Consider the following 57671-nt stretch of genomic DNA (forward strand, 5'->3'; position numbering starts at 1 on the left):
CGCCATCCAGCATGGGCCTCATGTCTGCGGCGCTTCCCATCGTCTGGGTCGCCGTTGGTGGCCGGAGCGATATCACCGCCACATTGATAGGGAGTTTGCTGGTGCTCGCGACGTTCCAGTCGTTGACGATTTACGGCAGTCAATACGCGCTGGTTGTGATGGGCGCACTGCTCCTTTTCACGGTTCTCGTGACGCCTAATGGGCTCGTTCTGGAGGCGATGCACGCGATTCGCCGTCTAACTGGGGGGCGGGGGCAATGAGCGACATCCTGGTGGTCGAAAAACTCAACAAGCGCTTTGGTGGAGTCGTTGTCGCCAAGGACATCGACTTTCGTTTGCCCGCGGGGAGCATACACTGCCTCATCGGTCCGAATGGCGCGGGAAAGTCCACATTTTTCCGTCTTATACTAGGCGAGCATTTACCCGATAGCGGTTCGATTCGGTACAACAATGAGGAAATCAACAGGCTTCGCGCCTTTCAAAGAATCAGGCGTGGGATCAGTGTGAAGTTCCAGGTGCCTGGAATATTCAAGGCCCTCAGTGTCAGGCAAAATCTCGCTGTGGCTTTCCAGCACCATCTCCACGGCCACACCCTCAATGCAACGATTCATAGAGTGCTTGAGTTTACTGGGCTGACGGAAGAGGTGAGCACGCCAGCCGGGAACCTTGCGCATGGTCAGCAGCAGTGGCTCGAGATCGGCATGGCAGTCGGCGTGGAGCCGTCGCTTCTCCTGCTCGATGAACCGACGGCTGGCATGTCACCCGACGAGACGAAAAAGACCGGCGAGATGCTGCACGAACTGAATCGTCAGGATATTACTATTCTAGCCGTGGAGCACGATATGTCGTTTGTCGAGCAGATCGCCGATGCGGTGACGGTGCTGCATTTGGGTAGTGTCTTCGCGGCGGGCACCATCAAAGAGATCGTCAATCACCCAGGTGTTCAGCAGATTTATCTGGGAGTCTCTGATGACTGAGGCAAACCTTTTGAAGGCTGAGGGTCTCTGCAGTGGCTATGGTTCCGAGACCGTCCTGCAGGGGGTGGATTTCCAGATCGAACCGGGTGAAATCGTAGCAATTATCGGGCGTAACGGGGTTGGTAAGTCCACGCTGATGCGTACGCTGATTGGTCTTCTCCCCGCGTCCTCCGGCCGCATTCACTTTCACGGCGAGGACATCACCCGCTTACCGGCCGACCAACGCGCACTATCCGGTATTGGCTATATTCCCCAGGGCAGGGAGGTGTTTCCAGAGCTCTCTGTCTCGGAGAACCTTATTGTCGGCGAAGTCGCAGCCGGGCGGCGCCGGAAGCTCGAATACGAGGTGATCTATCGCTTTTTCCCGATTCTTAAGGAACGCGCCGCCCAGCGTGCCGGCACGTTGTCGGGTGGCCAGCAGCAACAGCTTGCCATCGCACGCGCCATGATTTCGAATCCATCGATCATGTTGCTCGACGAACCGTCGGAGGGTATCCAGCCCTCGATCGTGAAAGACATCGCGAAAAACATTCATGAGCTCAACACGATGACGGATATATCCGTTCTTCTCGTCGAGCAAAATCTCGAGCTGATTACTTCCATTGCCCAGCGGGGCTATGTGATGGAGAAAGGAAGAATCGTGAAGGCGTTGTCTTCCGAAGAAATCACTTCGAGAGATGAAGTACGGAATTATCTGACTATCTAGGACTGCAACTGAGGAGTCGATCAATGAGCTGGCATGAATCGTCGATTATGAACCGGAAGGGCCTCGCTGGGGGAAAGCCTGGTAGACGGCACACGATAACGATCGAGGATCAGAAAAATTATCACTACGTCTACGGTCCATATGCAGAGCCGATCATCGAGGTAGATCCGGGTGATTTGGTAACGGTGGAAACACATGATGCTTTCGAAGGACAGATTCAAAAGGAGTCGGACAAGCCTTCGGAAAAATTAAATTTTCCATACCTCAATCCGCAGACAGGACCCATTCGGATTCGGGGGGCAGAAAAGGGTGATGCGCTCGCCGTTAGGATTATCTCGATTAAGCCGCGAGGGCCCCAGCCTGTCGGTACCACTTGCCTGATCCCACACTTCGGCGCGCTGGTGCCGACTGCAGCGACGGCCATGCTCAGTCCACAGCTGCCCGAGAAGGTCAAGAAGGTTGAAGTCGATGAGCAGGGGGTCTACTGGTCTGACAAAATAACGCTGCCCTATGAGCCCTTCATCGGGACCATCGGGACGGCGCCGGAGATTGAGGCGATATCGTCGCTCCAACCGGATTATTACGGCGGTAATATGGACCTGCCGGATGTCGCGCCCGGGAATGTGATCTATCTACCCGTCAATCGGGCGGGGGGATTACTGTATCTCGGGGATTGCCATGCCATTCAGGGCGATGGAGAGGTTTGTGGCGTAGCGCTCGAGATACCGGCGACGGTGGAGTTGCAAGTCGATCTGGTGAAGGCGCACGGAAATGCCTGGCCTCAGCTCGAGACTGAGGATACGTTCGGATTCATCGCCTCGGCACGCCCCATGGAAGATGCGGCACGGATCGGGTATGTGGAGCTGATTAACTGGGTCGTTGAGCAGACGGGCCAGACTCCGGAGGAGGCCTATCTTCTGTTAACGATGTGCGGGAAGGTTCGGTTAGGGAATATGGTCGATCCTAAATACACGATGGGTGTTTCGATTGAGAAGAAATTTGTTAGGTAACTGAGTGATCGGACGGGGTTGCGCGGGAGCGGGTTCCTCATGCGACTTTTGATTGCAACTGAGTCTCGACAACCCCATTCATTCACCATGTTTATGCGCGTCTCCCAGTCAAGGGGGCCATCTGTTCCAGTCGGTCGAGGAGCCGCATTCCAGTAGAGCACAGCGAGCTGACAACGCGAGCAAGCTCCACCCAGCGTTCCACCTTTTTCCCGGCGTCGCCGGACGCGGAAGCTCGTAAGTCCTTGAAAGTATTGGTGGGCGGTGCTGGGATCGAACCAGCGACCCCTGCCGTGTGAAGGCAGTGCTCTCCCGCTGAGCTAACCGCCCAACCGAGCGAAGAGTTTAGGAAGTCGCCCCATGGCTGTCAACGCGACGCCGCCATCACAGGCTGGCCGTTTCCCTGCCTCAATCGCTAAACTGTAGCGTTTTCAGACAACGAAGGCTGCCATGACCGTCACCACTCGTTTTGCACCCAGCCCCACTGGCTATCTGCATATTGGCGGCGCCCGCACGGCGCTTTTCTGCTGGCTCTATGCCCGACGTCATGGCGGCCGCTTCGTCCTGCGCATCGAAGATACGGATCTTGAGCGGTCGACGCCGGAGGCGATCAACGCGATCCTCGAGGGCATGAGCTGGCTCGGGCTGGACTACGACGAGGGCCCGCTCTACCAGACCCACCGCTTCGATCGCTATCGCGAAGTGATCCAGCACATGCTCGAGGAGGGCATGGCCTACCGCTGCTACTGCTCGAAGGAGCGACTCGAGGCGCTTCGGGCCGATCAGCAGGCAAGAAAGGAAAAACCCCGCTATGACGGGCGCTGCCGCGACCTGACCGAGCCGCCGGAGGACGTCGAAGGCGAGCCGGTGATCCGCTTTCGCCAGCCCCGCAGCGGCCATACCGTCGTCGACGACCAGGTCAAGGGCAAGGTGGTTTTCGACAACGCCGAGCTGGATGACCTGATCATCGCTCGGGCGGATGGCTCGCCCACCTACAATTTCGTGGTGGTGGTGGATGACATGGATATGAATATCACCCATGTGATCCGTGGTGACGATCACCTCAACAACAGCGCACGGCAGGGCAACATCCTCCGGGCGTTGGGTGTCGAACCGCCGGTCTATGCGCATGTGCCCATGATCCTGGACGCGGAGGGCAAGAAACTCTCCAAGCGCGCCGGTGCCGCCAGTGTCATGGAGTATCGGGATGCCGGCTACCTGCCCGAGGCAGTCATTAATTACCTCGTCCGGCTAGGGTGGGCGCATGGCGATCAGGAGGTGTTCGGCCTCGATGAGATGATCGAGCACTTTGATATCACGGATATCAACCACTCGGCCTCGAGTCTGAATCCGTCCAAACTGGATTGGCTGAATCAGCACTACATGAAGACACTGGCGCCGGCGCATGTGGCGCGGCATCTGGCCTGGCACCTGGGCGCGATGGATATCGACCCCGGTACCGATGACGGACCGGATCTGGAGCAGGTGGTGCAGGCCCAGGCGGAGCGCAGCAAGACGCTGGTGGAGATGGCCGAAAACAGCCGCTTTTTCTATCGCGAGCCGGCGGGTTATGACGAAAAGGCGGCGCGCAAGCATCTCAGCGGGTCGGAGGCGGTGCTAGCGGCGCTCGTCGAGTCGCTGTCGGCGCTGGAGGACTGGCATGCCGAGGCGATTCATCAGGCGGTGACGGGTGTTGCCGAGGAGCAGGAGCTCAAGATGGGCAAGGTGGCGCAGCCTTTGCGCGTGGCGGTGTCCGGCGGTCCTGTGTCACCACCCATTGACATCACGCTCGAGCTGCTAGGTCGCGAGACCGCACTGGCCCGCATTGAAAAGGCGCGTGAGTGGGCGCGGGCGCAGGCGGGAAGCGATGCCTGAGCATGTGGACGCAGTGGTTGGCCTTGACAGCATCGGGGCCAATTCCTAGACTGCGCATTCTCTGGAAACGGGGCCATAGCTCAGCTGGGAGAGCGCCTGCATGGCATGCAGGAGGTCGGCGGTTCGATCCCGCCTGGCTCCACCATTCTTCCTTGCGGTGTGATCCAGCGTCGCCTTGACGGAGCGGCCTGTACTGCCTATTATCCGGTCCGTCGTATAGACAGCGTCCCCATCGTCTAGCCGGCCTAGGACACCACCCTTTCAAGGTGGCGACACGGGTTCGAATCCCGTTGGGGACGCCAATTTCCCTCCCGCACTTCCATAACGCCGATTCACATTCCTGTAATACAGCCGGTCAATACTCTTGGAAAGACCGACAGGAGAGTCGAAATGGGTGCACAAGCAAGCCCGCTGACCGAGACACTGCGTGGCGCCGAGTTCCACCGGATCATCAGTGACGAGTGCCGCCTGAGGGCGCTGACCTGTCTGTACGAGGCCGGCGAGCTGGAGGTCGAGGACCTCGTTGGTGCGCTGAGCCAGGATCCCACCCAGATTCGCGAGACGCTCGGTGAGCTGACCGCATGCGGCGTGCTATCGGAGCGACGCGAACGGTTTCGCGTGCATTATCGCCTGGCCGACGAACTGCCGGCCTGGGTAGGCATCGCCCTGGGCGCCGCCCGCGACTGGGGGGTGTCCGCGGCGCGCTGATTGGCGCCGCGATCCCCGAGGCCGAGATGTGCTAAACGCTCGGCAACCCTGACAGCGCCATGGACTGCTCCGCCGCGCTGGTCTGCTCCTCCTTGAGATTACCCGCCAGGTAATCCGTATAGGCCTGCATGTCGAAATGGCCGTGGCCGCAGAGATTGAACAGCAAGGCCTTTGACTCGCCGGACTCCCGGCAGGCGATGGCCTCGTCGATCGTCGCCTTGACGGCGTGATTGGCCTCCGGCGCCGGGATGATCCCCTCCGCCCGGGCAAACTCCAGACCCGCGGCGAAGCACTCGAGCTGGCCATAGGCACGCGGATGGATGTAGCCGAGATCGGTCAGGTGGCTGATCTGCGGGGCCATGCCGTGATAGCGCAGCCCGCCCGCATGGAAGCCCGGGGGCATGAAGCCCGAGCCAAGGGTATGCATCTTGGTCAGCGGCGTGAGATGGCCGGTATCGCCCCAGTCGTAGGCGAACCTGCCCTTGGTGAGGGTGGGGCAGGAGGCCGGCTCCACGGCGATGAATTCGGTTGACGGCCCACCTCGCAGGCGCTCGCCGAGGAAGGGGAAGGCGATGCCGGCAAAGTTGGAACCACCGCCGGTGCAGCCGATGACCTTGTCCGGATAGTCGTCGACCATCTCCAGCTGACGCATGGTCTCCAGGCCGGCCACGGTCTGGTGCAGCAGCACGTGATTGAGCACGCTACCGAGGGCATATTTGGTGTCATCGCGCTGCACCGCCAGTTCCACGGCCTCGCTGATGGCGATGCCGAGGCTGCCGGTGGCCTTCGGGTTATCGGCCAGCACCGCGCGCCCGGCCTCGGTCGTGTTGCTGGGGCTGGCGATGCAGGTGGCACCGAAGCTTTCCATGAACGCCCGGCGGTAGGGCTTCTGGTTGAAGCTGACCTTGACCATGAAGACCTCGATGGCGAGGTCGAACATGGCACCGGCCAACGCCAGCGACGAGCCCCACTGTCCAGCCCCGGTTTCGGTGGTGATGCGCTTCACGCCCTCGACCTTGTTATAGAAGGCCTGGGGGATGGCCGTGTTGGGCTTATGGCTGCCGGCCGGGCTGACGCCCTCGTACTTGTAGTAGATCCGCGCCGGGGTGCCGAGGGCCTTTTCCAGACGCCGGGCCCGATACAGCGGCGATGGCCGCCACTGGCGATAGGCGTCGCGGACCGGCGCCGGGATCTCGACCTCCCGTTCGGTGCTCATCTCCTGCTCGATCACCGCCATCGGGAAAAGCGGAGCAAGGTCATCCGGCCCGACGGGCTCGAAGGTGCCGGGATGCAAGACCGGCGCCATGGGTTCGGGCAGGTCGGCGTTGATGTTGTACCAGTGCCGCGGGATTTCGGTCTCGGGCAGAACGGTTTTCACGTTCTCGCTCATCTCAATGGTGCCTCTCGTGGAGAATCTGACAGGTGCGAAACCATATCACTGCCGGCCGGGTCGGCGCCTCATCAGCGATGTCTCAGCTGCCCTCAACCAGCGCCCTGGCGAGTGCGTTATGACGTTCCACCATGGCACCCAGATCATGACCCAGTAACTCGCCCCCCTGGACCCGGGGCGTGCCGTTGACCACCACGAGATCGGCCCGTGCGGGCGGGCACAGGGCGAGTGCGGCCAGTGGGTCATGGATTGCACCGCCGGCCATCTCCAGGGCATCGAGCCGAAAGCCGGTGATATCGGCCGCCATGCCGGGTGCCAGCCGGCCGATGTCCGAGCGGCCCAGCACTTCGGCGCCACCGGCGGTTGCCAGTGCCAGTGCCCGTTCGGCGCTCATCGCGGCAGCGCCCTGGTCGACGCGCTGCAGGAGCATCGCCTGCCGCGTCTCGGCAAGCAGATTGCCGCCGTCGTTGGATGCCGCTCCATCAACACCGATACCTACCGGTACGCCACGGGCCAGCATCGAGCGAATCGGGGCAATACCATTGCCGAGACGCATGTTCGAGCACGGACAATGCGCGACGCCGGCGCCACTCATTCCAAGCCGCATGATTTCCGGTGCCGAGAGCGTGATCATATGGGCGAACCAGGCGTCATCGGCAAGCCAGCCCAGCGCCTCGATATGCCCCAGCGGTGTCTGCTCCAAATTCTGCAGGCACCAGGCATGCTCGTCCCGGCCTTCGGCGAGATGCGTATGTAGACGCACACCATGCTGCCGGGCAAGTGCAGCGGTGTCGCACATGAAGCCATCACTCACCGAGTAGGGCGAACAGGGTGCGAGTACGACCTGCAGCAGGCTTCCACGGGTCGGGTCGTGGTAGCGGCCGATCACCCGCTCACTGTCGGCGAGGACATCGGCCTCGTTCTCGGCCACGGCATCGGGCGTGAGCCCGCCCTGAGAAGCGCCGATGGTCACCGAGCCGCGGGAGACGTGAAAGCGCAGGCCCATGGACTGCATGGCCTCGACCTGATCATCCACGGAACAGCCATTCGGCCAGAGGTAATTGTGATCCATGGTGGTGGTGCAGCCGCTGAGCAACAGCTCCGCGGCGCGAATCTGCGTGGCGCTCTGCAGTGCCTCGGGCGTTGCCCGCGACCAGATGGGATTGTGAATCCGCAGCCACTCGCCGAGTTCGGCATCCTGGGCGCCGGGTAGAGCCCGCGTGAGGCACTCCAGGCAGTGATCATGGGTGTTGATCAGGCCGGGGACGAGCACGAGGCCACGGGCGTCGATCGGCGTCAGGCCATCGGTTTCCACCTCGTCCGCCGGCCCGATCTCCGCGATGAAGCCATCGCGGATGATCAGGCTGCCGTGCTGCAGCGGTGGAGTATCGGCGCCGGGATTGATGATCCAGCTGGCGTTGACGATGGCGCAGTCATGCATGGTTGGGTCCTGCGGCGTGGTTAGTGAGTGAGCATGGCACAACCACAGGGTGCTCTTGAATCCATACGGCGGCGCCTCCATTTCCTTCGAAGACGCGTCGGGATCTCCCGAGTGCATGGAGGAATGAATGACGAACGACGAGACAACGATCGAGCAAGAGCCGGCAGTCGAGCCCTCCCGCAGCCTGGTCATCCCCAAGCTGCCGGATGACGCGCTGATCCTGTTGCCGGTCCGCAACATGGTGCTGTTCCCCTCGATGCTTGTGCCAGTCGGGGTCGGCCGTGCGAAATCGATCCTGGCAGCCCGCCAGGCGGTGCAGCACGAGCAGCCCATGGGCGTGCTGCTGCAACGGGATGCCTCGGTGGAGGAGCCCGGTGGAGAGGATCTGCACACGGTGGGTGCAGTCGCGAACGTAATGCGTTTCGTGAACGGCCGTGAGGGGCATCACCACCTGGTGCTGCAGGGGATCGAGCGATTCCGGGTTACGGAATTTCTGGAGGGGTATCCGTTCCTGGTCGGCCGGGTGGAGCGGATCGCTGAGCACCAGCCCGAGGGGCCGGAGATCGATGCGCGGATGCTGGCGCTGCGCGACAAAGCCTTGGAGGCCCTGGAGTTGCTGCCACAGGCACCACAGGAGCTCGCCGGTGCCCTCACCAGCATCAAGGAGCCGGGCGTCCTCGCCGATTCCGTGGCTGGGTACCTCGATCTGGGCAGCGAGGAGCGCCAGGAACTGCTGGAGACATTCGACATCGAGACCCGGCTGGAGCGGGTTCTGTCGCTGGTGGACTACCGGGTGGAGGTGCTCAAGCTCTCGCAGAAGATCAGCGAGCGCACGCACGAGACCATGTCCGAGCGCCAGCGTGAGGCCCTGCTTCGCGAGCAGTTGCGCTCGATTCAGGAAGAGTTGGGCGAGAGCGATGAAAAGGGCGAGGAGATCCGCGAGCTCGAGCAGCGCATCGACGAGGCGCAGATGCCCGAGGAGGTGGACAAGCAGGCCCGCAAGGAGCTCCGGCGCCTGGAGCGCATGCCCGAAGGGGCTGGCGAATATTCGATGCTGCGCACCTACCTCGACTGGTTGCTCGAGCTCCCCTGGTCGCTGGAGCGGAGCGAGGATATCGACATCGATCGCGCCCGGGACATCCTCGATGCCGACCACTACGGACTGGAACCGGTCAAGCGTCGCATCCTTGAGCATCTGGCGGTCCGCAAGCTCAATCCCGAGGGGCGCAGCCCGATCCTGTGCTTTGTCGGGCCACCCGGCGTGGGCAAGACCTCGCTGGGCCAGAGCATTGCCCGCGCCACCGGGCGTGACTTCATGCGGGCGAGCCTCGGTGGCGTCCACGACGAGGCCGAGATTCGTGGCCATCGCCGGACCTATCTCGGTGCGCTGCCGGGTAAGATCATCCAGAGCATCCATAAGGCCGGTTCGCGTAATCCGGTGCTGATGCTCGATGAGATGGACAAGCTCGGCGGGGGAATCCAGGGCGATCCCTCCGCGGCGCTGCTGGAGGTCCTCGATCCCGCACAGAACGGCACATTCCAGGACAACTACCTGGGCGTGCCGTTTGATCTGACGGGCGTTTTCTTCATCGCCACCGCCAATGTTCCCGACCAGATACCCGGGCCGTTGCGTGACCGTATGGAGATGATCGAGATCCCGGGTTACACCCAGGAGGAGAAGGTCGAGATCGCCCGTCGCTACCTGCTGGACCGGCAGCGCGAGGGCGCCGGGCTGAGTGCCGAGCAGCTCGAGGTCACAGATGGGGCCATGCACCGGATCGTCGCGGAGTACACCCGCGAGGCCGGTTGCCGTCAGCTCGAGCGCGAGCTGGGGGCCGTCGCCCGTCATTTCGCCGTGCGGATCGCCGACGGCAGTCTTCAGCAGGCACGGGTCGATGCCGATGATGTCCCCGAGATCCTCGGTGCGCCTAAATTCGAGGGCGAGGTGGCGATGCGCACCAGTGTGCCCGGAGTCGCCACCGGTCTGGCCTGGACGCCGGTGGGCGGCGATATCCTCTTCATCGAGGCCAATCGCTCCCAGGGCAGTGGACGGCTGGTGCTCACCGGTCAGCTCGGCGATGTGATGAAGGAAAGCGCACAGACCGCCCTCAGCCTCATCAAGGCCCGTGCGGACCAGCTCGAGCTCGATATCAGCTCGCTACAGTCCGATGATGTGCATGTGCACGTCCCCGCCGGCGCCATCCCCAAGGACGGACCCAGTGCCGGTGTGGCGATGTACAGCGCGCTGGTATCGCTGCTCACGGGCCGCTGCATTCGCGAGGATGTCGCGATGACCGGCGAGATCACGCTGCGCGGGCTGGTCCTGCCCGTGGGCGGCATCAAGGAGAAGGTCCTGGCAGCCCGCCGTGCGGGGATTCATACGGTGCTGCTGCCGGCTCGCAACCGCAAGGATTACGAGGACATTCCCGAGTCGGCCCGCGAGGACATGACCTTCCACTGGATCGAGCATGTCGAGGAGGCCACCGACATCGCACTGCGGGCTCGGGAAGCCGACCCGACGACGGCGACCGGCTAGCCCAGCGGCGCCGGCGCCGTGTAATCCAGCCAGATCAGCAGGGCATAGGTCAGGTCCCCGTACTCAGGCACTGCCGGGTCGCCAGGAGAGGGGCTGGAGCGGCATCGGGCGGTAGTTCTCCGCTGGTGGTCTCGCCTCATGTAATGACGCCGCCTGTGGCGCGGCGGTGACCGCATGACGGTTCATGGGGACATGGCCCTGCGCCTCCGCCGGCGTGGCCGGCAACCAAGCCGGTGCGGTCAGGCTGGTCAGCTGCAGGAACAACGGGAAGAGCAGCGGGCCGGCGAGAGCAGGTGCGAGCCATGGGAGTAGGGCCGGCGCCGTGGTGGCGACCACGGCCGCCACGGCCGCGGTAGCCAGCGCAATCGGCCATCCGAGTCGCCAGGCCTGCATTGCCTCGATCTGTCGCCGGCCACGCACCCCGGTGTCCCAGCCGGCCGGCCGGCCAGCCAGCAGCCGCAGGATGAAACCGGTATAGAGCACCATCATCAGCGGCGAGCGCAGGATGCCGAAGCCAAGCTCGAGAAACCCGCCACGCAGCAGGGCCAGTCGACGCCCGGCACCCTCCCGGCTCGCGGCCGTGACGACAACCCCCAGGACGCGCGGGCCGAACAGGACCAACAGACTCAGGCCAAGCAGAGGCACCAGCGGTTGCGCTGGTGAGGCCGCAGCCGCCACCCAGCGGCCGGCGTCAGGGGAGAAAATGGCATCAAGCACGCCGGCGGCGATCATGAGCAGCCACAACGGCGCGTTGACATAGGCCAGGCCGCCAAGCAGGAAATTCAGCCGTGTGACCGGGCGCCAGCCGCGCCCCGGTAACAGGCGGAGATGCTGGAGGTTTCCCTGGCACCAGCGGCGCTCGCGCTTGAGATCATCAACGAAGTTCCCGGGCATGCCTTCGAAGCTGCCGCCGAGCTCGGGCAGTACGTAGACACCGCGGCCATGGCGCCGCATCAACCCGGCCTCGACGTAGTCATGACTCATGATGTCGCCACCCAGTGGCGGCTTGCCGGGGAGTGTCGACAGCCCGCAGCAGGCCTGGAAATCGGCGATGCGGACAATGGCATTGTGCCCCCAGTAGTTGGTGCTGTTGCCCTGCCAGAAGGCCAGTCCATTGGCGATATGCCGGGCATGCAGACTGGCGGCCAGCTGCTGGAATCGCCCCAGGATCGTGCGCTGCCCCACCGGCAGAGGGACGGTCTGCAGGATGCCGGCCTGGGGGTTGGCCTGCATGCGTCGCACCAGCGCGAGAATGGCCTCGCCCGTCATGCGGCTGTCGGCGTCGAGTACGATCATGTAATCGTAGTGCGCGCCCCAGCGTTCGCAGAAATCCCGGATATTGCCGGGCTTGCGGCCGGTGTTGCGTTCGCGGGCCCGATAGAAGAGGCGCAGCGTGTCACCGAATCGGGCTCGGAGCCGGGTCACTGCCTCATGTTCCCGGGCGAGCTGGGCGGGATCGCTGCTGTCGCTGAGCAGATAGCAGTCGAAGTATTCACTCTCGCCGGTCTGCTGCAGCGAGCGCCAGGTGGCCGTCAGACAGTGCACCACGCCGGCCATGTCCTCATTATAGGCGGGCATCACCAATGCCGTGCGGGCAAGCGGCGGCGCCTCGGCCGGATCGGGGTCGCGCCGGCTCAGCGTGACCGGGTGTCTGCCGGCGAGGCGCAGTAAAATGCCCGCGATCATGGTCCAGAAAGCAACGCAGGACGTGGTGAACGTGATGCTGAAGAGTATGAGTACGGCCCACTCGAGCGGTTGTACACCGCCCGGTGCAAGTAACCGCCAGAACGCATGGACCCCCGCGCTGGCGGTGGCGAGCACCAGCAGGGCCAGGGCCAGCCGTCGTAGGGGCAGTCCCGGCTGGGTGAGATGCCAGCTTGAATGGGTCATAGGCGGTCTCGATGGATGGATTGATGCGTTTCCTGCAGAGCGTCGACAGTGCGCGCGGTGTGAAGTTGCAGATTGACCGGGCGCGCGGATGCCCGATGGGGAATGATTGATGAGACAGTTCATTGTCGCGCTACTGGTTGTCGTGGCGGTCAATCTACTGCTGGTGGCGCCGGAATGGTGGATGCCCTACACCGACTTCCCCTATCCATGGCTGGCCACCGAGATGGTGATGATGGTCGGCCTGCTCTGGATGCTGCCGGCCGCCTGGGCGGGCTGGGTCTCGGGCCTGCTGGCCGCGCTGCTGCTCCTCTCCGTGGCCCTGGCACTCTCGGATCTGGGGACGGGGCTGGCGCTGGGGCGGCCCATGAATCTGCTGATCGATCTTCCGCTGGCCGCTTCGGTAGAGCATCTGCTGCGTGGCGCCATCGGCGGGCCGCTGGCCTGGCTGACCCTGGCCCTGGCGGGACTGGGGCTCGTTGCCCTGATGATCGCGCTGACACGCGGTCTGCGGCATCTGGCACCGGCGCCTGGCGGTCTGCCGTTGCGTCTTCTGGGTGTGGCGCTGGTCGGGGTGGGGCTGTTGCTGAATCACTATCGCGATGCCTGGCCGATTGGCCTCGCCGTGGATTCGCCGGCCCTGATCCGCTTCAGCGATCAGGCCGAGCGCATGCGCCGGACGGCCCACGAGCGCGAGGTCTTTGCCAGCGCACTGGCCGCGTCCGAGGGCCCGGTCCAGCGGTCCATGGATCGGCTCGATGGCCGGGATGTCATCATGGCGTTCATCGAGTCCTACGGCGTGACGATGCTGCGGGATGCGCGCTATCGCGCCACCGGCGAGGCAGCCCTGGCGGATCTCTCGGAGTCGCTCGTCGCGGCCGGTTTAAGTGCGGTAACGACAACGCTGCGTTCACCGGTGCAGGGTGGACAGTCCTGGCTTGCCCACGGCAGTGCCCTGAGTGGCCGGTGGATCAGCAACCAGATCCGCTACGATCTGTTTCTCAATGCCTCGGGACCCTCGCTGATCCGGGACTTTGATGCCGCGGGATACGAGACCGCGGCGGTCATGCCCGCCATTACCGACCCCTGGCCGGCCGGTCAGCGGTGGGGCTATGACCAGATCCATGATCATGCCGGTATCGATTATGCCGGGCCGCCGCTTAACTGGGTCACCATGCCCGATCAGTACACCTGGCATTACTTTCAGACCGCGATTCGCGAACCGGCCATCGACCCGCTGTTCGCCGAACTGGCGCTCATCAGCAGTCATGCCCCCTGGACGCCGATTCTGCCCATCGTCGACTGGGCCAACGTCAGGGACGGCTCGGTCTTTCAGCGCTGGGCGGACGCGGGGCCCTCGCCCGGCAGTGTCTGGAGCGACGGCGACCGCGTTCGGCGCCACTATGCCCGCGCCGTGGACTACGCGCTGCGCACCGCCGGCGAGTGGGCCGCCAGGGATCTGGGCGACGGCGTGCTCATTCTGCTCGGCGATCATCAGCCGGCACCGCTTATCACTGGTGACAAGGCATCGCGTGAGGTGCCGGTGCACATCATCGCCCGCGACGGGGCGCTACTTGCCGATTTCCTTAGTGCGGGTTTTCGGCCGGGCCTCAAGCCTCCCAAGCAGGGCATCGGTACGCTCGCCGATTTGCGTGGCTATCTGCTCGCGGTTTTTGATGGTGGGCAAGAAAACCCCGTATTGGAGCCTGCGCCGGCGAAGGGCGCTGTGGCACCATCACCGCATTGATGGAAGGAGTCCCCGGGATGGAAGGCAATCGCGTGCTCGTGGTCGGTGGTGGGATGGTCGGTGCGGCGCTGGCCGTGGATCTCGGCCGCCGGGGCATTCCGGTGCGGGTGCTCGAGGCAAGCCCGCCGGCGCGTCCCAGTGGCCAGGAACCGCCGCGGTTGCGTGTCTCTGCCCTCAACCGACGCTCCATCGACTATCTGGAAGCCATTGGCGCCTGGCCCGCACTGGACGACGAGCGCCTCGCGGACTTCGACGAAGTGATGACCTGGGATATCTCGGGGGGCGGGCGCCTGCACTTCACAGCCGAGGAGCTCAGCCTCGATCGGCTGGGGCTGTTCATCGAGAACGACCATCTGCAGGCGGCGTTGCTCGAGACCGCTGCTTCGCTGTCAGCGGTCCAGCTCGATGCCCCGGCCGCCCCGCTGGATATCCAGCCGGGTCCCAATGGCCCGCGGCTGACGCTGGAGGGCGAGGGTGAACTCGAGCCGGCTCTCACCGTGGCGGCTGATGGGGCTGCCTCGCGCCTGCGGGATACGGCGGGGATCCCGGTGTGGGAGGGCGATTACGGCCAGCATGCGGTGGTGGCGAGCGTCCGGCCAACCCCGGCCGCCGGCCGGCAGACTTGGCAGCGGTTTACGCCGGAGGGTCCACAGGCCCTGCTGCCCCTCGCCGATGGCAATGCCTCGCTGGTCTGGTACGTCCGCCCGGCGCGGGCTCGCGAACTCCTTGCCATGAGCGAGGCCGACTTCGTCCAGGCGGTGGAGGCGGCCTTCCCGATTGAGCTCGGTCTCATCGATACGCTGCATGCCCGCGGCAGTTTCCCGATTCGCCGAATGCATGCTCGGCGTTACTGGCAGGGCAACGTGGTCCTTGTTGGCGATTCCGCCCATGTCATCCATCCGCTGGCCGGCCAGGGAGTGAATCTGGGTCTGCGCGATGCCCGCATGCTCGCCGTGCAGATCGCCGAAGCGCACCGTCGCGCGCTTCCTCTGGCGCATCCGCCGCTGCTGGCTGCTTACGAGCGTGCCCGGCGGCCTGACAATCAGCTCATGCAGTCCACCATGACCGCCTTCCATATTGGCTTCACGGCACCGGTCGGGCCGCTTGCACCCATCCGGGGCTGGGGAATGCAGCTCGCCGACCACGGCGGCTGGGTCAAGCGCCGTGTCCTGCGCTATGCCCTGGAGGGGCGCTAGCCGCGGCGGCGGCTCTGTTCTTCAGCCGCCTGCGGGCAGCCTTGTGACCAGCTCACCGGCCAAGGCGCAGGCCGCGACCACGGCCCAGGCCGGTAACCGCAACAGGGCCAGGCCGGCGAGGGCGAGGAGGGCGATGAGGGCGTCCATCGGGCCGCCGATCCCCTGGATCAGGATCGGGTCCCAGAGCACCGCGGCAATCAGCCCGACAACGGCGGCATTAATGCCAAGCAGCGCCTGGCGGATTGGCGGGAAGCGACTGAGCGCGCTCCAGAAGGGAAGGAGCCCGGCCACCAGCAGCAGGCCCGGGAGGAAGATCACGACGATGGCGAGCAAGCCGGCCCAGAGGGCCTGATTCGGCATGATCTGCGCGCCGAGGTAGCCACCGAACGTGAAGATGGGGCCGGGGATGGCCTGGGCAGCGCCGTAGCCGGCCAGGAATCGATCGCCATCGATGAGCCCGGGGGTCACCAGCCCGGTCTCGAGCAGTGGCAGGACGACATGGCCGCCGCCGAATACCAGCGCGCCGCTGCGGTAGAGCACGCCCCACAGTGCCGACACGCCGGGGAGGGTGAGTATCACGAGTCCGGCGATGAAAATCCCCAGTGCGACCAGCCCCTGTCGACGGCTGATGTCGACATTCAGCCGGCCGCCGGTCGATGTCGTCGGTGTGTCGAGGAACGCCAGTGCGGCCAGGCCGCCCAGGATGATCATCGCGACCTGGCCGCCGACATTCGGTAACAGGCTTGCCCCCAGGGTGGCCACCACGGCGATGCCAATGCGCGGCAGATCGGGGCACAGCTGGCGCGCCATCCCGTAGAGGGCATTGGCGACGACCGCGACGGCGGCGAGCTTCAGGCCCTGCAGCCATCCCGCCCCGGCAAACTCACCGAGGGTCGTGATTCCCATGCCGATGGCGATCATGATCAGCGCCGATGGCAGCGTGAAGGCCGTCCAGGCGGCGATACCGCCGATCAGGCCGCCCCGATGGATGCCGATGGCAAACCCGGTCTGGCTGCTTGAGGGGCCGGGGAGCATCTGACACAGGGCGAGGGTCTGCGCGTAGGCCTCGTCGCCCAGCCACTGCCGTTCCTCCACGAACCAGCGCCGGAAATAGCCAAGATGTGCCACCGGTCCGCCGAAGGCGATCAGCCCCAGACGCAGGAACGTCCAGAAAATCTCCCCGATCCGCGGCATGGATCCTCCCGATTGGCTCGCTCACCACAGGGTGAACTGTTAATATTTCATTGCGGTGGCGCCGGTCCCCCCGCGACGATAAACCGCAAATCCCGTCAGGCCCGGAAGGGAGCAGCGGTAGCGGTGGACTCGGGCGCCGGGGTGTGGCTGGCGCCCCCGCCTTCTTCTCTCCTTCAGCCGCGGACGCCGGTGATATACTGCCCCGATGAGCTATCAGGTGCTTGCCCGCAAATGGCGCCCCCGTCGCTTTGACGAAATGGTCGGTCAGGGGCATGTGCTGCGTGCGCTGGCCAACGGTCTCGCCAACGGCCGGCTGCACCATGCCTACCTGTTCACGGGGACCCGCGGCGTCGGTAAGACGACGTTGGCGCGGATCCTGGCCAAATGCCTGAACTGCGAGGCGAATGGTGTCACGGATCATCCATGCGGGGAATGTGCCGCCTGCACCGAGATTGATGCCGGCCGCTTCGTTGACCTGATCGAGGTCGACGCCGCTTCGCGGACCAAGGTGGAGGATACCCGCGAGCTTCTGGATAACGTCCAGTACGCCCCGACCCGGGGGCGTTTCAAGATCTATCTCATCGACGAGGTTCACATGCTCTCGGCGCACAGCTTCAATGCGTTGCTGAAAACGCTTGAGGAGCCGCCGGAGCACGTCAAGTTCCTTCTCGCCACCACCGATCCGCAGCGCCTGCCGGTGACGGTGCTATCCCGGTGCCTGCAGTTTAACCTCAAGCCGCTGCTGCCGAAGATGATCGGTGAGCAGCTCGAGCACATTGCCGCGGCCGAGGGCATTGACGCCGAGGCCGCGGCGGTCACCCGGCTCTCGCGCGCTGCGGATGGCAGCATGCGTGATGCGCTCAGCTTGACGGATCAGGCGCTCGCCTTCGGTGGTGGTCGGCTCGTGGATGCCGAGGTCCGCGACATGCTGGGCAGCATCGAGCAGGATTTCATGGTCGAGCTGCTGGAGCGTCTCGCGGCCTCGGACGGCCCGGGACTGCTGGAGACCGTGGGCCGCATGGCAGAGGGTGCACCGGATTTCGGCGAGGCGCTCGCTGAACTGCTCGCCATGCTGCATCAGCTCGGCCTCGCCCAGACGGTGCCGGCGGTGTTCGATGGCGATGGTCCCGTCGCCGAGCGGCTGGCGGCGCTGGCCGAGCAACTCGATCCGGCCTGGGTGCAGTTGCTCTACCAGATTGCCCTTCAGGGTCGGCGTGACCTGCCGCTGGCACCGGACCCGCGCGCCGGCTTCGAAATGGTCATGTTGCGTATGCTGGCATTCGAGCCTGTTCCGGCCGATGGCCCCGGCGCGGCTGGGGTGTCCGGGCCGACGCCGGCCGCATCCGCGTCGCCGTCCAAGGCAGGTCAGTCGGCCGCCGCGAAGGCCACCGGCCCGACAGTGCCGGAGGCGCCATCGCAGGCCCCCGCCACCGACGCAACCGACGACGCGCCAGCCACTGAACCCGCTGCCGGCGGGGAGTGGCATCGCCTCGCCGCCGCCCTCTCGCTCTCGGGCATGGCGCAGGCCCTGGCCGATCACTGCGACTGGGTCGGTCGGGAGGGCAACCGGGTGACGCTGCAGATTGACGAGGGGCATCGCCACCTCGTGAACGACAACGTGATCGCGCGCCTCGCCGAGGCGCTGTCCGCGCATTTCGGCGAGCCCGTCAGCGTGCAGATCGAAGTGGGGGAAGTGGGCAGCGAGACGCCCGCCGCCGCGGCGGAGCGCCGCGAGGCCGAGCAACAGGCCGACGCCAGGGCGGCCATTGAGTCGGATCCAAATATCGCGGCACTCAGGGCAACCTTTGATGCCGAAGTCATCAGCGAATCCATTCGTCCACGCGGCTAGGAGCAGATCATGAAAGGTGGACTCGGCAACATGATGAAGCAGGCCCAGCGCATGCAGGAAGAAATGCAGAAGGCGCAGGCCGAGCTCGCGGAGATGGAAGTGACAGGCCAGGCCGGTGGCGGCATGGTCAGTGTGGTCATGACTGGCCGCCACGAAGTCCGGCGGGTGACCATCGATGAGAGCGTCTACGAGGATCGCGAAATGGTCGAGGACCTCGTAGCGGCGGCCTGCAATGACGCCGTTCAGAAGCTCGAGCAGGTCACCCAGGAGCGGATGGGCAGCCTCACCGAGGGTCTGAACCTGCCGCCCGGCATGAAGATGCCCTTCTAGGCCGCACCGCCAATGGCGTATTCCCCCTCAGTCCAGTCGCTCATGGAGGCGCTGCGCTGCCTCCCGGGCGTGGGCCCGAAATCTGCGCAGCGGATGACCTTCGCGCTGCTTCAGCATGATCGGGACGGGGCGCGGCGCCTGGCGCGTGCCCTCGAAACGGCGGCGGAGACGGTGGGCGAGTGCCGACGGTGTCGCACTCTCACCGAGGAGGATCTCTGTCAGCTGTGTGCGAGCGACCGGCGCGATCCGGCGGTGCTTTGTGTGGTCGAGAACCCGTCCGATGTTCAGGCCCTGGAGGACGCGACCGATTACGCCGGTCAGTACTTCGTGCTCAAGGGAAGGCTCTCGCCACTCGATGGCATCGGCCCGGGTGAGCTTGGGCTTGAGGCACTCGAGGCCCGGTTCACGGATGGTGAGGTCCGGGAGATCATCCTGGCGGTCAGCCCCACGGTGGAAGGTGAGGCAACCGCCCAGTACATCGCCTCCATGGCGGCTGAAGCCGATATCCGCATCTCCCGCATCGCTCACGGCGTGCCGCTGGGCGGCGATCTTGACTACGTCGATGCCGGCACCCTCTCCCACGCCTTCGCCGGACGGGCCCGCTACGGCTGAATTTCAGCCCGTTTTCGCGCTGTCTCAGCGATTGCTCGGTTGACCCGCCAGAGATGGATACCTCAGGGTATTAAAGGGAACAACGACGATAACGCGGTGAATCCGGCGCTTCCATGTGCCGTTACAGGCGCACTTCGCCCTTTCCATGCAGCAGGTATTGGGACCGCGGCGCTGCGCCGTCGGATCACCTTCACCCGTCATGCAAGGAGCACAGGGCATGTTCAAGAAAATATTGGTGCCGGTGGACCTGGCGCATCTGGAGGCGATCGAACGATCGCTGGCGGCCAGTGCCGACCTCGCCCGCCATTATGGCGCTGAGGTCTACTACCTGGGTGTCACCACGTCGACGCCGGGCACGGTCGCCCGAACCCCCGAGGAATATGCGCAGAAACTCGAGGCGTTCGCGCAGGAGCAGGCCGGGGTTCACGGCCAGCCGGCGCACTCCCGGTGTATCAACTCACCGGACCCGGTCGCCGATCTCGATAGGACCATTCTGAAATCCATCGACGAGCTGGGTGCCGATCTGGTGGTCATGGCCACCCATCTGCCCAAGCATCTCGATGCGGTCATTCCGGCGCATGGCGACCGTATCGCTTCGCACACCGATATCTCCGTGTTCCTGGTGCGCCCCGCCTGATCGGGTGCCTCGAACTTCAGTAAGGGAGTCGTCCTCGTGACTAACGACAACACCAACGAAAGCACCGAGCCGGCCGGCGTGCCGGCCCCGGAAGGACCGGCCAATCTCATCGACACCGATTATGTGATCGGCCAGGACAATATCGCTGCCACCAAATTCGGCGTCGATGTTGACTTGCATGGCAAGGTCTTTACCTTCTCGGCGCTCGTCATCCTGGCCTTCGTCATCATCACGCTGGCTCTGCAGGACCAGGTGGGGCCGCTCTTCGAGGGGCTTCGTGCCTGGCTCACCAGTAATATCTCCTGGTTCTTCCTCGCCGGCGCCAATGTCTTTGTGCTGGTGTCCGTTGGGCTGATCTTCACGCCGTTGGGCAAGGTCAGGCTCGGCGGCCAGCACGCCAAGCCGGATTTCAGCTACGCCGGCTGGTTTGCGATGCTGTTCGCCGCCGGTATGGGCATCGGACTCATGTACTTCGGCGTGTCCGAACCGCTGGCCCATTTCAACAGTTCCATCGGCGGCACCAGTGTCGAGAACGGCATGCGCACGGACTGGGCTCCGCTTGGCGCCGCTGGCGGTAATGAGAGTGGTGCCATTTCGCTCGCGATGGCGGCTACGATCTTCCACTGGGGGCTGCATCCCTGGGCCATCTACGCGGTCGTGGCACTCTCGCTGGCGCTTTTCTCGTTCAATAAGGGCCTGCCGCTGACCATGCGGTCGGTGTTCTACCCGATTCTGGGCGAGCGCGTCTGGGGATGGCCGGGGCATATCATCGACATCCTCGCCGTGTTCGCGACCCTGTTCGGGCTGGCGACATCGCTCGGGCTGGGGGCGCAGCAGGCGACGGCGGGGCTGGCGTATCTCTTCGGCATCCCGGGGGATGAGCTGACCATGGTTCTGTTGATTGTCGCCATCACGGTCGTCGCGCTGGGCTCGGTCATGCTGGGCGTGGACAAGGGCGTGCAGCGTCTCTCACAGCTGAACATGATCGTGGCGGCGCTGCTGCTGCTGTTCGTGGTCATCTTCGGGCCGACGCTGTTCATCGCCACGGGCTTTTTCCAGTTTCTGTTCTCCTACGTCGCCGATCTGCCCGCGCTCTCCAATCCGTTCGGCCGCGAGGACGCCAACTTCAGCCAGGGCTGGACCGCGTTCTACTGGGCCTGGTGGATTTCCTGGTCGCCGTTCGTGGGCATGTTCATCGCCCGGGTCAGCCGCGGTCGCACCGTGCGTGAGTTCCTGATCGCGGTGCTGATTATCCCGACGCTCATCTCTGTGCTGTGGATGACGGCGCTGGGCGGCACGGCCATCGACCAGGTGGTCAACCTCGGGCTTGAGAACGTCGCGGGCGCCAGTGGCGATCTGCAGCTCTTTGAGATGCTCGGCAATCTGCCGCTGGGGATGATTACCTCAATCATTGCGATCTTCCTGGTGATCGTGTTCTTCGTGACATCCTCCGACTCCGGCTCGCTGGTCATCGATGCCATCACGGCCGGCGGCAAGGTCAACGCGCCCAAGCCGCAGCGGATGTTCTGGGCCATCATCGAGGGCGCCATCGCGATTGCGCTGCTGCTCGGCGGCGGCCTGTCCGCCCTGCAGGCAATGGCGGTATCGGCCGGCTTCCCGTTCACGATCGTCCTGCTGGTGGCCTGCTTCGCGATCGTCAAGGGGTTGATGTCCGAGCCTCGGGAGGCCTAGACCCAGAGATCGCCGATGGCCGTCGAGCGGCTGTAGTGGTGTTGTATCTGCGCCTGCAGCAGCTCGGCGGTCCCGATGGCGTCGATCACCGCCTGGTGGCCCTCGTAGGCCGGCAGGTTGTAGCGGGCCCGGCTGTCGTTCAGCCGAATGGAGATCGGCGGTTTGCCCAGCAGTCGCCGCAGGCCCATGCGCCAGCGCTGTCGGTAACGTCTGGCCTCAATGGCCATGGTGTCGATCAGCGGAAACCGGAATGGCCCCTGGCCGCGCTGCCGAACCGCTCGCTCGAGAAAGCCGCGCTCGATGGGGTGGTAGTGAACAACGGGCAGGCGACCGGCAAGCGCATCCAGCAAGTCCGGCAGGATCTCGGCAAAATCCGGCGCCTGCTCGGTGTCTGCATGGGTGATGTGGTGATAGGCCACGGACCCGCCGGAGAAGCCCCGCGGCGGCCGCAGGATCCAATAACGCCGTCTGGCGATGCTGATCCCGTTCAGATCAAAAGGCACCACCCCGATGCTGAGGATGGCATGCCGTCGCGGATCCAGTCCGCTGGTCTCGAGGTCGAGGGCTACCAGCGGCGTCTCGCCAATGCTTTGACTGGCATTGGCAGGAAAGCGCTCGTAAAACGCCCTTAGGGCGGGAGCCGCCGCGCGCCGCGTCTGATCCTTTAGCCAGCCGGACCATCCACCTCCGAGTGCCTCGCTCTTCGTCCTCATCAACCGGGCCGACCGGCACGCACGCCACCGGCCGGCATCGGGTAGCGGAAGCGCAGAAACTTCTGTGCCTGACTCAATGCGCGGAAGGCTTCCTTAATGTCGGCACGTTCCTTGGCGGGCACGTTCTCTGGCTCGATGTTGTTATCCGGTTCACGCTCCTGCTCGATATCGATGGCCTGGTGCCGGAGACGCGTCATACTGAGTATTTCCAGCGCATAACTGAGCCGGTCGGCGACACCCGGCCCCAGGAGCTGGGTCTCCGCAATATCGTTAAGCCGCTCGAACGAGTTCTGGGCGCGGGACCCACAGGCGAGCGCATGGACCCGGATCAAATCGGTGAGGGGAGCCGTGCCGCGGCGCTTCACATTAATCGAGTTGTTCTGGCGGCCATCCTTCTCCATCACGAAGTCGCGGAAAAAACCGATGGGCGGCGTCCGGTTGAGGGCATTCCGCGCCATCGCGGCGAGGAAGGCCTTGCTCTGTCCGGCCTCCGTGGCGACCAGCTCCTGGAGGACTTCGATAAAACGCTCCTCGCCGTGGGCGTTGTCCAGATCGAAGAAGATATTACTATGCAGGAGCCGCTCCGGATTGGGCTGCTCGATCCAGTGGTGGAAGTAACGCTTCCAGACCGACAGCGGCTGTCGCCAGCGGGAGTTGGTGGCCATGATCCCGCCTTTGCAGTAGCCATAGCCGCAGGCATTGAGGCCGTCACTGACTCGCTCGGCCAGGGTCTGGAAGTAGTCGTCATGGCGCTGGGGGTCAAAGGCGTCATCGAGCACCAGGGCATTGTCCTGGTCGGTGACGAGCGTCTGCTCACTGCGGGCCATGGAACCCATCGCCATGAAGGCATAGGGCACTGGCGGTGGTCCGAGCTCGGCCTCGGCCAGTTCCAGCAGTCGACGCACGAAGCTCCGGCCGATGGACGATAGGGCGGTGCTGACCGTACGTGAGTCGGCGCCGTCGCGGATCATGCGCACGGCTGAGGTCCGGACGTCCGGGAGCAGTTTGGCAAGCCCGGCCGGCGTGGCCTGGCTGAATATGCTGTCGATGAGGTAGAGGCTGCTCTGAGTCTCATAGCGCACCACATCCTCGAGCCGGATGAGCCCGATCGGTCGGCGCCGGTGCACCACCGCCAGATGATGCACGTTGTGCCGGAGCATGGTGAGCATGGCCTCCTGCACGGTTTCGTCCGATTGCACCGCCACCAGACGATCGCTGACGATCTCGCCCACCGGCGTGTCGGCGGACAGTCCGGTGGCAACGACCCGGGCGCGGAAGTCAGCGTCGGTCAGGATGCCGCGGACCTGCCATAGCGCGCCCTCGGCGTCGGCGTAGGTATAGCGCGGATCATCGCCGCTTGCTTCGACAACCAGCAATGCTGCGGACGGCTCGTCGGCCAGGCGGAGCGCCGCCTCGCGGGCGGTCTCGCCGGATTCGGCGATCAGGGGAGCGCGGGTGACGAGCTTTCGGACCCGCGTGGTCATCAGATCATTGCTGCGGCGCTGGGTCTCCACGGCGGCCTCCAGCCGCGGGCGTCCCAGCTCGACGAAGTCGGCAAAGTCGTCGTCCGCCTCGCATAGATGATCGAATATCGTCACCGGAATGGCATAAATGAGGGTGTCTTCGATCGCAACGGCGGGATAGTGAACCCTGCGTCCGCGGAGCAACCCGTAGTGGCCGAAAATGCTTCCCTCGCCCAGTCGGTCGAATAGATCGCCGGTGCGGCGGTAGACTTCGACGGCGCCACTGCGCACGTAGCACAGCGAGTCGATGGACTGATTGGCCGCCAGGATCTGGCTGCCGGCACGGTAGTAGCTGATCTCGATGTGCTCCGCGACTTCGTCCAGCAACTCGTCGGAGAGCGCATCGAAAGGCGGATAGGCGCCCAGGTGGCGGCGGATTTCCAGCAGTTCCGGGTCCATCGAGGCAGCCTCGTTCTAGGCGTTGGTCCCGCCGAGCATTGGCTCCAGTTTCTCCTCGAGCGCGGTGCGCTGTTCGGGGGTGCGAGCCTGGATAGCCTCGGCCACCACATCCTCGGTGAGATGCGGTGCAAAGGTCTCGATAAAGGCCAGCATGTAGCGCCGCATGTAGGCGTTGCGCCGAAACCCGATGCGTGTGGTGCTCGGCTCGAACAGGTGGCTCGCATCCAGTGCCACCAGACCGTCGTCGCGCTGGGCATCGAAGGCCATGCTGGCCATGATGCCAACACCGAGGCCGAGTTGAACATAGGTCTTGATGACCTCCGAGTCGGTGGCTGTGAACACCACCTCCGGAGACAGGCCGCGTTCGGCAAATGCCTCATCAAGCCGCGAGCGCCCGGTGAAGCCGAACACATAGGTAACGACCGGGTATTCTGCGATGGCTTCCAGCGTAAGCGGGGTGCGCTCGCAGAGCGGGTGTCCCTCGGGGACGATGATGCTGCGATTCCAGCGATAGCAGGGCAGCATGACCAGGTCCTCGTAGAGCTCCAGTGCCTCGGTGGCGATGGCAAAATCCACTTCACCGGCAGTGGCCATTTCGGCGATCTGCATGGGCGTGCCCTGGTGGAAGTGCAGGCTCACCCGCGGGTACCGCTGGCGGAAATCCTGGACGGCGCCCGGTAGGGCGTGGCGGGCCTGGGTGTGGGTGGTGGCAATCGCCAAGCTGCCGGATCGGTCGTCACCATATTCCTCGGCGATGGCGTTGATATTGCGCGTTTCGGCGAGTATCCGCTCGGCGACTGCCATGACCTCCTCACCCGCGCGGGTGAGCCGCGTGAAGTGTTTACCGCTGCGCTCGAAAATCGGCACACCGAGCTCGTCCTCGAGCAGACGAATCTGTTTGCTGACCCCGGGTTGCGACGTGTAGAGCGCATCGGCGGCGGCCGAGACGTTGAGCCCACGGCGCTTGACCTCGACGATATAGCGCAGCTGACTGAGCTTCATGAGAATTATTCTAAAATGCAGCAGAATGGCTGTCTGTTATAGCGTCTCACTATTAACGCTTCAACCAGTGGCACTCCATGCCAGAGCGGAGTCCAGTCCGGGCTAAAAGAAAAGCCCCGGCCTGCCCGAGAGGCAGGCCGGGGCTTTCGAGAGGCTTTGTCCGGCCGCGTCCTAGCGCTCCCCGGCGAAGGCGGACAGCAGCTGGAGCAGGCTGAGGAACAGGTTGTAGATGGTGACGTACAACGTGATCGTCGCCATGATGTAGTTGGTCTCGCCGCCGTTGATGATCTCGCTGGTCTGGTAGAGGATCAGCGCGCTCATCAGCACCACGAAGGCGGCACTGACGGCCAGGGACAATGCGGGGATGGAAAAGAGAACCGCGACGATGGAGCCCGCGAAGGCCACCAGCACGCCGGCGAAAATGAACCCGCGCATGAAGCTGAAATCACGCTGGGTGGTCAGCGCATAGGCGGACAGGCCGAGGAAGATCACGCCGGTGCCGCCAAGGGCCATCATGACCAGCTCGGCGCCGTTGCTGAAAGCACCGAGGTAGAGGCTGATGATTGGGCCCAGCGTGTAGCCCATGAAGCCCGTGAGCGCGAAAACGCTTACTAATCCCCAGACGCTGTTACGAAGGGAGGTGGTGAGAAACAGGAGTCCGAAATACCCGCCCAGCACCAGTAGCCAGTGCATGGGTGGCGCGCTGGTGGCCATGGCCACCCCGGCCATCATGGCGCTGAACAGCAGCGTCATTGCCAGAAGCGCATAGGTATTGCGCAGCACCTTGTTGGTGGCGAGTACCGAGCCACCCGTCGTGCTGCGGCCTGCCGTGGCTGCGCGAAAATCCTGAGCCATCGTTGTCTACCTCCGTCGGTGTTCGGGCATAAGCCTCATCAACATGCCATTAGATGGGGGCGATGTCACGTTGGTTCAATGGCATGACGTTTTGATGAAACACGGGCGTCCGGCTTGCAGGCTTCCGGGAAAAGCCTTACTGTCCGCCACCCTGATTATTTGGGCATTATCAAGTGAATATCGTCTGTCTCGACCTCGAAGGGGTACTCGTCCCCGAAATCTGGATTGATTTCGCCGAGCTCACTGGCATTGAAGCACTGCGCGCCACCACACGCGACATCGCCGATTACGATGAACTGATGCAGATGCGGCTGGATACACTGGCGCAGCACCGCCTTGGTCTGCCCGACATCCAGGCGGTGATCGACCGCATGGCGCCGCTGCCGGGTGCCAGGGCATTCCTTGACCGGCTGCGCGAGCAATACCAGGTGATCATCCTTTCAGACACTTTCTACGAATTCGCTCGCCCGCTCATGCGCCAGCTCGACTGGCCCACGCTGTTCTGCCACACGCTTGAGACGGCGGAGGATGGCAGGATCAGCGGCTATCGCCTGCGCATGGCGGATCACAAGCGTGCCGCCGTCTCGGCGCTGCGCGAACTCAACTTCAGCGTGGTGGCGGCGGGCGACTCTTACAATGACACGGCTATGCTGGGAGCCGCGCAGCAGGGCATTCTTTTCCGGGCCCCTGACAACGTGATTCGTGAGTTCCCCCGCTTCCCGGTGACCAACGAGTACGAGCAGCTCAGCGATGCCATCGCGGAGGGCTTCGCTCGGTCATGATCGACCGGTCGGTTCGTGTCGCCATTCTCGCGGATACCCACGGGTTCCTCGACAGCCGGGTGGCCGAGCAGGTCAGCCACTGCGACATCGCGCTCCATGCCGGCGATGTTGGCGGGGCGGATATCCTCTTCGCCCTGCATCCGCGCGAGGAAGTGATTGCCATTCGTGGCAACAATGACAACGCCGTCCACTGGCCGGATACCGAGCTCGATACGCTGGAGAAACTGCCGCGCGAGGCCTCGGTGGAACTGCCGGGCGGGCGCGTCAAGCTGATTCATGGCGATGACGGCGGGAGTATCGAGCAGCGGCATCGCCGCTATCGCCGGGACTACGCCGATTGCCGCGCCGTTGTGTACGGGCACAGCCATCAACAGCTCACCGAACAGTCGATCACGCCCTGGATGCTCAACCCCGGCGCCGCAGGCCGCACCCGCACCTATGGCGGGCCGGCCTGCCTGATCCTGACCTGCGGCGAGCATGACTGGCACCTCGAGGCGCTGCGTTTCGAGCCGCGCAGTACCCGCCGTCGTCGACGCCGACCCGACACTCGAACAGTGGACGATTCCTACGACCCGGATGACTGAACGCCGACGTCGCCGCCGGGACAACCGTCGCCGTCAACGCCCGGAAGGCACTCACGACCCCTTGCGGGAGCGCGCGCGCGCTGCCCGCGAAGCCATCGATCTGCGTCCGGATTTCCATCTCGACCTGCCGGTCCTCGAGCACGCCGAGGAGATCAAGGCAGCCGTGCGTGATCACCAGGTCGTGGTCATCTGCGGCGAGACCGGATCGGGCAAGAGCACCCAGCTGCCAAAGCTCATGCTGGCGCTCGGGCGCGGCATCGATGGCGTGATCGGGCATACCCAGCCTCGCCGTATCGCCGCACGCAACCTCGCCAGTCGGGTGGCGGAAGAGTGTGGGACCGAGCTGGGCTCGGGTGTGGGTTATCGCGTCCGCTTCAGCGATCGAAGCAGCCCACAGACGCGGGTGAAGCTGCTGACCGATGGCATGCTGCTCGCAGAGACCCAGGCTGATGAGATGCTGCGGGGCTACGATACCCTGATCATCGATGAGGCCCACGAGCGCAGCCTCAACATTGATTTCCTGCTGGGGTACCTCAAGCGACTGCTACCGCGACGGCCCGACCTGCGGGTGATCATCACCTCGGCGACCATCGACCCGGCCAGGTTTGCCGAGCATTTCGGCGATGCACCGATTATCGAGGTCTCGGGGCGGACCTGGCCGGTGGAAGTCCTCTATCGGCCCCTGGTTGAGGCGTCGGAGGATGAACGCGAGCGCAGCCTCCGGCAGGCGGTGCTGGAGGCAGTGGACGAGCTCGCCGGGCTGGGCCGCGGGGATGTGCTGGTATTTCTGCCGGGTGAGCGCGAGATCCGCCAGTGTGCTGAGGCGCTGCGCAAGCACCACCCGCCGCATACCGAGATTCTGCCGCTCTATGGGCGCCTCTCCGCCGCCGAGCAGCAGCGCGTATTTGCATCCCACCGCGGCCGTCGCATCGTTCTGTCAACCAATGTCGCCGAGACGTCGCTGACCGTTCCCGGTATCCGTTACGTGGTGGATAGCGGCCTCGCCCGGATCAGCCGCTACAGTTACCGCACCAAGGTTCAGCGTCTGCCGGTGGAGCCAGTGGCCCAGTCGAGTGCGGATCAGCGCGCCGGACGCTGTGGCCGTGAGGGGCCGGGTGTCTGCATCCGGCTCTATGACCAGGCCGACTACGAGGCGCGGCCGCGTTTTACCGACCCAGAGATCCTGCGGACCAATCTGGCCTCGGTCATCCTGCAGATGAAGCATCTGCGATTGGGGGCCATCGAGGATTTTCCGTTCATCGAGCCGCCGGACCCGAGGTACGTCAAGGATGGTCTGAAGCTGCTGGACGAGCTCGGTGCCCTCAACCGGCGCCAGAACCTCTCCCGCCTCGGCCGTCAACTGGCGCGACTGCCGGTGGACCCGCGGATTGCCCGGATCCTGCTTGCCGGCGAGCGCGAGGGCGCCCTGCGGGAGTTGCTGGTTCTGGCCGCCGCGCTGTCCATCCAGGATCCGCGGGAACGCCCCATGGATCATCGCGAAGCGGCGGATAACGCGCAGTCCCGCTGGCAGGACCGCCAGTCGGACTTCGCCGGGCTGCTCCGACTCTGGGACGAGTACCGTGAGCAAGGGCATCACCTGAGCCGGCGCAAGCTGCAGGCCTGGTGTCATGAGCATTTTCTCTCGCATGTCCGCATGCGCGAGTGGGCCGACGTGCATGGCCAGCTCCACGGGCTGGTCCGCGATATGGGGCTTGCCGAGAATGAGCGACCGGCGAAGCCCATCGCCATTCACCGGGCGCTGCTCAGCGGTTTCCTTTCCAATATCGCCCGCCGCGACGAGGGTGAGGAGTACATCGGCCCGCGCGGGCTGAAGCTCGCCATCCATCCCGGTTCGGGGGTTGCCCGGAAACGGCCGCGCTGGATCATGGCCGCGGAGCTTGTCGAGACCCGCCGGGTGTTTGCCCGGACGGCAGCCGAGGTTCGGCCGGAGTGGATCGAACCGCTGGCCCGGCATCTGGTCAAGCATCGCTTTCACGATCCCTGGTGGGATGCGCAGAAGGGCAAGGTCTTTGGTCGCGAGGATGTGACGCTCTATGGCCTGCCCATCGTCAGTGGCCGCAAGGTCGATTATGCCCGTGTGGCTGCGCAGGAGGCGCGCGGGATCTTCATCCGTGATGGACTGCTCGGCGACCTGCCACCGAAGGCCCCGGCGTTCCTGAAAGCCAATCAGGCGCTCATAGAGGAGGTCGAGGCGCTCGAGGCCAAGGCGCGACGCCGCGATGTGCTGGTCGAGCCGGAAGCGCTGGTGGCGTTCTATGAGGCGGCGATTCCTGAATCGGTGGTGGACGGCCCGAGCCTGGATCGCTGGCTGCGGGAAGTCGGCGATGACCAGCCCCTGCGACTGGATCGCGGGCAGCTCATGGCCCGGGCCGTGGACACCGGCGAGGTGGACTACCCGGATCATCTCGAACTCAATGGCATCCGCCTGCCTCTGCAGTACCACTTCGCACCGGGGAGCGACGACGATGGTGTGACGGTCCGTATTCCGTTGGCCGCGCTCAATGCGCTCCCGCCCGAGCGCTTTGAGTGGCTGGTGCCGGGATTGCTGGAGGAGAAGGTCATCACCCTCATCCGGGCACTGCCCAAGGCACTGCGACGCAACTTCGTGCCAGTGCCGGATTTCGCCCGCGCTGTGCTGGAATCGATCACGGCGCGGGAGGGCTCGCTGGAGTCGGCGGTCCGCGGTGAGCTTCGCCGCATGACCGGTGTCGATCTGCCCGCCGGGATCTGGGACGAGGTCGCGGTGCCGAGCCACCTGCGCATGCGCTTTGCCGTCATCGACCGGCAGGGCCAGGTGCTTGGCAGCGGCCGGGACTTACCGGGGCTGCAGCGCGAGTTTGCCGAGCATGCTGCCGAGGGTTTCGAGGCGCCGGGTGATTCGGGTTTCGAGCGCACCGGCATCAGCGATTGGGATTTTGGCGAGCTGCCCGAGCGGGTGCCCTTCGAGCAGGGCGGCATTACCCTGCAGGGCTATCCGGCGCTGCGGGTCGAGGACAATGGTCTCGCGCTGCGACTGCTGGATGCGCCCGAACGGGCGGCGGCCTGCCATCGCGCGGGTGTCCGAGCTCTGCTCATGAAGCGTTTCGCACAGCAGGCTCGGCATCTGCGGCGCGGCCTGGAAGGACTGGATCGCATGGCCATCGACTACCGCGATGTCGATACGGCCGACGCGTTCAAGCGTGAGTTCGCCGAAGCGGTATTCGACCATGTGTTCCTCAGTGGAAATGTCCCGAGGGATCGGGAAAACTGGCTCGCGATCTGTCAGCGAGGGCGTTCCGAGATCATATCGACGGCGGAGCGGCTCCGGGATCGCGTCTCTGATATCCTTGCGCGGCAAAAGGTTGTGCGCCGCGCCGTCACCGGTACGATCCCGCTGGGCCTGGTGGATAGTTACCAGGACTTACGCCATCAGCTCGAAGGGCTGGTGCATCCAGGATTCATGCTGGACACCCCGGTGGAGAGACTCGAGGATCTGCCGCGCTATCTCGCGGCGATGCAGCGACGGGTGGAGCGGATCCAGCGCGATCCGAGTCGGGACCAGGCGGGACTCGCCACCATACAACCGCATCAGCGACGCCTGGACGAGGCCATGGCCCGCCATGTACGCAAGGCCATTCGCGATCCGGCGCTTGAACAGATCCGCTGGCTGATCGAGGAGTACCGGGTGTCGCTGTTCGCGCAGGATCTGGGGACACGAGAGCGGGTCTCCGAGAAGCGCCTGGCCCGCGCCTGGGAAGCGGTGCGCTGACGCGATACCGGTAACGCATCAAGCAAGAGGAACAACGTGCTCGATACCAACCAACTGACGAGTCAGCTCGATGATCTCAAGGGACGCACCGAGTCCCTGAGGGGGTATCTTTGACCTCCCTGAGCAGGAGGAACGCTTTGAGGAAGTCACCCGCGAACTGGAACAGCCCGACATCTGGAACGACCCGGATCGTGCCCAGGCGCTGAACCGCGAGCGCGCCGCGCTGGAGAAGATTGTCGGGCGGATGCAGGGGTTGATCACGGGCCTCGAGGATGCCGGTGAGCTGCTGGAGATGGCCCGCGAGGAAGACGATGAGGAGACACTGGCCGCCGTGGCCAGCGATCTCGCTGACTATGAGAAGACCGTGCAGGGCCTCGAGTTCCGGCGCATGTTCTCCGGTGAGATGGACCCCGCCAACGCCTTTCTCGACATCCAGGCGGGCTCTGGGGGTACCGAAGCGCAGGACTGGGCGGAAATGCTGCTACGCATGTACCTGCGCTGGATCGAGCACAAGGGGTTCAAGGGTGAGCTCATCGAGGTGTCCGAGGGCGAGCAGGCGGGCATTAAGAGCGCGACGATACGTGTTGAAGGCGATCATGCCTTCGGCTGGCTGCGCACCGAAACCGGTGTCCACCGCCTGGTGCGAAAATCGCCGTTCGACTCTGGCAACCGCCGGCATACCTCGTTTGCTTCGGTGTTCGTGAGCCCGGAGCTGGACGAAGACGTTGAGGTGGAGATCGATCCGTCCGACCTGCGTGTGGATGTCTACCGGGCGAGCGGCGCCGGCGGCCAGCATGTCAACCGGACGGAGTCGGCGGTGCGGATTACCCATCTGCCCACCGGCATCGTGGTGCAATGCCAGAACGATCGCTCCCAGCACAAGAACCGCGCCACGGCCATGAGTCAGCTCCGTGCCAAGCTCTACGAGCGCGAGATGGAAGCGCAACGCGAGCAGGCCGCGGTGGTGGAGGATTCCAAGGCCGACATTGGCTGGGGAAGCCAGATTCGGTCCTATGTGCTCGATCAAAGTCGAATCAAGGATTTGCGTACCGGTGTTGAAGTCGGTAACACCCAGGGCGTCCTCGATGGCGATCTGGATCCTTTCATCGAGGCAAGCCTCAAGGCCGGGCTTTAGGCCACGGCTCAGTCAAGTACCCGCAAGAAGAGAACATCATGGCCGAAGAGCAGGAAGAGCATCGTCTGATCGCCGAGCGGCGGCGCAAGCTGGATGAGTGGCGGGCGCGCGGCGAGGCATTCCCGAACGACTTCCGACCCCGGGATCGGGCCGGCGATCTGCAGGAACGCTGCGCGGACTGGGATGCCGGGCGCCTGGAGGCGGAGGCCGTCCGCGTCAGCATCGCCGGGCGCATGATTCTCAAGCGGGTCATGGGCAAGGCGAGCTTCGCCACCGTGCGCGACATGTCGGGCGACCTCCAGCTCTTCATCCGGCGTGACGAACTGCCGGAGGGCGTCTATGAGGATTTCAAGGGCTGGGATGTCGGCGATATCGTCGGTGCCACGGGCAAGCTGATGCGCACCCGGACAGGAGAGCTCTCGGTGCGATGCGACGAGCTGCGCCTGCTGACGAAATCGCTACGGCCCCTGCCCGAGAAATACCACGGTCTCGGCGACACCGAAGCCCGTTATCGCCAGCGCTACCTGGATCTGATGACCAATCCCGAGGCGCGGCGCATTTTCAACATGCGCAGCCGGATCGTGCGCTATATCCGCGATGTCTTCCACGAGCAGGGGTTTCTCGAGGTGGAAACGCCCATGATGCAGCCCATTCCGGGCGGGGCGGCGGCCAAGCCCTTCGTGACTCACCACAACGCCCTGGCGCTGGATCTGTACCTGCGTGTGGCCCCGGAGCTCTACCTCAAACGCCTGGTGGTAGGCGGTTTCGAGCGGGTCTACGAAATCAACCGCAATTTCCGCAATGAGGGCGTCTCAACCCGGCACAACCCCGAGTTCACCATGCTGGAGTTCTACGAGGCCTATGCCGATTACCGTGATGCCATGGACCTCACCGAGGTCCTGCTACGGGGCCTGGCTCGGGAAGTGGTGGGCAGCGAGCGGATCGAATGGCAGGGTGAGCGCATCGATCTGGCGCCAGCCTTTACGCGACTGAGCATGCGCGATGCCGTGCTGGCCGAGAACCCCGATCTGGCCGGGCAGCTGGATGACCGCGCCGCACTCGCCGCACATGCCGAGGGGCTCGGTATCGATGTCCAGTCTCAGTGGGGCGCCGGCAAGCTGCTGTTGGAGATCTTTGAGAAGACCGCCGAGAGCCGGCTGCGCCAGCCCACCTTCGTCATCGACTATCCCACCGAGGTGTCGCCGCTGGCCCGGCCCCGCGACGACGATCCGACCGTGACCGAGCGCTTCGAGCTCATCATCGCCGGCCGGGAGATCGCCAACGGATTCTCTGAGCTCAACGATGCGGAGGACCAGGCCCGCCGCTTCCGGCACCAGGCCGAGGAAAAGGCCGCCGGTGACGAAGAGGCCATGCATTACGACGAAGATTACATCCGTGCCCTCGAATATGGCATGCCGCCGGCGGTGGGTGAGGGCATCGGTATCGATCGGCTGGTGATGATGCTCACCGACAGCCCGTCCATCCGCGACGTGCTGCTGTTCCCGGCGATGCGGCCGGAGGCCTGAGCGGTCGCCTCAGGCCGGCGGCGGATAGGGCAGGTCGAGCAATTCGAGTCCGACGCCGTTGACCGTCAGCGCCTCATTGCCGGCCTTGTCGATCCGCAGGACGGCGAGCAACTCACTCGCCTCCCCGGCGGCCTCGGCGGCGCTGACCACCACCCCGGCCTCAGCGCCCTCGTGATCGTTCACCGCGGTGCCCGGCGCCGGCGGATCACCGGCCATGCGGGCGTGGTAGAGCCGACGCTTGAGTTGTCCCCGGTAGTGCATGCGGGCCACCACTTCCTGTCCTGGATAGCAGCCCTTTTCGTAACTGATGCCCCCCAGGGGCTCGAGGTTGAGCATGGTGGGGATCACCGATTCACTGATCGCCGGCGTGACGGCGGGCAGCCCGGCGCGGATGTCCTGTAGCCGCCAGAAAGACTCACTGCCCTCGGTCAGTGTCTCCTGGAAGCGATCCGAAAAGGCATCGATCTGTTCGGTCGGCGCGAGGAGCAGGTAGCGCAGACCATGGTGGCCGGGCAGTGCGATGACGTGCAGATCGCCGGCCCGCACCAGTCCGCCGGGTTGGCTCGGCAGTGAGCCAGCGGCCTCGGTGAGCAGGGTCTCGGCCACTGGCCCCGCGAGCCCCAGCAGCGCCTCGCTCGTCGTCAGATCCGTGAGGGCCACCCGTGAGCGCAGGATGAACATCTGCAGCTTTGGCTGGATTGCCTGGAGCAGCCCGGCATCGGCGATCAGCAGCAGGCCGGTGTCGCTCGGCACAACGCGGAACAGCGCCCGGGTCCGCCCCTTGGGGTTGCACCAGGCGGCGAGCGTCGTCGCCGATTCACCCAGGTTGCTGACGGCCTGAGTGAGCTGGTTCTGAAGGAATCCGCCGCTGTCCTCGCCTGCCACATGAAGAACGCCCAGCGAGGGGAGGGGGCAGACAATGCCACTATCCGCGAGGGCCATTTCCATTTCATCGACGGTGGGCAAGGGCTGATGCATGCTCGGCTCCGGATCGAATGCGTTCGGATGGATGTCCATGAGATGATGCCATTGGCGTCATCCAACGTGCACCCGGAGGTAATCCCATGACTGATGAACGCGAAGAACAGCGCCCGGAGACCGCCGAGAACACCCCGGCGGATGCCGAGGCATCTCCGTCCGCCGCGCCGGAGCCCGACTGGCAGCGACCGGAGACCTGGCCGAAGGAGGTTGGCGGTAAACGCGGGCCGGAGCCTACCCGCTACGGCGACTGGGAGAGTAACGGCCGTTGCACTGACTTCTGAGTGGTCGGTCGGCGATTTGTTGCACTGCCGCGATCTTGCGCGCGAAGCCGTGTGAGCGTAGTTTATTGGGATAATTCCAAAACACATGGCCCCCGGAGAGAGCCACGATGAGTACGGATAACCGTCCACTTTCCCCGCATCTTCAGGTCTATCGTCTGCCATTCACCGCGCTGACCTCCATCAGCCACCGGATCAGTGGCGTCCTGCTGTCCGGCGGATCCCTGGTGCTGGTTTACTGGGTGCTCGCCGCAGCCGCTGGCCCGGAGAGTTATCAGACGGCCAGCGCCATTCTTGGCAGCCTGCCGGTGCAGATTCTGCTTTTCCTCTGGACGTTCGTCCTGTTCTACCACCTCTGCAACGGCATCCGGCATCTGGTGTGGGATGCTGGCCATGGCTTCGAGCTGGAGACAGCCGAGCGTTCCGGTCAGATCGCCATTGGTGCGGCGGTGGCTCTGACGCTCATCGCCTGGCTTATCGCCCTGGTCTGAGGAGAGATCCCATGCAATATCGAACACCGATCAAAGAGGCTCGAGGCCTTGGCGCCTCTCACCATGGGACGGCGCACTGGTGGATGCAGCGCATGACGGCGATCGGCATGGTGCCGCTCATGCTCTGGCTGGTGGTCGGTCTCGCGATGCACACCGGTGGCGGCTACGCGAACGCCGTGGCGTGGCTGGGCAGTCCGTTCAACGCGATCGTGATGGTCCTCACCTTCGGCGTTCTGTTCTATCACGCTTCCCTCGGGTTGCAGGTCGTGCTCGAGGACTACGTGAGCCATAAAGGGGTGCGGCTTGCCCTGGTGCTGGCAGTGCGTTTTCTCGCCCTGCTGCTCGCCACGGCGGCGATCTTCGCCGTCCTAAAGATTGCATTCGGAGGCTGACCGATGACCGCCGATTACGAGATTGTCGATCACACCTATGACGTTGTGGTGGTGGGTGCCGGTGGCGCCGGTCTGCGTGCCACCTTCGGAATGGCCGAGAAGGGCCTGAAGACCGCCTGTGTCACCAAGGTGTTCCCGACCCGCAGCCACACCGTCGCGGCGCAGGGCGGTGTCAGCGCGGCCCTTGGCAACATGGGCGAGGATGACTGGCGCTGGCATGCCTACGACACCATCAAGGGCTCGGACTGGCTGGGCGACCAGGATGCCATCGAGTACATGTGCCGGGAGGCGATCCCGGCCATCATCGAGCTCGAGCACTATGGCGTTCCCTTCTCCCGGACCGAGGAGGGCAAGATCTATCAGCGGCCGTTTGGCGGCATGACCACGCACTTCGGCGAGGGCACCGCCCAGCGGACCTGTGCGGCGGCGGACCGGACCGGTCATGCCATTCTGCATACGCTCTATCAGCAGTCTCTGGCCCATCAGGCGGAGTTCTACATCGAGTTTTTCGCCCTTGACCTGATCATGGAAGACGGCGCATGCCGCGGGGTGATCGCACTGGAGCTCGCCACCGGCAGGATCCATCGTTTCCGTGCCCATATCGTCGTCCTGGCGACGGGTGGCTATGGACGGGCCTGGTTCTCCTGCACCTCGGCGCATACCTGCACCGGCGACGGCGGTGGCATGGTGCTGCGGGCCGGCCTGCCCCTGCAGGACATGGAGTTCACCCAGTTCCACCCCACCGGCGTCTACGGCGCCGGCTGCCTGATCACCGAGGGCGTTCGTGGCGAGGGGGGTTATCTGACCAACTCCGAGGGCGAGCGCTTCATGGAGCGCTACGCCCCGAATGCCAAGGACCTCGCGTCGCGCGACGTGGTGTCCCGGTCGATGACCGTGGAAATCCGCGAGGGGCGCGGTGTCGGGCCCAATGCCGATCATATCCATCTGCATCTCGAGCATCTCGGCCCGGAGGTGATCCATCAGCGCCTGCCGGGTATCGCCGAGACGGCGCGGATTTTCGCCGGCGTGGATGTCACCAAGGCGCCCATCCCGGTGCTGCCCACGGTGCACTACAACATGGGCGGTATACCAACCAACTACCGTGCCGAGGTGGTGGCGCCGCGTGACGGCGATCCCGATGCGGTGGTGCCGGGGCTGATGGCCATCGGCGAGGCGGGCTGCATCTCCGTTCACGGGGCCAACCGCCTCGGCTCGAATTCGCTGCTTGACCTCGTGGTGTTCGGACGGGCCGCTGCCATTCGCGCTGCCGAGATCGTCTCGGAATCCGGCGAGCATAAGCCGCTTCCCGCGGACAGTGCCGAGTACTCGCTCTCGCGCCTCGACCGCCTTCGCAATGCGGACGGCGAGCACCCGACCGCGGGCATCCGCGAGCAGATGCAGAAGACCATGCAGGATTACGCCGCCGTCTTCCGCACGCAGGAAACGCTTGAGCAGGGTCACAAGCGCATTCACGAAATCCAGTCGATGTTCGACGATGTGAAGCTGACCGACCGCTCACTGGTGTGGAACACCGATCTGGTGGAGACGCTGGAACTCGAAAACCTGCTAGGCAACGCGGTGGTCAGCATGGACTCCGCGCTCAACCGCCGGGAAAGCCGCGGTGCTCACGCCCGCGAGGATTACAGCGAACGTGATGACGAGAACTGGATGAAGCACACGGTCTCCTGGCTGCAGGAGAGTGGCGATGTCCAGCTCGACTATCGACCGGTACACATGACCACGCTGACTGACGAAATGGAAGTCATTCCGCCCAAGAAGCGCGTGTACTGACCCAGGAGAGGTTTGCCATGGCCCAGTTCATCCTGCCCCCCAATTCCCGTATCAAGCAGGGCGAGCATTACGCCGCGCCGAGTGGTGCGGTGAATACCCGGATCTTCAAGGTCTATCGCTGGGAGCCGGACTCCGGCGAGAACCCGCGGCTGGACACCTACGAGGTGGACCTGGATAGCTGCGGGCCGATGGTTCTCGACGCCATCATCAAGATCAAGAACGAGATCGACCCGACGCTGACCTTCCGCCGCTCCTGTCGTGAGGGGATCTGTGGTTCCTGCGCGATGAACATTGACGGACGGAACACCCTGGCCTGCACCAAGGCCATCGACGAAATCGACGGCGATGTGCGGATCTACCCGTTGCCATCGATGCGGGTCGTCAAGGACCTTGTCCCGGACATGACGCACTTCTACGCCCAGTACGCCTCGATTCGGCCCTGGATCCGGACCGAGACGCCACCGCCGCCGGACCAGGAGCGCCTGCAGAGCCCCGAGGATCGCGAAGAGCTGGACGGGCTCTACGAGTGCATTCTCTGCGCCTGCTGTCAGACGTCCTGCCCGAGCTACTGGTGGAACCCGGACCGCTATCTGGGGCCGGCCGTTCTACTGCAGGCCTATCGGTGGATTGCCGATAGCCGGGACGAGGATACCGGCGGGCGCCTTGATGATCTCGATGACGCCTTCAAGCTCTATCGTTGTCACACGATCATGAATTGCGCTTCGGCGTGTCCCAAGGGGCTGAATCCCGCCAAGGCCATTGCCGAGATCAAGCGCCTCATGGTTGCTCGGCAGTGATCTGCCCTGGCGTATGAGTGAAATGTCCAGGCTGCGCTGGCGTTGTCGGCGCGGCACGACAGAGCTGGACCGCCTGCTGACCCGGTTTCTCGAGTCGCCGTCCGGCGGCTATGGGTCACTCGATGCGACGGGGCGAGCGGCCTTCGAGCAGCTGCTTGATTGCGAGGATGATCACCTTATTGATTGGCTCGTCAACGGCCAGCGGCCCAGGGAGGGTGCCCTTGTCGATATCGTCAACCGAGTTCGAGCCGTCTCTGGCCTACCGACTCAGGCCTAGCCTCCGCTTGCGCATCGCGCTGGTACTCCTGCCCGGCCTTGCGGTCACCGGGCTGCTTTTCAGTACCGGTCTGCCAGAGGCGCTGCGCCTCTTTGGAGTGCTTGTCACGCTGGTGGTCACCGTCTTTGCCCTGCGCCGGCACTGGCCGGATTGCATCCACGGGCTGTGGGGTTTCAGGCTGGAATCGGGGAGGCGATGCCGCCTTTTCACTGCGGATGGCGGAGAAGAGTTGGTGAGTGTGAGCGATTCGCTGGTTCTACCGTCTCTGGTCCTTCTCTCACTGCGGGGCACCGGCCGCCGCAGAGCCCTGGTCATTCCGTCGGATGCGCTTGATGCCGAGTCGCACCGCCGTCTACGCCGTGAGGCGAGGGCATGGTGAGGCGTTTGCGGGGCTCCGGGGCATCCGCTAGCCTTGCCATCACTGTGAACTTCTACTGTGTTCCCTGGTCAGTTTGTTCTGGCAGCGTCCGGCTGTCGGGGGCCCCGGGCGCGGAGGGCAAATGAGTACCGCGAATGCGGACAAGGAGTTGGTTGAGCGTGTACAGGCCGGTGACAAGCAGGCCTTCGATATGCTGGTACTCAAGTACCAGCACAAGCTCGTCAAGCTCATTTCCCGCTACGTCCACGATCACGCCGAGGCACTCGACGTCTCCCAGGAGGCCTTCATCAAGGCCTACCGGGCTCTCCCACGATTCCGTGGTGACAGCAGTTTCTACACCTGGCTCTACCGCATCGGCATCAACACGGCGAAAAATCACCTGGTCTCCCAGGGCAGACGTCCGCCGGATAACGACATCGATGCCCAGGATGCTGAACGTTACGACATCGAATCGCGTCTCAAGGATCAGGAGTCACCGGAGGCACTGGCCCAGCGTGACCAGGTGCAGGAAACCGTGATGAGTGCCATCGAGGACCTGCCGGATGATCTGCGCACCGCGATCACGCTGCGTGAATTCGAGGGATTGACGTATGAGGAAATCGCGCAGGCAATGGACTGCCCGATCGGTACGGTTCGGTCACGGATTTTCCGTGCCCGTGAGGCAATAGATAAACGGCTCCAGCCGCTTATGTCCGGGACAGACGGGTGACGACGATGCAAGACGATTCACTGGAACAACTCTCCGCTTTCGTGGACGGTGAACTGGGGCGGGATGAGTCTCGCTTCCTGCGCCGCCGGATCGAAGCGGATCCGGCCCTCCGCGAGCGGCTCATGTACTATCACGCAATAGGCCCCGCCGCCCGTGGAGACTATGTCCCCGGAGCGGAGCAGCTGGCCAATCGGGTCAGCGAAGCGCTGACGGACGAGCCGGCCCATCAGGCCGCAGCCGGAGACACCGGCCAGAACCGTGGCTGGCGCCGACTCTCACCGATCCTCCAACCGGTGGGCGGCGTCGCGCTTGCCGCCAGCGTGGCGCTGGGCCTGGTGGTGGCATGGCCAATGGTCTCCGGACCATCCCAGCCATCCCAGCCGTCAATGGATGTTGCCGTTCGCGTGCCTGCCGAACCGGCTGCCGGCAATCTGTCCCGGGTTGGCGGCGAGGGCCGTGTCGAATCCGGCATCGTCGCATCGGGGGACACGGAGGTTCGGCGTCGTCTCAGCCCCTATTTCGTCAACCACAGTGAGCACGCGGCAACCGGACGCCTCGGCGGAACGCTGAAATACGCCCGTATTGTCAGTCATGATGCGGAACGATAGACGCCTCGGACATCCCCTTGGGTTCCCGGCCCTGGCCGCGCTCCTGCTCGCCCTCATCGCCGTCTCTCCGGGCGCCTTCGCCAGCGAGTCACCCGAGTCGGCCGCCGAATGGGTCGAGTGGGCCAACGAGGCCCGCGACAGCAACAGTTTCATTGGCGAGTTCGTCTATCAGCACGGCAGTGATATTGGCAGCATGAAGATCTGGCGCTCCGCGGATCCGGAGACCGGAATCCGTGAGCGTCTCGTCTCCCTCTCGGGGGAGCCCCGCGAAATCCTCCGCGGCGGTGACTCCGTCACCTGCATTCTGGGTAACAGCGAGTCGGTGCTCATCGACCAGCGGCAGCTTCGGCGTCCCTTGAGTGCACGTATTCCGGAGGACGTCGACCGCCTGCGGCCGCATTACGAGCTGCGCCTGGTGGGCGAAGATCGTGTTGCCGGCCGTGCCGCCATGCAGGTCAACCTCGAGCCGCAGGATGCGTTTCGTTACGGCTACTCGGTCTGGCTTGATGTCGAAACCGGCCTGCTCACGCGGGCGGAGGTGCTCGGGCCCGATGACGAGGTGATCGAGCAGTTGATGATGCTGGATATCGAAATCCTCGATCAGATCGATCCGGCGCTGCTTGAGCCCATGCTGGCGAGCGAAGGGGAGGGGTATACGCAGATCACCAATAACCTCCCCCGCGATGAGGGTGAACTCGAGGCGCATCAGGAATGGGCGATGGCAGAGCAGCTCGCGGGGTTCGCGGTGCAGATGGACCGTATGCAACAGCTCCCCGGGCGTCCCCATCCCGTCCGCCATCTGATGCTCTCCGACGGGCTGGCGACGGTATCGGTGTATATCGAGCCGGAGAGCCAGGCCGGGAACTTTGAGGGCGGCATGCAGATGGGCGCGATGAACGCCTATGGAAGAACCGATGATGGCTATCAGACCATCGTTGTAGGCGAGGTGCCGGCAGTGACGGTGGAACGCATCGCCCGCTCGCTTGTCCCGAATACCGACAGCAGTCAGCCAGGACAATAGATCCATGAAAACCCTAGCAAAGCGTTTATGCATGCCCCGCATGCTCATCATGGCGTTCGTCATCCTCACAGCGATGCCCGCCGGCAGCGCCATCGCCCAGAATCTGCCTGAATTCACCGGGCTGGTCCGTGATAACAGCGCCGCGGTGGTCAACATCAGCACCACGCAGGAGATTGAAGCCCATCAGGGTGGTATGCCGAATATCCCGGGCATGCCCGACCCGGATGAGTTGCCGGAGGGGCACCCCTTCCGGGACTTCATGGATCGGTTCATGGATGAGGATGGCAATGGTGATCCGGCGCCCCGGCGGGATTCGCGCTCGCTCGGGTCGGGTTTCATTCTCTCGGAGGATGGCTACATTCTGACCAACCACCATGTTGTTGACGGCGCCAGCGAGATCGTCGTGAGACTGAATGATCGACGGCAGATGACAGCGGAGCTGGTCGGTGCTGACGATCGCACTGATCTGGCCCTGCTCAAGGTGGACGGAAACGATCTGCCGACGGTGAAAACGGGAGAATCCTCCGCTGTCGAGGTGGGCGAGTGGGTGCTCGCCATCGGTGCGCCCTTCGGATTCGAGCACTCGGTGACCGCCGGCATCATCAGCGCCAAGGGCCGCAGCCTGCCGACCGAGAACTATGTGCCATTCCTGCAGACCGACGTGGCGATCAATCCCGGTAATTCAGGTGGCCCGCTGTTCAACCTCGACGGTGAGGTGGTCGGCATCAATTCGCATATCTACAGCCGCTCGGGCGGCTTCCAGGGCATCTCTTTCGCCATCCCCATTGAGCTGGCGATGGAGGTCGCGGATCAGCTCCGCGAGGGGGGTGAGGTCAGTCGTGCCTGGCTTGGCGTCGTGATTCAGGACGTCACCCGGGACCTCGCTGAATCCTTCGGCATGGATCGGCCCGAAGGGGCGCTCGTGGCACAGGTGCTACCGGATAGCCCGGCGGCGGCGTCCGGGCTGGAGCCGGGCGACGTCATCGTGGAATTCGATGGACGTGATGTGCCCACCTCGGGTTCGCTACCCCCGATGGTCGGCCGGGCGCCGGTCGGATCCACGGTCCCCGTGGTTGTGATGCGGGATGGTGGACGTGAGACGGTCGACGTGACGCTGGCGCAGCTGCCGGAAGATGCGGGTCAGCGGCGGACCGACGGCGGCAATGGCCAGTCGGGTGACTTCGAGGACCTGGGGTTGAGCGTCGAGCCACTCAACGCAGAACGGCGCGAGGCGCTCGGGCTTGAAGCGGATGTCGAGGGTGTTGTGGTGACCGGCGTCAGCGGCGGCCCGGCGGCGGAAGCCGGCCTGGAGCCGGGCGATGTAATCACCCGGGTCAACCGTGAGTCCATCGACAGTCTCGGGCAGTTTACGGACATCCTCTCCGGCATCGAGTCTGGCCGGAGTGTGCCGTTGCTCGTCCTCAGGAATCAGGGCCAGCGGTTTCTTGCCCTGCGTATGCCCTGATGGGTATCGTGTCGGACTGATGCGTCGGCCGTCGGCCGGCCGGGCCGCAGCAACATGCGTTGCTGCGGCTTCCTTGTTTCCGCAAGCGGCCTGAGCCGGGCCAGGACTTCATGCACCAGATCAGAAACTTCTCCATCATCGCGCATATCGATCATGGCAAATCCACGCTGGCGGATCGGCTGATCGAGCGTTCGGCGCACTTCCAGTCCCGCCAGATGAATGAGCAGATGCTCGATTCCATGGACCTTGAGCGGGAGCGGGGCATCACCATCAAGGCGCAGTCCGTCTCCCTGGACTATACGGCGGCCGACGGCCAGACCTACCAGCTTAATTTCATCGATACGCCTGGCCATGTGGACTTCTCCTACGAGGTCAGCCGCTCGCTCTACGCCTGCGAGGGGGCCTTGCTGTTGGTGGACGCCTCGCAGGGCGTGGAGGCGCAGAGCGTCGCTAACTGCTACACCGCGGTGGAGCAGGGTCTTGAGGTCATCCCCGTTCTGAACAAGATCGATCTCCCGTCGGCGGAGCCGGATCGGGTGATCCAGCAGATTGAGGAGATCATCGGGCTGGATGGCGCCGAAGTCGTGCCGATCAGCGCCAAGACCGGGGATGGTATCGATGATCTGCTGGAGGCGCTGGTGGAGCGTATTCCGGCACCGCAGGGCAACCCGGATGGCCCGCTCAAGGCGCTGATCATCGACTCGTGGTTCGATAACTACCTCGGCGTGGTCTGCCTGGTCCGCGTCTTCGACGGGGAGCTGCGCAAGGGCGACAAAATCAAGGTCATGTCCACGGGGCGTGAGTTCCAGGTGGACGAGCTGGGCATCTTCACGCCCCAGCGCAAGACCTGGGATTCGTTGAGCGCCGGTCGGGTCGGGTTCGTTGTGGCCGGCATCAAGGACATCGACGGGGCGCCGGTGGGTGATACGCTCACCCACGCGAAAAACCCCACCAGCGAGCCGGTGCCCGGTTTCAAGGTGGTTCAGCCGCGGGTATTCGCCGGCGTCTTCCCGACCAGTTCCGAGGACTATGAGGCGTTCCGCGACGCCCTCGGCAAGCTGCGACTCAACGATGCCGCCCTGCATTACGAGCCGGAGAACTCCGAAGCGCTCGGGTTCGGGTTCCGCTGCGGGTTTCTGGGGATGCTCCACATGGAGATCGTCCAGGAGCGCCTGGAGCGGGAATACGGCCTTGATCTGATCACCACGGCGCCCACTGTGGTCCATGAGGTGGTGGACAAGGAGGGAGAGGCTCACCTGGTGCACAACCCCTCCGAGCTCCCGCCGGTGAACGATGTCGAGGAGATCCGCGAGCCGATTATCCATGCCAGCATTCTGGTGCCCCAGGCTTATGTTGGCGCGGTCATCAAGCTCTGCGAGGAAAAGCGGGGTACCCAGAAGGGCATGCAGTACGTGGGCAACCAGATCGCCCTGGAGTACGAGATGCCCATGGGCGAGGTGGTGCTGGATTTCTTCGATCGCCTGAAGTCGGCCTCGCGTGGTTACGCCTCATTCGACTACGAGTTCCGCCGCTTCCAGCGCGAGCGGCTGGTGAAGCTGGATATCCTGGTCAATGGCGATCGGGTTGATGCCCTGTCGGTGATCGTTCACCGGGATCAGGCCGAGGGTCGTGGCCGCGAGCTCACGGAGAAGCTCAAGGAGATCATCCCGCGTCAACAGTTCGAGGTGGCGATCCAGGCCGCCGTGGGCTCCAAGGTAATTGCCCGCTCCACGGTGAAGGCGCTGCGCAAGAACGTGACGGCGAAATGCTATGGCGGCGACATCACCCGTAAGCGCAAGCTGCTCGAGAAGCAGAAGCAGGGCAAACGACGCATGAAGCAGGTCGGCCGCGTGGAGATCCCCCAGGATGCGTTCCTGGCGGTTCTGCAGGTCGATCAGGACAAATAGACGCGCAGGCGGGCCAACCAGGATGCTGGATTTCGAGCTGCTACTCGTCCTGCTGACCGCGGTCAGTGGGACCATCTGGGGATTTGATCGCTGGCGCCGACGACGGAGACCGGCCGATGCCCGGGTCTCCTGGTGGGTAGATCTCGGGCGATCACTCTTCCCCGTGATCATCATCGTGCTGGTCGTGCGCTCCTTCATTGTCGAGCCGTTCCGCATTCCCTCCGGTTCCATGCTGCCGACGCTCGAGGCCGGCGACTTCATTCTGGTCAACAAGTTCGGCTACGGCCTTCGCCTGCCGGTGAGCCATGATCTGATCGTGCCGGTGGGCAAGCCGGAACTTGGCGATGTCGTGGTCTTTCGCTATCCGGTGGATACCTCCCAGGATTACATCAAGCGCATTGTGGGTCTGCCCGGAGACACCATCACGTACACCGGCAAGCGCCTCGCCATCAACGGCGAGCCGGTGCCGATCGAGCGACTGGGCGAATGGAGCGGAGATGATGCATTCAATCTCTTCCGCGAGCGTCTGGGCGATGACTGGCATGAGATGATCGAGCACCGTGGTAGCAGTGGCCGCGGGTTCAGTTTTACCGTGCCGGAGGCGCACTACTTCGTAATGGGGGATAATCGCGACCGCAGCAGCGACAGCCGCTTCTGGGGGCCGGTGCCGCAGGAGAACCTTGTCGGCAAGGCCTTTTTCATCTGGCTTAGCTGGAATGGCGGGCCGAACTGGTCGCGGATGGGTGACGTCATTGAGTGATTGCAGGGAGCGCATTGCTGATGGATGACCTCCAACGCCTCGCCGAGCGGATCCAGTGGGACTTCGATGAACCGGCACTGCTTCAGCAGTCGGTGACACATCGCAGCTCGGATGGCCCGAATAACGAGCGCCTGGAGTTCCTGGGTGACTCCATTCTGAATTTCGTGATCGCCTCGGAAATCTTCGAGCGGCGCCCCGATCTGCGCGAAGGCGAGCTCAGTCGGCTGCGGGCATCCCTGGTCAACAAGAACGCGCTGGCGGATATTGCCCGGGACATCGCGCTGGGGCCCCATATTGTCCTCGGCAGCGGCGAGCTCAAGACCGGCGGGCGTCGTCGCGACTCCATCCTTGCTGACGCCCTCGAGGCCGTGATCGGTGCGGTCTATCTCGATGGCGGCTACGAGGCGGGCAGAGCCCTGGTACTGCGCCTGTTCAGCGAGCATCTCTCGCGCCTGCCCGACATGGAAGCGCTCAAGGATCCCAAAACCCGGCTGCAGGAATATCTGCAGGCGCGGCATCTGGAACTGCCGCATTATGACGTCAAGCATATTAGTGGCCGGGCGCATGAACAGACCTTCCGGGTCGTCTGCAATTGTGAGTCCCTCCAACTGGTCGGGCAGGGCGTGGCCGGCAACCGGCGCCAGGCCGAACAGGCGGCCGCGGATGACTTGCTCTCTAAAATCGCCGCCAGCGGAGCAACGATGAATGACAGTGCCGGAGTCACCGATGAATAAGCCACAGGCCCCTGACTCGCCGGGCACTCTGCCGGCCGGGTTTGTCGCGCTCGTCGGCCGGCCCAACGTGGGCAAGTCGACGTTACTCAATGCGCTGCTGGGCCAGAAAGTGAGCATCGCAACCCGTAAGCCCCAGACCACCCGTCATCGCATTCTGGGCATTCACCAGCGTGATGACGCACAGATCATCTATGTCGATACGCCAGGTCTTCATGATGGCGGTCGAACGGCCATGAACCGTTACATGAATGAGGCGGCGGGAAGCGCGCTCAGCGAAGTCGATGTCGTGGTCTTCATGACCGAGGCGGGCCGCTGGAGCGAGGCGGATGAGCGCGTACTGCGCCGTCTGAAGGAGACCAATGCGCCGGTGATCGCGGTGATCAACAAGGCCGATTGCGTGCGCGACAAGAATCGTCTCCTGCCCGAGATCGCTCGTATGGCGGAGCGGGGCGAATTCGCCGCGGTGGTGCCGCTATCGGCGGAGAAAAGAGACAACCTGGAAGCCCTCGAGGCAGCCATCATCGAGCATCTGCCGAGCAGTCCGCCGCTCTTCCCACGTGATCAGGTCACTGATCGAGACGAGCGCTTCATGGCTACGGAACTGGTTCGCGAGCAGGTCACCCTGATGCTTGGCGACGAGCTCCCCTACGCCAGCACCGTCGAGATCGAGGCCTTCGAGCAGGAGGGACGGCTGCGGCGGATCGCCGCGATCATCTGGGTGGAGCGTGTCGGCCAGCGTCGGATCGTCATCGGCGAGGGCGGCGAGCGCATCAAGCGCATCGGAGCGGCAGCCCGGCATGAAATGGAACGGCTCTTCGGCGGCCGCGTCTATCTCAAGCTCTGGGTCAAGGTCCGGGAAGGCTGGTCCGACGATGCACGGATGCTTCAGTCGCTTGGGTATACCCCGCAGGAATGAACGCCGGCCCGCGGGATGTGACGCTGGAGCCGGGTTTCGTCCTACACGCCCGACCCTATCGGGATACCAGTCTGCTTGTTGAACTGCTGACCCGCGATCACGGGCGCGTCGGCGTAGTCGCCCGCGGTGTCCGCAGCCGCCGCTCCCGTCTTGCCGGGTTGCTTCAGCCCCTCCAGCCGCTCGCCCTTTCCTGGCGCAGCCGCGGCGAGCTCGGCGCGCTGCGCGCCGCGGAGCCCGCCGGCAGACCGTTCCTGCTCCGGGGGCGAAGGCTGGTCAGTGGGCTCTATGCCAATGAATTGCTGATCCGCCTGCTCGGTCGCGAGGACCCCCATCCGGGGCTGTTCGAGCGCTATCTGGCCATGCTCGAGGGGCTGGCTGAGGGGGTTGCCGAGGCGGTCGCCCTGAGGGCGTTCGAGCGGGATCTCCTGGCGCTGCTGGGCTATGGCCTGCCGCTGGCGAGGGATACCCGCGACGCCCCGCTGGTGCATGATCAGTGGTATCGGTACGATCCCGCCCATGGCGCGACGCCGGTCGCCGGGCCTCGGGCCGGCGGTCTGGTGGTCAGCGGAGGCACGTTGCTGGCCCTTGCCAGCGAGCCACTCACCGAGGCGGCCGCCCGCGCCAGCCGCGATATCATGCGGGCCGCGCTGCAGCCGCATCTGGGTAATCGACCGCTTAAGACACGCGAGCTCTACAGCCGTTATACAGCCAGGGGAGAACAGGACCATGGCCCATCATCAGGGCAGCCTTGAGCCGTTACTCGGCGTCAACGTCGATCATGTGGCAAGCCTGCGTCGCAGCCGGGGCACCCGCTACCCCGATCCCGTTCACGCCGCCCAGCTCGCCGAACAGGCGGGTGCGGATGCCATTACGGTGCATCTTCGAGAGGATCGACGGCATATCAATGACCGCGACGTTGAACTGCTTGCGCAAACGCTTCAGACGCGCATGAATCTGGAGATGGCGGTCACCGATGAGATGCTCGCCATCGCCACTCACCTGCAGCCCACTGACTGCTGTCTCGTGCCCGAGCGTCGTGAGGAGCTCACCACCGAGGGCGGGCTGGACGTCGCCGGTGAGGTGGCGCGGTGCACGGGCGCCTGTCAGTTCCTTGCCGAGGCCGGCTGCCGCGTGTCGTTGTTCATCGACCCGGAGCCGGCGCAATTGCATGCCGCCGTGGAGGCCGGCGCGCCGGTGGTGGAGCTGCACACGGGTGCATTCGCGGAGGCCCGCAGCGACGCCGAGATCCATGCCGAATTCCAGCGCATCCACGAGGCCGCGAAGCTGGGTCATTCCCTTGGCCTGCAGGTGAATGCCGGCCATGGCCTGCACTACCACAACGTGGCGCCCATCGCCGCGCTGCCCGAGATCACCGAGCTCAATATCGGCCATGCCATTGTCTCTCGCGCGCTCTTTACCGGGCTGACCGAGGCGGTGCGTGAGATGAAGCGGCTCATTCGCGAGGCGCGGCATTGAGCATTGTCGGTATCGGCACGGATATCGTCGAGACAGTGCGCCTGGAGCGGATGCAGAGCGATCATGGTGAGCGCCTCGCTGCCCGCCTGCTGGCATCCGGTGAGCTCGCCGGATACCGGAGCGCTCTGTCAGCTGGCCCTTCTGCCGCGGCTGCGTTCCTGGCCCGACGCTTCGCTGCCAAGGAGGCGGCGGCCAAGGCGCTCGGCTGCGGCATCGGCAGCGAAGCGGGTTTCCATGATCTGCGGGTGAGCCATGACAGGGGCGGTGCGCCGGTGCTGACCTTCCATGGCCCCGCCGCGCGGCGCGCCGGGCGGCTGGGTATCCAAACCGCCCATCTGAGCATCAGCGACGAGCGCCACTACGCCGTCGCCATGGTGGTGCTCGAGCGCTAACCCGCCTCCGCTTCGGGCAGGACCTGCTCCAGCCACTGGCCGTTCAACCGGTCGCTGAGGCGGTTCTGCTGCTGACGGGCGGAGAGGTTGTCCAGATCGATCCAGGTCAATGGCTGATCCTGGCCGGCGCAGGAGAATACCGGTCGCGTCCGCTCACCGGTCTCGGGGTCGATCTGCCATTGCAGGCACTGCGCGCAGACACCCTGCATCATGCACTGCATCGGGCTGCCGACGGTCCCGAAGGCATCGCAGTCCTTCGCGACCAGCCCCGCCAGTTCTCCGCGCACCGCACTCTGGAAGCCCTTGAGCAGCCCCGTGCCGCCCATCACCATGATGCGGTCGACATCCGACAGCGGGATGCCGCCCTGAGCCGGGCCGATTTCACCGGCGCCGTAGCGCTTGACCACATCGATCATGTCGGTGGCCTGAAGGCTTACGTCCTGAGGCCGCCGTGCCTCGATGAGTTCATCCTTCGCCGTACACCAGATGATCTGGTCGGCCCCGGCCTCCAGTTCGTCCTGATGGTCGACATCGCCCGCACCGCCAAACGCCGCCACGTAAAGGACGCGATTGCCGGCGGCACGCAGCGCCGCTCCGATGTCGAGCATGACGGCCGCGCCCCAGCGGCCGGCCACGACCATGATCGTCCGGTTGGTGGGCATGTCCGTGGGGGCGCCGGTGGGTCCCATGAGAACCAGCGGATCGCCTGGCTGCAGGCGGCCGACGAGGCGCGGACCCGCGCCCCACTGAAGCACCATCAGCCGGATGCAGTCATCCTTCACGCCGGTACCCGAGACGGTAATGAGCGGAATCTGCAGGCGTGTGTCGCGCACCACCGGTGACAGCGACTCGAAGGTCTGCAGCCGGAAGAACTGCCCGGCGCGGAAGTTGCGTGCGGCCATCGGCGCGCGCACCCAGATCTCCACCATGGCGGGATTGTCGCGACGGACCTCGACCACCCGGGCGGTGAGCAGATCGTCCATGCGGTCGAGAAAGTCGACGTGCGACTCGTCGCTGCCCGGTGCCTCATGGGCCATGGCGGCCTCCACGTAGGGATAGGTCCGCATGCCCGAGGCAATGGCCTTGACCACACTGCCGTGGAACGCCGGATGCGTATCGCCGATGAAGGTGACCCGACGGCCGCCCTCGTCATAGGAGGTAAAGGGACCGAACACCTTCGACTTGCAGTGCTCGGCATCGTCCACCGGCTCCAGTCCCTGATCGGTCGGGGTGTGGGCCAGGAAGTGGTTGCCGTCGAGCTTGAACGTCTCGTGGTGCTCGCGCTCGTAGATGGTGTTGGGCACGGTACCCGCGGCGATGAAAATGGCCCGGGCCGGCAGTCGCCGCTCGGCGCCCGTGGGCACCCAGTGGCCATCCCGATGGCTGAGCTCGCGGCAGACCAGCGCACTGACGTGCTCGTGCTCGTCCACCTCGGCGTTGAGTGGTTCGAGCCCCTCGGCGTAGTAGAGCGCCTCCTCGGTGGCCTTGATGACCTCTTCGTGGTTGCGCACGTAGGCCGGTGAATCGGTCATGCCCTTGCGGTAGGCGACCGTCACGCCGCCCCAGGCGCGGATCAGCGGATTGAAGTCGGGCTCGCGCGCTCCGGCGGCGGCCCTGGCCCGCTCCTCTCGGATGGCCCGGCCGTGCTCGACGAATTCCGCCAGGGTCGAGCGATCCTCGTCGTTCATACCGGCGGTGACCGCCTCGGCGCCGAGCTGCTCCGAGAGTCGTTCATAGCGCTCGAGGATCTTCTCGACCTGTTTGACGTAATAGGCCTGGACCTCGGTGGCCGTATCGACGCCCGTGAGACCGCCGCCCACCACCACCGCGGGGAGCCGGACCTGCAGGCTGGCCAGACTCGATGCCTTGGCCGCCCCGGTCAACTGCAGTGCCATGAGGAAGTCACTCGCCTGGCGCATGCCCCGCGCGAGACTGTTACCCATGTGCACCACCCGCGGCAGCCCGGCCCCCGTGGCATTGACGACATGATCGAAGCCGAGTGACCAGGCGTCCTCCAGCATGACGGTACCGCCGAGCCGTGCGCCACCGAACACTCGGAAGTTGTGCCGCCGGGCCAGCGTCAGATAGATCAGTTTCAGGAAATTCTTGTCCCAGCGCACCGTGATGCCGTACTCGGCGACGCCGCCGAAGCCGAGCAGGATGCGCTCGTCGAGGTCTTCCTGCAGGTCCTTCCATTGCTGGACCGGCTGCTGGAGCAGTTCCGCCGGCAACGGTTCGATCTTGAGCCCGTCGATGCCGACCACGGCCGTCCCGTTCATGGTCAGATGATGCGCCATGGTGAAGCCCGCCGGGCCCATGCCGGCGACCAGCACGCGTCGGTTGTTGTCGGTGCGCTGGATGTACTGCTCTCGCCGCAGCGGGTTCCAGCGGGTGAGCAGGTGATAGAGTTCCACACCCCAGGTGAGGTCGAGACTGTCCGTGAGCACGCGGGTCTCGATCTGCGGGATGTTGACCGGGTCCTGCTTCTGGTAGATGCAGCCCTTCATGCAGTCGTTGCAGATGCGATGCCCGGTGGCGGGGACCATCGGATTGTCGACCATGATCATGGCCAGTGCGGCGAGGTTGTAGCCATCGCGGCGCAGGACATGCATCTCGGAGATCTTCTCCTCCAGCGGGCAGCCGGTGAGCGTCACCCCCAGGGGGTCCACCTTGTAGCCGAGCTCGGGTTGGGTCTTTTTCTCCGGAAAGCCGCGGGAGCAGAAATCGCCCTCGTGCTCGTGGCAGTAGATGCAGTAGTGGATCTCGCTCTGGACGTCACGGCTGTCCATGCGGCCGTCGGTCAGCGAGAAGCCGTCGCGGTGTCGCCAGCGCGCGGGATCGGCCTGGCGCCGGCTTACGCCGTCCACTTCCACGGTCTCGGTGGGCACCAGATCGAAGTGGTCGACCCGCTCGGGGAGCCGGAAGCTCGCCCAGCCCCTGACCCGCGCCTGTCCGGCGGCGGTCTGACGGGCAAGCTTGCACCAGGCGGTGAGTGTCTCGATGGCCTCGGCGTTGGCGGCTTCGTCCTCCAGCAGCGCCATGCCGAAGCGTGCGATGGCACGCTCTTCATCGTCATCCTCGATGTATCCGAGGCCGGCGCGCACCGCGGCGTCGAGTTCCTCGAAAGAGTACTCCACCGGGCGGCGGTGTTTCTTGACGCGGCGCTGGACGAAGGCCTGTTTGAACTGCATGACCACGTCGTCCGCGAGGATCGACTCGCGCAGCGCATTCAATTCGGATTCGATTCCGAATAGTCGGCCGATGAAGGCCTCGACATGCGGGCCGAGCTCGATCAGCAGTTCGCTGTTCTCGGTACCGGGCAGGTCTGCGTCCCGGCCCCGATAGTCGAGCAGCCGGGCGGCCAGTGAGGGCGCGGCGGTCTCCAGGTCATCGAGAAAGGCCCGGTCAAGCCGATAAAGGCCCTCCGGCGTCTGCAGGCTGGCGAAGTCGAGGCCGTAGCGGCCGAGGCTGACGTCGAGATCCATAATCTCCCACGGGTGCGGTTCGGATAGTGCCGCCATGATGCGCGTGGGACGCTCCGTCAACAAGCCAGACGCGATGCGGTTTTGCCCTGGGTCAGTTCTCGCCGGAGAGCGGTGCGTCATCGCCATGGCCCTCGACCCGGGCCACGAGGGTACCTTTGCCAAGCCGGGCACGGATTGGCTCGCCGACCTCCACTGAGGATGCCTCGCGGAGGATCCGGCCATCGTCGGCCTTCTGGACGATGGCGTAGCCGCGATGCAGCGTGGCGAGGGGACTGACGCCCTGCAGCGCTCGGCCGTTTTCCTGCAGACGGGCACGGCGCAGCGCGATCACCTCCTGCATGGCACGCTCGAGCCGTTGGCCAAGATGCGTGCGGTGTGTGCTCAGGCGCTGGATGAGATGACTCGGCGGGTTGGTCCGCAGTCGCCGGTCCAGGTTCTGCACCGCCGTGGCGCGCCCGGACAGCGTTGACTGGACGGCCCGCGTCAGTCGCTGGTCGAGCTCGTCGAGGCGTTGGGCGCGATCCCGTAACTGGCGGCCCGGGTGCTGTGCGGCGAGTCGCCGTTCCAGGCTGGCGATTGTTTCAGCGCGTGCGGCCAGCGTTCGCGATAATGCCTGGCGCAGCCGATCACCGCCCCGGGCAAGCGTGCCGCGTAACGCCTCGCCATCGGGGGAGAGGCGCTCGGCGGCGGCGGACGGTGTCGCGGCACGCTCATCGGCCACCAGATCGGTAATGGCGATGTCCACCTCGTGGCCGACGGCACTAATGACCGGCAAGTGGCAGCGATGGATGGTGCGGGCGACCACCTCCTCGTTGAACGCCTGCAGGTCTTCCAGCGAGCCTCCGCCACGGCCGACCACCAGGACATCCACCTCGTTTCGGAGATCGGCCAGATCAATGGCACTGGCGATCTCCTCAGCGGCACCTTCACCCTGAACCCGTACCGGGTAGATCAGTATCGGTAGGGCGGGGAAGCGCCGGCCCAACACGCTGATGACATCGCGGATGGCCGCACCCGTGGGCGAGGTGACCACGCCGATCCGCCTCGGCAGTGCGGGGATCGGGCGTTTGATCGCTGGATCGAACAGACCCTCACGGCCCAGGCGCTCCTTCAATGCCTCGAAGGCCCGCTGCAGTGCGCCATCACCGGCGGGCTCCATATGCTCGGCAATCAGCTGATACTCGCCGCGCGGGGCATACAGTCCGATTCTCGCCCGCAGCCGCACCTGGTCGCCGTTCTCCGGGGTGAAGCGCAGGCGCATGGCGCGGTTGCGGAACAGCGCACAGCGCACCTGTGACTCGGCATCTTTCAGCGTGAAGTAAACGTGCCCGGACCGCGGTCGGGCCAGATTGGAGATCTCGCCCTCGACCCATACCAGGGGGAAGGCCTGCTCCAGGAGCATGCGGACTTCCTGGTTCAGGCGGGAGACGCTGTAGATGTCGTGCCGGTCCGATTCGCTCATGGCAACAGCCTAGCAGTTGGCCGGCAAGATGGCTGCGGGGAGACGATACATTGCCGCTGCAACGGCTCCGGCCGTATAATGGACGGTTATCCCGCCAAGTGCCACGAGAGGACGTCGCCATGCAGATCGCCCAGGAAGCCCTGACCTTTGATGACGTTCTTCTGCTGCCGGACTACTCCGAGGTCCTGCCCCGTGACGTCGATCTGACCACCCGCGTGACCCGCGATATCCGGCTCAATATCCCGTTGCTCTCCGCCGCCATGGATACCGTCACCGAGGCGCGGCTCGCCATCTCGCTGGCCGAGCAGGGCGGTCTCGGCGTAGTGCACAAGAGCATGAGCGTCGAGGCGCAGGCCCGCGAGGTGCGCACCGTCAAGAAGTTCGAGAGCGGCGTGATCAAGGAGCCGATTACCGTCCATCCCGAGGCAAGTATTCGCGAGGTGCTGCTGCTCATGGGCCAGCACGGTATCTCCGGTGTGCCCGTGGTCAAGGGCAGCGAGCTGGTTGGCATCGTGACCAGCCGCGATCTGCGTTTCGAGACGCGGCTCAATCTGCCCGTGACCGAGGCCATGACGCCTCAGGACCGGCTGGTCACCGTGCAGGAGGGCGCCGAGCGTGACGAGATTCTCACACTGCTGCATCGCCATCGGATCGAAAAACTGCTTGTGGTCAACGGTAACTTCCAGCTCCGTGGCATGATCACCGTCAAGGACATTCAGAAGGCTGAGGACTTTCCCAACGCCTGCAAGGACGAGCATGGCCGTCTCCGCGTAGGCGCGGCGGTGTCCACCGGCGAGGGCACGGAGGAGCGCGTCGAGGCGCTCGCCGCGGCGGGGGTCGATCTGCTGGTGGTGGACACGGCCCATGGCCATAGTCGCGGCGTCATCGATCGGGTGGCCTGGGTCAAGAAGCATTTCCCCGACGTCCAGGTGGTCGGTGGCAACATTGCCACCGGGGATGCCGCCGTGGCGCTTGCCGATGCCGGTGCCGATGCCGTCAAGGTGGGGATCGGACCGGGGTCGATCTGCACGACACGGGTCATCGCCGGCGTCGGTGTGCCTCAGATCAGTGCCATCGACAACGCCGTGAGCGCCCTCAAGGGCCGCGATGTCCCGGTCATCGCCGATGGCGGTATCCGGTTCTCCGGTGACATGGCCAAGGCCATGGCGGCGGGCGCGCATTGCGTGATGATGGGCAGCATGTTCGCTGGCACTGAAGAGGCGCCCGGTGAGGTCGAGCTCTATCAGGGGCGCAGCTACAAGTCCTACCGAGGCATGGGCTCGATTGGCGCGATGTCGAGCAGCCAGGGCTCATCCGACCGGTACTTCCAGGAGAATGCCGGCAATGTCGACAAGCTGGTGCCCGAGGGCATCGAGGGTCGTGTGCCCTACAAGGGGCCGATGAACGTCATCGTCCACCAACTGCTCGGCGGGCTGCGGGCCAGCATGGGCTACTGCGGCTGTCGGGACATCGACGAATTCCGCTCGCGGGCCAAGTTTGCCCGTATCACCAACTCCGGCGTCCGCGAAGGCCACGTCCACGACGTGAGCATCACCAAGGAAGCGCCCAACTATCGCAGCGACTGAGCGCATGACCTCATGACCCAGGACATCCATGCCGAGCGGATCCTCATTCTGGATTTCGGCTCGCAGTACACCCAGCTTATCGCCCGCCGCGTCCGCGAGGCGGGCGTCTATTGCGAAATCCGCCCCTGGGATGTGGATGGCACCGCCATCCGGGGTTTTGCGCCAAGCGGCATCATCCTCTCCGGTGGGCCGGAGTCGGTGCATGAGGATAGCGAGCAGACGCCAAGGGTGGATGCGGCGGTGCTTGAGGCCGGCTTGCCGGTGCTGGGGATCTGCTATGGCATGCAGGCGCTGGCCCATCAGCTGGGCGGGGTGGTGGAGGCCTCATCCACCAAGGAGTTCGGGTATGCGGAGGTGCGCGCCCGGGGGCACTCCGTGCTGCTGCGCGATATTGAGGACCGGACCAACGCCGAGGGTCACGGCCTGCTCGACGTCTGGATGAGTCATGGCGATCGGGTGGCGCAACTACCCGATGGCTTCAAGGTCATCGCCAGCACACCGTCCGCGCCCATTGCCGGGATTGGTGATGATGCGCGCGGCCTCTACGGGTTGCAGTTCCATCCCGAGGTCACGCACACACATCAGGGCCAACGTATTCTCGAGCGCTTCGTCCACGAGGTCTGCGGCTGTTCGGGCGACTGGACCGCCGGTAACATCATCGACGATCTGGTGGCCCGCGTCCGCGATGGCGTGGGTGATGAGAACGTCCTGCTGGGTCTCTCCGGGGGCGTCGACTCGTCGGTGGTGGCAGCTCTCCTGCACAAGGCCATTGGCGATCAGCTGACCTGCGTGTTTGTCGACAACGGCCTGCTCCGACTCGGCGAGGGCGACGAGGTCATGCAGACCTTCGCCCGTCACATGGGGATCCGGGTCATCCGGGTCGACGCCGAGGATCGCTTTCTGGGCGCGCTGGCGGGCGAGGCCGACCCCGAGGCCAAACGCAAGATCATCGGGCGGACCTTCATCGAGGTGTTCGATGAGGAGGCGGGCAGGCTCGATAACATCCAGTGGCTCGCCCAGGGCACCATCTATCCCGATGTCATCGAGTCGGCGGGTGCGAGCACCGGTAAGGCGCATGTCATCAAGTCGCATCACAACGTCGGCGGACTGCCCGAGCGCATGAACCTGAAGCTCCTCGAGCCGCTGCGGGAGCTGTTCAAGGACGAAGTGCGCCGCATTGGACTGGAACTCGGCCTGCCCGCGGAGATGATCCACCGCCATCCGTTCCCGGGCCCGGGTCTCGGAGTCCGTATCCTCGGCGAGATCCACGAGGAATACGCCGACTGCCTGCGAGAGGCCGACGCCATCTTTATCGAGGAGCTGCGCGCCAGCGGTTGGTACGACAAGACCAGCCAGGCTTTCGCCGTCTTCCTGCCAGTACGCTCAGTGGGAGTGACTGGCGATGGCCGACGCTATGAGTGGGTGGTGGCCTTGCGGGCGGTGGAGACCATCGATTTCATGACCGCGCGCTGGGCGCATCTGCCCTATGACTTCCTCGATCACGTCTCGCGCCGCATCATCAACGAAATCGAGGGCATTTCCCGGGTGGTCTACGACATCTCCGGTAAACCGCCGGCCACCATCGAGTGGGAATAGCGCAAGACGGCTACATGGCACGGGCTCTGACGCTGGCCCGGCAGGCGGCCGAGTCCGGCGAGGTGCCGGTGGGTGCGGTGCTGGTGCTCGACGACAG

51 protein-coding genes, 3 tRNA genes and 1 other RNA gene (2 of these 55 running past the window's edge) are annotated in these 57671 nt (G+C 64.6%); 43 read left to right on the top strand and 12 right to left on the bottom strand.

Features of this window, described 5'->3' with window-relative positions; genetic code table 11:
* The 4 genes in view from V6X30_RS02265 to V6X30_RS02280 are tightly spaced (at most 23 nt apart) and all read left to right on the top strand, a layout consistent with a single transcriptional unit that may run on beyond the window.
* A protein-coding gene (locus V6X30_RS02265; RefSeq protein ID WP_367983023.1) for an ABC transporter permease subunit crosses the window boundary here: on the top strand, window positions 1–260 show its 3' portion. Its footprint begins 841 nt before the window's first position; only the last 260 of its 1101 coding nucleotides appear in the window; its start codon lies off the left edge, out of view; its stop codon occupies window positions 258–260.
* On the top strand, window positions 257–976 hold the full coding sequence (locus V6X30_RS02270; RefSeq protein ID WP_367983024.1) for an ABC transporter ATP-binding protein: 720 nt from the start codon (window positions 257–259) through the stop codon (window positions 974–976). Before V6X30_RS02265 ends, V6X30_RS02270 begins: the two co-directional genes overlap by 4 nt.
* Complete coding sequence (gene urtE, locus V6X30_RS02275; RefSeq protein ID WP_367983025.1) at window positions 969–1682, top strand: urea ABC transporter ATP-binding subunit UrtE; 714 nt, start codon at window positions 969–971, stop codon at window positions 1680–1682. Before V6X30_RS02270 ends, urtE begins: the two co-directional genes overlap by 8 nt.
* Before the next feature lie 23 nt (window positions 1683–1705).
* Complete coding sequence (locus tag V6X30_RS02280) at window positions 1706–2692, top strand: acetamidase/formamidase family protein (RefSeq protein WP_367983026.1); 987 nt, start codon at window positions 1706–1708, stop codon at window positions 2690–2692.
* A 252-nt stretch (window positions 2693–2944) separates the two neighbouring features.
* On the opposite strand, the gene V6X30_RS02285 is transcribed toward V6X30_RS02280, so the two are convergent.
* Window positions 2945–3019, bottom strand: a tRNA-Val gene (locus V6X30_RS02285).
* Window positions 3020–3139: 120 nt separating this feature from the next.
* Between V6X30_RS02285 and gltX the strand changes: the two genes are divergently transcribed.
* From gltX to V6X30_RS02305, 4 genes are all read left to right on the top strand, one after another.
* A complete protein-coding gene (gltX, locus tag V6X30_RS02290) occupies window positions 3140–4564 on the top strand; it encodes a glutamate--tRNA ligase (RefSeq protein WP_367983027.1) in 1425 nt (474 codons plus the stop codon).
* A gap of 69 nt (window positions 4565–4633) precedes the next feature.
* Window positions 4634–4709 (top strand) — tRNA-Ala (locus V6X30_RS02295).
* Window positions 4710–4789: 80 nt separating this feature from the next.
* Window positions 4790–4866: transfer RNA gene (locus tag V6X30_RS02300), tRNA-Glu, on the top strand.
* Between the two features lie 88 nt (window positions 4867–4954).
* Window positions 4955–5272, top strand: a complete 318-nt coding sequence (locus V6X30_RS02305) for a hypothetical protein (RefSeq protein WP_367983028.1) — start codon at window positions 4955–4957, stop codon at window positions 5270–5272.
* Window positions 5273–5303: 31 nt separating this feature from the next.
* Here V6X30_RS02305 and V6X30_RS02310 read toward each other — a convergent pair whose 3' ends face one another.
* Window positions 5304–6662 carry a TrpB-like pyridoxal phosphate-dependent enzyme gene (locus V6X30_RS02310; RefSeq protein ID WP_367983029.1) on the bottom strand — a complete coding sequence of 453 codons (1359 nt, stop codon included), beginning with the start codon at window positions 6660–6662 and terminating at the stop codon, window positions 5304–5306.
* Between the two features lie 82 nt (window positions 6663–6744).
* The gene (locus V6X30_RS02315) at window positions 6745–8103 is read right to left on the bottom strand and encodes an 8-oxoguanine deaminase (RefSeq protein WP_367983030.1); all 1359 of its coding nucleotides are present in this window, start codon (window positions 8101–8103) and stop codon (window positions 6745–6747) included.
* A gap of 127 nt (window positions 8104–8230) precedes the next feature.
* Here V6X30_RS02315 and lon point away from each other — a divergent pair, with 127 nt between their 5' ends.
* Complete coding sequence (lon, locus tag V6X30_RS02320; RefSeq protein ID WP_367983031.1) at window positions 8231–10639, top strand: endopeptidase La; 2409 nt, start codon at window positions 8231–8233, stop codon at window positions 10637–10639.
* Window positions 10640–10702: 63 nt separating this feature from the next.
* Here the strand turns inward: lon and mdoH are convergent, their stop codons facing one another.
* On the bottom strand, window positions 10703–12529 hold the full coding sequence (gene mdoH / locus V6X30_RS02325; RefSeq protein WP_367983032.1) for a glucans biosynthesis glucosyltransferase MdoH: 1827 nt from the start codon (window positions 12527–12529) through the stop codon (window positions 10703–10705).
* Window positions 12530–12638: 109 nt separating this feature from the next.
* On the opposite strand from mdoH, the gene V6X30_RS02330 reads away from it, so the two are divergent.
* Both V6X30_RS02330 and V6X30_RS02335 read left to right on the top strand, forming a co-directional pair.
* A complete protein-coding gene (locus tag V6X30_RS02330; protein ID WP_367983033.1) occupies window positions 12639–14273 on the top strand; it encodes a hypothetical protein in 1635 nt (544 codons plus the stop codon).
* Window positions 14274–14290: 17 nt separating this feature from the next.
* Complete coding sequence (locus tag V6X30_RS02335) at window positions 14291–15469, top strand: FAD-dependent monooxygenase (RefSeq protein WP_367983034.1); 1179 nt, start codon at window positions 14291–14293, stop codon at window positions 15467–15469.
* 21 nt (window positions 15470–15490) lie between these two features.
* Here the strand turns inward: V6X30_RS02335 and chrA are convergent, their stop codons facing one another.
* Complete coding sequence (gene chrA, locus V6X30_RS02340; protein ID WP_367983035.1) at window positions 15491–16663, bottom strand: chromate efflux transporter; 1173 nt, start codon at window positions 16661–16663, stop codon at window positions 15491–15493.
* Window positions 16664–16722: 59 nt separating this feature from the next.
* Here chrA and ffs point away from each other — a divergent pair.
* The 6 genes from ffs (at window position 16723) to V6X30_RS02370 (ending at window position 21783) form a co-directional block, all read left to right on the top strand.
* An RNA gene (gene ffs / locus V6X30_RS02345) (signal recognition particle sRNA small type) lies at window positions 16723–16819 on the top strand.
* A 49-nt stretch (window positions 16820–16868) separates the two neighbouring features.
* Window positions 16869–18512 carry a DNA polymerase III subunit gamma/tau gene (dnaX, locus tag V6X30_RS02350; RefSeq protein WP_367983036.1) on the top strand — a complete coding sequence of 548 codons (1644 nt, stop codon included), beginning with the start codon at window positions 16869–16871 and terminating at the stop codon, window positions 18510–18512.
* A 6-nt stretch (window positions 18513–18518) separates the two neighbouring features.
* Window positions 18519–18842: a YbaB/EbfC family nucleoid-associated protein gene (locus V6X30_RS02355; protein ID WP_367984518.1), complete on the top strand. Its 324-nt coding sequence runs from the start codon at window positions 18519–18521 to the stop codon at window positions 18840–18842.
* 12 nt (window positions 18843–18854) lie between these two features.
* Window positions 18855–19454 carry a recombination mediator RecR gene (gene recR, locus V6X30_RS02360; RefSeq protein WP_367983037.1) on the top strand — a complete coding sequence of 200 codons (600 nt, stop codon included), beginning with the start codon at window positions 18855–18857 and terminating at the stop codon, window positions 19452–19454.
* Between the two features lie 217 nt (window positions 19455–19671).
* Entirely contained in the window at window positions 19672–20091 is a 420-nt protein-coding gene (locus V6X30_RS02365) for a universal stress protein (protein WP_367983038.1), read from the top strand.
* Between the two features lie 36 nt (window positions 20092–20127).
* Window positions 20128–21783 carry a BCCT family transporter gene (locus V6X30_RS02370; RefSeq protein WP_367983039.1) on the top strand — a complete coding sequence of 552 codons (1656 nt, stop codon included), beginning with the start codon at window positions 20128–20130 and terminating at the stop codon, window positions 21781–21783.
* Here the strand turns inward: V6X30_RS02370 and V6X30_RS02375 are convergent.
* From V6X30_RS02375 to V6X30_RS02390, 4 genes are all read right to left on the bottom strand, one after another.
* Window positions 21780–22496: a 3'-5' exonuclease gene (locus V6X30_RS02375; protein WP_367983040.1), complete on the bottom strand. Its 717-nt coding sequence runs from the start codon at window positions 22494–22496 to the stop codon at window positions 21780–21782. The genes V6X30_RS02370 and V6X30_RS02375 overlap by 4 nt on opposite strands.
* Window positions 22496–24418, bottom strand: coding sequence for a DUF294 nucleotidyltransferase-like domain-containing protein (locus V6X30_RS02380; protein ID WP_367983041.1), 1923 nt, complete (start codon window positions 24416–24418; stop codon window positions 22496–22498). Before V6X30_RS02380 ends, V6X30_RS02375 begins: the two co-directional genes overlap by 1 nt.
* Window positions 24419–24433: 15 nt before the next feature.
* The gene (gene cysB, locus V6X30_RS02385; protein WP_367983042.1) at window positions 24434–25420 is read right to left on the bottom strand and encodes an HTH-type transcriptional regulator CysB; all 987 of its coding nucleotides are present in this window, start codon (window positions 25418–25420) and stop codon (window positions 24434–24436) included.
* Between the two features lie 171 nt (window positions 25421–25591).
* Complete coding sequence (locus V6X30_RS02390) at window positions 25592–26275, bottom strand: Bax inhibitor-1/YccA family protein (protein ID WP_367983043.1); 684 nt, start codon at window positions 26273–26275, stop codon at window positions 25592–25594.
* Between the two features lie 173 nt (window positions 26276–26448).
* Here V6X30_RS02390 and thrH point away from each other — a divergent pair, with 173 nt between their 5' ends.
* The 5 genes from thrH (at window position 26449) to lysS (ending at window position 34071) form a co-directional block, all read left to right on the top strand.
* Window positions 26449–27057: a bifunctional phosphoserine phosphatase/homoserine phosphotransferase ThrH gene (thrH, locus tag V6X30_RS02395; protein WP_367983044.1), complete on the top strand. Its 609-nt coding sequence runs from the start codon at window positions 26449–26451 to the stop codon at window positions 27055–27057.
* Complete coding sequence (locus tag V6X30_RS02400) at window positions 27054–27641, top strand: metallophosphoesterase family protein (protein ID WP_367983045.1); 588 nt, start codon at window positions 27054–27056, stop codon at window positions 27639–27641. The genes thrH and V6X30_RS02400 overlap by 4 nt, the downstream gene beginning before the upstream one ends.
* A complete protein-coding gene (gene hrpA, locus V6X30_RS02405) occupies window positions 27634–31410 on the top strand; it encodes an ATP-dependent RNA helicase HrpA (RefSeq protein WP_367983046.1) in 3777 nt (1258 codons plus the stop codon). The genes V6X30_RS02400 and hrpA overlap by 8 nt, the downstream gene beginning before the upstream one ends.
* A 36-nt stretch (window positions 31411–31446) precedes the next feature.
* Window positions 31447–32545, top strand: a protein-coding gene (prfB, locus tag V6X30_RS02410; RefSeq protein ID WP_367983047.1) for a peptide chain release factor 2 whose coding sequence is annotated in 2 segments (ribosomal slippage) — window positions 31447–31521 and window positions 31523–32545 — 1098 coding nt in all. Because the reading frame shifts where the segments join, the coding sequence is not laid out codon by codon here.
* A gap of 38 nt (window positions 32546–32583) precedes the next feature.
* Window positions 32584–34071 carry a lysine--tRNA ligase gene (lysS, locus tag V6X30_RS02415; protein WP_367983048.1) on the top strand — a complete coding sequence of 496 codons (1488 nt, stop codon included), beginning with the start codon at window positions 32584–32586 and terminating at the stop codon, window positions 34069–34071.
* Window positions 34072–34080: 9 nt separating this feature from the next.
* Here lysS and ygfZ read toward each other — a convergent pair whose 3' ends face one another.
* Window positions 34081–35049 carry a CAF17-like 4Fe-4S cluster assembly/insertion protein YgfZ gene (gene ygfZ, locus V6X30_RS02420; protein WP_367983050.1) on the bottom strand — a complete coding sequence of 323 codons (969 nt, stop codon included), beginning with the start codon at window positions 35047–35049 and terminating at the stop codon, window positions 34081–34083.
* Between the two features lie 86 nt (window positions 35050–35135).
* Between ygfZ and V6X30_RS02425 the strand changes: the two genes are divergently transcribed.
* The 18 genes from V6X30_RS02425 to acpS all read left to right on the top strand — a co-directional run bounded on the left by V6X30_RS02425 (window position 35136) and on the right by acpS (window position 49445).
* Window positions 35136–35333, top strand: coding sequence for a DUF1674 domain-containing protein (locus V6X30_RS02425; protein ID WP_367983051.1), 198 nt, complete (start codon window positions 35136–35138; stop codon window positions 35331–35333).
* A 107-nt stretch (window positions 35334–35440) separates the two neighbouring features.
* Window positions 35441–35821, top strand: a complete 381-nt coding sequence (gene sdhC, locus V6X30_RS02430; RefSeq protein ID WP_367983052.1) for a succinate dehydrogenase, cytochrome b556 subunit — start codon at window positions 35441–35443, stop codon at window positions 35819–35821.
* An 11-nt stretch (window positions 35822–35832) separates the two neighbouring features.
* On the top strand, window positions 35833–36213 hold the full coding sequence (sdhD, locus tag V6X30_RS02435) for a succinate dehydrogenase, hydrophobic membrane anchor protein (protein WP_367983054.1): 381 nt from the start codon (window positions 35833–35835) through the stop codon (window positions 36211–36213).
* A 3-nt stretch (window positions 36214–36216) separates the two neighbouring features.
* A complete protein-coding gene (sdhA, locus tag V6X30_RS02440) occupies window positions 36217–38004 on the top strand; it encodes a succinate dehydrogenase flavoprotein subunit (RefSeq protein ID WP_367983055.1) in 1788 nt (595 codons plus the stop codon).
* Between the two features lie 17 nt (window positions 38005–38021).
* Window positions 38022–38801 (top strand): succinate dehydrogenase iron-sulfur subunit, encoded by a 780-nt coding sequence (locus tag V6X30_RS02445; protein ID WP_367983056.1) that lies wholly within the window; start codon window positions 38022–38024, stop codon window positions 38799–38801.
* A 22-nt stretch (window positions 38802–38823) separates the two neighbouring features.
* Window positions 38824–39078, top strand: coding sequence for an FAD assembly factor SdhE (locus tag V6X30_RS02450; protein ID WP_367983057.1), 255 nt, complete (start codon window positions 38824–38826; stop codon window positions 39076–39078).
* Window positions 39079–39085: 7 nt separating this feature from the next.
* A complete protein-coding gene (locus V6X30_RS02455; protein ID WP_367983058.1) occupies window positions 39086–39457 on the top strand; it encodes a protein YgfX in 372 nt (123 codons plus the stop codon).
* A 121-nt stretch (window positions 39458–39578) separates the two neighbouring features.
* On the top strand, window positions 39579–40166 hold the full coding sequence (rpoE, locus tag V6X30_RS02460) for an RNA polymerase sigma factor RpoE (RefSeq protein ID WP_367983059.1): 588 nt from the start codon (window positions 39579–39581) through the stop codon (window positions 40164–40166).
* A 5-nt stretch (window positions 40167–40171) separates the two neighbouring features.
* The gene (locus tag V6X30_RS02465; protein ID WP_367983061.1) at window positions 40172–40774 is read left to right on the top strand and encodes a sigma-E factor negative regulatory protein; all 603 of its coding nucleotides are present in this window, start codon (window positions 40172–40174) and stop codon (window positions 40772–40774) included.
* The gene (locus V6X30_RS02470; RefSeq protein ID WP_367983062.1) at window positions 40758–41795 is read left to right on the top strand and encodes a MucB/RseB C-terminal domain-containing protein; all 1038 of its coding nucleotides are present in this window, start codon (window positions 40758–40760) and stop codon (window positions 41793–41795) included. The genes V6X30_RS02465 and V6X30_RS02470 overlap by 17 nt, the downstream gene beginning before the upstream one ends.
* Window positions 41796–41826: 31 nt before the next feature.
* Window positions 41827–43260: a DegQ family serine endoprotease gene (locus V6X30_RS02475; RefSeq protein ID WP_367983063.1), complete on the top strand. Its 1434-nt coding sequence runs from the start codon at window positions 41827–41829 to the stop codon at window positions 43258–43260.
* A 110-nt stretch (window positions 43261–43370) separates the two neighbouring features.
* The gene (gene lepA / locus V6X30_RS02480) at window positions 43371–45167 is read left to right on the top strand and encodes a translation elongation factor 4 (protein ID WP_367983064.1); all 1797 of its coding nucleotides are present in this window, start codon (window positions 43371–43373) and stop codon (window positions 45165–45167) included.
* Between the two features lie 22 nt (window positions 45168–45189).
* On the top strand, window positions 45190–45927 hold the full coding sequence (gene lepB, locus V6X30_RS02485) for a signal peptidase I (RefSeq protein WP_367983065.1): 738 nt from the start codon (window positions 45190–45192) through the stop codon (window positions 45925–45927).
* 17 nt (window positions 45928–45944) lie between these two features.
* Window positions 45945–46661: a ribonuclease III gene (rnc, locus tag V6X30_RS02490; protein ID WP_367984520.1), complete on the top strand. Its 717-nt coding sequence runs from the start codon at window positions 45945–45947 to the stop codon at window positions 46659–46661.
* Window positions 46654–47577, top strand: coding sequence for a GTPase Era (gene era, locus V6X30_RS02495; protein ID WP_367983066.1), 924 nt, complete (start codon window positions 46654–46656; stop codon window positions 47575–47577). Before rnc ends, era begins: the two co-directional genes overlap by 8 nt.
* On the top strand, window positions 47574–48329 hold the full coding sequence (gene recO / locus V6X30_RS02500) for a DNA repair protein RecO (RefSeq protein WP_367983067.1): 756 nt from the start codon (window positions 47574–47576) through the stop codon (window positions 48327–48329). The genes era and recO overlap by 4 nt, the downstream gene beginning before the upstream one ends.
* Window positions 48304–49053, top strand: coding sequence for a pyridoxine 5'-phosphate synthase (gene pdxJ / locus V6X30_RS02505; protein WP_367983068.1), 750 nt, complete (start codon window positions 48304–48306; stop codon window positions 49051–49053). The genes recO and pdxJ overlap by 26 nt, the downstream gene beginning before the upstream one ends.
* A complete protein-coding gene (acpS, locus tag V6X30_RS02510) occupies window positions 49050–49445 on the top strand; it encodes a holo-ACP synthase (protein WP_367983069.1) in 396 nt (131 codons plus the stop codon). Before pdxJ ends, acpS begins: the two co-directional genes overlap by 4 nt.
* Here acpS and V6X30_RS02515 read toward each other — a convergent pair.
* On the bottom strand, window positions 49442–52930 hold the full coding sequence (locus tag V6X30_RS02515) for an FAD-dependent oxidoreductase (RefSeq protein ID WP_367983070.1): 3489 nt from the start codon (window positions 52928–52930) through the stop codon (window positions 49442–49444). The two genes, acpS and V6X30_RS02515, sit on opposite strands and share 4 nt — an antisense overlap.
* A 91-nt stretch (window positions 52931–53021) precedes the next feature.
* Window positions 53022–54392, bottom strand: a complete 1371-nt coding sequence (gene xseA, locus V6X30_RS02520) for an exodeoxyribonuclease VII large subunit (RefSeq protein WP_367983071.1) — start codon at window positions 54390–54392, stop codon at window positions 53022–53024.
* 119 nt (window positions 54393–54511) lie between these two features.
* Here xseA and guaB point away from each other — a divergent pair, with 119 nt between their 5' ends.
* The 3 genes in view from guaB to tadA are tightly spaced (at most 14 nt apart) and all read left to right on the top strand, a layout consistent with a single transcriptional unit that may run on beyond the window.
* Window positions 54512–55978 carry an IMP dehydrogenase gene (gene guaB, locus V6X30_RS02525; RefSeq protein ID WP_367983072.1) on the top strand — a complete coding sequence of 489 codons (1467 nt, stop codon included), beginning with the start codon at window positions 54512–54514 and terminating at the stop codon, window positions 55976–55978.
* Window positions 55979–55990: 12 nt separating this feature from the next.
* Window positions 55991–57574, top strand: coding sequence for a glutamine-hydrolyzing GMP synthase (guaA, locus tag V6X30_RS02530; RefSeq protein ID WP_367983073.1), 1584 nt, complete (start codon window positions 55991–55993; stop codon window positions 57572–57574).
* A gap of 14 nt (window positions 57575–57588) precedes the next feature.
* On the top strand, window positions 57589–57671 hold the beginning of the coding sequence (tadA, locus tag V6X30_RS02535) for a tRNA adenosine(34) deaminase TadA (RefSeq protein WP_367983074.1). 352 nt of this gene lie beyond the right edge of the window; the window shows 83 of its 435 coding nt (coding positions 1–83); its start codon is at window positions 57589–57591; its stop codon lies beyond the right edge, outside the window.

This window comes from Spiribacter sp. 1M189 (assembly GCF_040838345.1).
GTDB classification, from domain to species: Bacteria; Pseudomonadota; Gammaproteobacteria; order Nitrococcales; family Nitrococcaceae; genus Spiribacter; species Spiribacter insolitus.

Coding starts and splice junctions, on each gene's coding strand:
- V6X30_RS02270 (WP_367983024.1), top strand. CDS start 257: ATGAGCGACATCCTGGTGGTCGAAAAACTCAACAAGCGCTTTGGTGGA.
- urtE (WP_367983025.1), top strand. CDS start 969: ATGACTGAGGCAAACCTTTTGAAGGCTGAGGGTCTCTGCAGTGGCTAT.
- V6X30_RS02280 (WP_367983026.1), top strand. CDS start 1,706: ATGAGCTGGCATGAATCGTCGATTATGAACCGGAAGGGCCTCGCTGGG.
- gltX (WP_367983027.1), top strand. CDS start 3,140: ATGACCGTCACCACTCGTTTTGCACCCAGCCCCACTGGCTATCTGCAT.
- V6X30_RS02305 (WP_367983028.1), top strand. CDS start 4,955: ATGGGTGCACAAGCAAGCCCGCTGACCGAGACACTGCGTGGCGCCGAG.
- V6X30_RS02310 (WP_367983029.1), bottom strand. CDS start 6,662: ATGAGCGAGAACGTGAAAACCGTTCTGCCCGAGACCGAAATCCCGCGG.
- V6X30_RS02315 (WP_367983030.1), bottom strand. CDS start 8,103: ATGCATGACTGCGCCATCGTCAACGCCAGCTGGATCATCAATCCCGGC.
- lon (WP_367983031.1), top strand. CDS start 8,231: ATGACGAACGACGAGACAACGATCGAGCAAGAGCCGGCAGTCGAGCCC.
- mdoH (WP_367983032.1), bottom strand. CDS start 12,529: ATGACCCATTCAAGCTGGCATCTCACCCAGCCGGGACTGCCCCTACGA.
- V6X30_RS02330 (WP_367983033.1), top strand. CDS start 12,639: ATGAGACAGTTCATTGTCGCGCTACTGGTTGTCGTGGCGGTCAATCTA.
- V6X30_RS02335 (WP_367983034.1), top strand. CDS start 14,291: ATGGAAGGCAATCGCGTGCTCGTGGTCGGTGGTGGGATGGTCGGTGCG.
- chrA (WP_367983035.1), bottom strand. CDS start 16,663: ATGCCGCGGATCGGGGAGATTTTCTGGACGTTCCTGCGTCTGGGGCTG.
- dnaX (WP_367983036.1), top strand. CDS start 16,869: ATGAGCTATCAGGTGCTTGCCCGCAAATGGCGCCCCCGTCGCTTTGAC.
- recR (WP_367983037.1), top strand. CDS start 18,855: ATGGCGTATTCCCCCTCAGTCCAGTCGCTCATGGAGGCGCTGCGCTGC.
- V6X30_RS02365 (WP_367983038.1), top strand. CDS start 19,672: ATGTTCAAGAAAATATTGGTGCCGGTGGACCTGGCGCATCTGGAGGCG.
- V6X30_RS02375 (WP_367983040.1), bottom strand. CDS start 22,496: ATGAGGACGAAGAGCGAGGCACTCGGAGGTGGATGGTCCGGCTGGCTA.
- V6X30_RS02380 (WP_367983041.1), bottom strand. CDS start 24,418: ATGGACCCGGAACTGCTGGAAATCCGCCGCCACCTGGGCGCCTATCCG.
- cysB (WP_367983042.1), bottom strand. CDS start 25,420: ATGAAGCTCAGTCAGCTGCGCTATATCGTCGAGGTCAAGCGCCGTGGG.
- V6X30_RS02390 (WP_367983043.1), bottom strand. CDS start 26,275: ATGGCTCAGGATTTTCGCGCAGCCACGGCAGGCCGCAGCACGACGGGT.
- V6X30_RS02400 (WP_367983045.1), top strand. CDS start 27,054: ATGATCGACCGGTCGGTTCGTGTCGCCATTCTCGCGGATACCCACGGG.
- hrpA (WP_367983046.1), top strand. CDS start 27,634: ATGACTGAACGCCGACGTCGCCGCCGGGACAACCGTCGCCGTCAACGC.
- lysS (WP_367983048.1), top strand. CDS start 32,584: ATGGCCGAAGAGCAGGAAGAGCATCGTCTGATCGCCGAGCGGCGGCGC.
- ygfZ (WP_367983050.1), bottom strand. CDS start 35,049: ATGCATCAGCCCTTGCCCACCGTCGATGAAATGGAAATGGCCCTCGCG.
- V6X30_RS02425 (WP_367983051.1), top strand. CDS start 35,136: ATGACTGATGAACGCGAAGAACAGCGCCCGGAGACCGCCGAGAACACC.
- sdhC (WP_367983052.1), top strand. CDS start 35,441: ATGAGTACGGATAACCGTCCACTTTCCCCGCATCTTCAGGTCTATCGT.
- sdhD (WP_367983054.1), top strand. CDS start 35,833: ATGCAATATCGAACACCGATCAAAGAGGCTCGAGGCCTTGGCGCCTCT.
- sdhA (WP_367983055.1), top strand. CDS start 36,217: ATGACCGCCGATTACGAGATTGTCGATCACACCTATGACGTTGTGGTG.
- V6X30_RS02445 (WP_367983056.1), top strand. CDS start 38,022: ATGGCCCAGTTCATCCTGCCCCCCAATTCCCGTATCAAGCAGGGCGAG.
- V6X30_RS02450 (WP_367983057.1), top strand. CDS start 38,824: ATGTCCAGGCTGCGCTGGCGTTGTCGGCGCGGCACGACAGAGCTGGAC.
- rpoE (WP_367983059.1), top strand. CDS start 39,579: ATGAGTACCGCGAATGCGGACAAGGAGTTGGTTGAGCGTGTACAGGCC.
- V6X30_RS02465 (WP_367983061.1), top strand. CDS start 40,172: ATGCAAGACGATTCACTGGAACAACTCTCCGCTTTCGTGGACGGTGAA.
- V6X30_RS02470 (WP_367983062.1), top strand. CDS start 40,758: ATGATGCGGAACGATAGACGCCTCGGACATCCCCTTGGGTTCCCGGCC.
- V6X30_RS02475 (WP_367983063.1), top strand. CDS start 41,827: ATGCCCCGCATGCTCATCATGGCGTTCGTCATCCTCACAGCGATGCCC.
- lepA (WP_367983064.1), top strand. CDS start 43,371: ATGCACCAGATCAGAAACTTCTCCATCATCGCGCATATCGATCATGGC.
- lepB (WP_367983065.1), top strand. CDS start 45,190: ATGCTGGATTTCGAGCTGCTACTCGTCCTGCTGACCGCGGTCAGTGGG.
- era (WP_367983066.1), top strand. CDS start 46,654: ATGAATAAGCCACAGGCCCCTGACTCGCCGGGCACTCTGCCGGCCGGG.
- recO (WP_367983067.1), top strand. CDS start 47,574: ATGAACGCCGGCCCGCGGGATGTGACGCTGGAGCCGGGTTTCGTCCTA.
- pdxJ (WP_367983068.1), top strand. CDS start 48,304: ATGGCCCATCATCAGGGCAGCCTTGAGCCGTTACTCGGCGTCAACGTC.
- V6X30_RS02515 (WP_367983070.1), bottom strand. CDS start 52,930: ATGGATCTCGACGTCAGCCTCGGCCGCTACGGCCTCGACTTCGCCAGC.
- xseA (WP_367983071.1), bottom strand. CDS start 54,392: ATGAGCGAATCGGACCGGCACGACATCTACAGCGTCTCCCGCCTGAAC.
- guaB (WP_367983072.1), top strand. CDS start 54,512: ATGCAGATCGCCCAGGAAGCCCTGACCTTTGATGACGTTCTTCTGCTG.
- guaA (WP_367983073.1), top strand. CDS start 55,991: ATGACCCAGGACATCCATGCCGAGCGGATCCTCATTCTGGATTTCGGC.